A 41529-nucleotide genomic window follows, 5' to 3' on the forward strand; every position below is an offset into this window, starting at 1 on the left:
TTCCCACGTCAGTATTTTGTTCTCTCCCATACCCCTACACCCCGTTTCTCTCCCAGTTTCTGTACGCTCCATCCTTTAGCGGTTCCTTCCACCGCAATCCATCCTCCAGGAGGGAGCGGTCGTTTCCAGAAGCTGCCGAGATCCTTGTCCACATATTGGGAGAGGAAACAGCGAATCGGTCCCCCATGAGTGACCACTGCAATGGTTTCCCCTGGATGGTAATCGATAACTTTCTCCAGCCACTGGCTGAGACGTGTCTCTAGTTCATCCAGTGTCTCCCCGCCGGGAGGTGCCACTTGACGGGGATGATCCAGCCATCGGCAAAGCCTTTCCGGGTTAATGTTTCGGATCACATCATAGGTAAGCCCCTCCCATTCTCCAAAAGACAACTCCCGCAGGTCAGCCGTGCAATGAACATCCGCTTTCGGCCATGCCTTCCGCAACAATTCTGCGGTCTCGCGGCACCGTTGCAAATCACTGGCATAAATCCGATCCACATCCAGTCCTCGCACACGCTGAGCCGTTTCCCGCAATTGAGACCGTCCTCGATCATTGAGGGGAAGATCCCAGTGTCCACAGTATTGTTTCAGCCGGTTGGCCTCCGTTTCTCCATGTCGAATCCATAGCAACCTCAAGCAATGTTTCATACCGGACCCCCAACCGCGGCCAACCACAGAAGAAGAATCGCCGCTTCCACTGATTCTGCCATGCATCCGTAGACATCACCCGTCAGACCGCCTAACCGCCTTAACACCATCCAGGCGATCAGGGCGATCACCAGAACCGTTCCTGCGAGGACCAGCAATGTCCACCAGCCAGCCATGAAAACAATAACCGCCAAACCTGAGACGAGGGCAAACCCCAATCGAAAGGGGGACAACCCTTCTCGCAAACCGAGTCCAATCCCGTCTTCACGTACATAAGGGAAAAAGACAATCGCCGCCGTCATGCCTGTCCGGGCTGCAACAGGGGCGATGAGCAATGGAGCGAAGGCCGGGTCCAGGTAAGCAAGGGTGGATGCCTTGATCCCCAGCAGCAGGATTCCTGCCAAGACACCCATCGCCCCTACGCGACTGTCCTTCATAATGGATAGCGTCTGCTCACGATCCCGGTTGGAACCCATCCCGTCAGTAGTATCCATCAGTCCATCCATGTGAAGCCCACCTGTCAGAAAAACCCATCCTGCTGTCACCAGCACCCCACGAACCAGAGGTGGAAAGAGCAAGGAGAGTGCCTCGTTCGACAGGGCGAGCAGGACACCGATCACCAGACCGACAAGGGGATAGTAACTGGCGCTCTTGTTCCAGTCCTGAGAGTCCATCCGAACCGGGACGGGAAGCCGGGTCAAAAAAGCGAGAGCCGTAAAGAATGCATTCATGCATCTCCCCCCTTGATCCGGTAGGGGATACCACAAACCACCAGCCAAACCTCGTCCGCTTTCTTGGCGACCTGCTGGTTGACGGTTCCAAGGGTATCCTGAAACAGGCGACCCATCCGACTCATGACGACACCGCCCAGCCCGGTCTCCGCCGTAACCAAGATCGCCTCCCGATCCTGAAGAACATCCAGCAGACGATCCGTTTTCTCCGCCATCTGCGCTTCAAAACCGCCTTGATCCTCTTGAATGGCTTCTTCGGAAAGGCGCATCACATGGTTTGCTGTCCAAACCCCCAGATCATCGATCAGGCAGGCGTCCCATTCCCCAGAACGGGTAATGGCGACTTCCAGATCCCACTCCTCCTCCACCAAACCCCAACTCTTGGGACGACGATCGCGGTGGCGGGCAATCCGTTCTTGCATCTTTTCATCACCGGGAACCCCAGTGGCCACATATAACACCTTCTCACCCGCACGCTGCGCAATCTCCTCGGCAAATTGACTCTTTCCGGAACGGACCCCTCCAGTCACCAATCGGATCAAAAGACTTCCCCCTTTTCCAGTACTTCTTCCAGTTTTTGAAGGAGAAGTGCATTCTCCTTCCGGCTTCGAACGGCCACCCGGACATAGGTGTCGTCCAATCCCGGATAGGTGGAGCAATCCCGAATGAGAATTCCCCGCTCCCCCAATGCTTTTTGTAAACGGCGGGAAACACCGGCACTTCCCTCCAGCACGGAAGAATCCAGCTTCAGTAAAAAGTAGTTCACTTCCCCCGGAATCGGCCGGACACCCGACAACTTCTGCAATCCATCCATCAGAAAATCTCGCTCCACCGACAACCAACGGTGCGTTGCTTTTTCAAAGAACTGGTCGGTAAGAGCTGCTTCTCCCGCCAGCTGGGCCAGTCCATTGATACTCCAGGAGACCTGGTGCGCCTCAATCCGGCGGATCCAGTCAGGGGACGCCACTCCCCAACCCAAACGCAGACCGGGAAGTGCATAAAATTTGGTCATGGAACGCAACAGAACGGTCGTCGGGAAATCCATCAGCCGGGACAGTAGGGAATGAGCCTGTCCATCCGGGACAAAATCAAGAAAAGCTTCATCGATCACCAACACAGTTCCCGCTATGGCGGCCTCCTCCGCCACCGCCAGCAACTGCCTGTAGGGGATGGTTAACCCGGTCGGGTTGTTGGGATGTCCAAGATAAGCGAGATCCACTGTTCGAACCCACTTAAAAAGAGCTTCCGGTTCCGGTTGAAACCCTTCCCTTTCCTCTGTTGGCAGATAGACCGTTTCCTGTCCCCGTTTACGGGCTGAAGCCTCATATTCTGCAAAAGAGGGGGTCATCACTCCTACCCGCGATGGGCGGACAGCAGCATTGACCAGATCGATTAACTCCGCTCCCCCGTTTCCGATCATCAGGCATTCTTCGGAAAGCCCATATCGTTTTGCAAGCGCCCGCTTCAGATTGCGGGCACGGGGGTCCGGATAACGGGTGAGAACCGGCGCGCCTTTATCCTCCAACGCTTCCCGCAATACCCGCATCACGGCATCCGGTGGTCCCAGCGGGTTGATATTGGCGCTGAAATCGATAAAAGTATCTGCACTCCGGGCAAACATCTCACCCGCCGTCCATCGGTCACCGCCATGACCATACCGTTCCACCCCTGACAAAGGCATCCCCACCTTTTTTCACACTATATAAAAACACTATCCGCCCCTATTGCGTGACAGTGTCAAAAGAAACCGTACTACACCATCACATGGCGATGCGCTGCCATGGAGGGCTGGTCCTATCCTGTATCCATTGCTCATCGGCGTGCTCTTCCATCTTTTTACTTCTGAATATTCGTTCATCTGTTACATACCTAGGTCAGCGAAAGTGGCCATCTCCCGTGCCGCTGCGACTGCCCCGTCAAAGAGAGGAAAGGAAAGGACAGCACCGCTTCCTTCTCCCAGGCGCATGCTGGCATCGATCAACGGATCAAGTTCAAGCTGTTTCAACAGCACCTGGTGAGCGGGCTCCTCCGAGAGGTGGGAGGCAAAAAGATAATCCCGCACTCCCGGAACAAGGCGGAACGCAGCCAGGGCGGAGGCCGTTGAAATCACTCCGTCGATGACCGTTGAAAGCCGCTGAGCGCAAGCTCCCAGGATAAAGCCCGTCATCGCCGCCAACTCCAGTCCACCCACTTTTGCCAGCACATCCAACGGATCAGAGGGATCAGGCTGATTGACTTCCAGACTGCGTCGGATGGCCTCTCCTTTCTTCTTTAAAGCAACATCGTCGATCCCTGTCCCTCTTCCAACCAACTCCTCAACTGGCCTTCCTGTCAAGGAAGCCGATACCGCTGCAGCAGCTGTTGTGTTGCCAATTCCCATCTCCCCAACAGCTGCCAGTTGGAATCCCTGTTCCTTCATTTCCTGGGCCATCTCCAACCCTACCCGGATCGCCTGAATCGCTTCCGCTCCGCTCATCGCTGGCCCTTTGACCATATTGGCCGTCCCAGCCCGCACCTTGCGATTCAGAACGCCAGCCGGCAGTTCAGTAAGCTGGCTGCCTACATCTACCACCCTCACCTTGGCACCATAGCATCGGGCAAAAACATTGACAGCAGCTTTGCCATCACAGAAATTGCGGATCATCAATCCCGTCACCTCAGAAGGATAGGCACTCACCCCTTCCTCCGTCACCCCATGATCCCCGCAAAAAACGACAACAACCTTTCTGTCGAGCGACGGAACCGTTTCACCGGTGATCCCCGCCAATCGGACAAAGGTTTCTTCCAGACGTCCCAAAGCTCCCAAAGGCTTGGTGAGGTTGTCCACATGCTTTTGCGCCTCAGCCATCGTCTCCACATGCAGACCGGGAACTGAAGGAAACAAATCATCAGACTCTTTTTTTCTCTCCACTCGCATCCCCTCCTTGTTTCTCTCGATTCGCCTTCCTCTTTCAATTATACAATTAAAACAGTCTGCAGGACGTTCAACATCACTTTCTCCTTGTAAACGACATCCACCCAGGGGAATGCCATACCCGCTGTTCGGACAGCTAACATTTGAAAGACTGGATCTCTTTAACCCCTCCAACATTTGATCAGGTTAATGAAGTTCCTTTATTCCATAAAGCCGGAGTTTTGTAAGCAATTGATGGATATCTGAAGGAAGAGGGGACTCCCAGGATCGTATGGAGCCATCCCTGGGATGAATCAGTTGCAGGTACAGTGCATGCAAGGCCTGACGTTCCAGGAGAGGAACGCCTCCATACATCGTATCCCCGATCAATGGATGGCCCAGATCGGCCATATGGACACGGATTTGGTGTGTCCGTCCTGTTTCCAGTCCCACGCGGACCAAAGTCGCTCCTTTCAGTCGTTCTACCACGCGATAACGGGTGATTGCCTCCACTCCTTGTGTAGAAACTACACGAAGGTTAGAGTTCTCTGAAGAACGGGCAATCGGTGCACGAATCACCCCTTCGTTCTGTTCCAACATTCCATATACCACAGCCAGGTACTCTCTATGATATCGTTTCTTTTTCATCTGACCTGACAAAACAGCATGGGCATGAGCATGCTTGGCAAATACAATCAAACCGGATGTATCTTTGTCCAATCGGGTAACGGGACGGATCAGATGAAATTCCCCCCGTTCCCTCCAATAGTGTGCCAATCCGTTGGCCAGCGTTTGATCCGGGTGGTTTTTGGTCGGGTGCACCACAACACCCGGTTGCTTGTCGAGAACAATCAAGTCCTCATCTTCATACAAAACATCAACCGGTATGGGCTGGGGAACCATTCCCTCTCCTGTATCGTGAGGCAGACGAATCTGAATCCAATCCCCTTTATGGACACGGGAAGTGAGAAACACCTTTTCACCATTTACTTCCACCGCCTTTGCTTCCTTTAAACGGCGAAACATTCGACGGGAAAATCGAAAACGGTTGCGAAGCACCTGACGGACCATTTTCCCCTCTTCCTCTTCTCGAACGCAATGGTGCATCGCCGAGATCTCCTTCATCCAATCCCTCCTGTTCACAAATCAAAAACCGGGGCGCATTTTACGCCCCGTACTTCAGACCTTATCAATACATCACACCAATGCGCCTGTGTGTCTTCTGAAACTCTGAAGGGTTGGGATCAAAGTATTCGGTCGTATACCGTTTCACAAACTGATCATTTTGATTGATATACCCAGACCCCCACGTTGGGTCCATCGTTAACCATCTACCGTCCACTTTGACTTCGACCCAAGAGTGACGGTTTCCATCCGCCATTCCTTCTACAAAACGGGCTTCCAGATCGATGGAGCGCAACAGCGCAATGGCGAGGAAGGTATAATCCTGGCATACCCCGCTTTTTTCCCGCAAGGTTTTTAATGCTGAATCATCATACTCAAAATCATCCTGTTTAAACTTTTGCACATCATAAGAGATGTTCTGCGCGACATACTGATAGATTGCCTTCGCTTTTTCTCTCTTCGTGGTCTTTCCTTGCGTCAATTGACGGGCCAGACGTTGGATGGAAGCATCCTCGGACTGAATTCCACGAGAGGGAAGAAGATTGCGAAGATCCTGCTCTTCCGTATTGTTCACTGTAAACCGGGCAACACCGAAGAAACGAAAGTAATCCCGCTTTTGGCTGGTGATTTCCGGAACATTTAGCGTCACCTCATACGCTCCTTTGCCAAAACGCAACCAAAACTGCCCATCAAATTGATAGTTTTTCACTGGGATAAAGTAAGTGGCTTCCATCCCATCCTTCTTCGTCTGGACAATCAGATGTTTGGTTTGTGAAGCAAATGGGGCTTTGGGATCGATGGAGCCTTTGATCCGGTATTTCATCTTGCCGCTTCCGCCCCCTGCAAGGGGAACATCCAGATTGACTCCCCGGCTGTCATAGTGCTTAAAAAACTGTATCGGGGTTCTTTTCTGATCTGAGCGGTTTTTCACCAACAGAGTGGCTGCTTCATTGTAATAATTCTTCCGCTCCGGATCAGACGTCATCACTGTAACCTGATGAATTCCTTTTCCGTATAAAAGAGGAATGCGTTGATCAAAATGCCCCTTTTTATCTACACGGAGGAGATGTTTCCATTCTTCCCCTCCTTTTTCCAAACGAACCATCACCCGATGGGAACCTGGTTTCTTAAGCGACCCTTTCAGTTGGACTTCACCATCTGCTTTTTGGAGTCCCTGTTGTTCATCATCCAGCTTTAGCCCTGACTCCAGTCCAGTGCGCGTATAGCCTACTTCCCGCGTAATTTTTGGGTTTACATTAATCACATGAAATCGGGCCAAATCATAAAAACGATCCTTCTTCTCAGTGCCGGGAAGTCTGACAACGACTTCATACTCTCCTTTTCCATTAAACAACTGAATCGAACGGCTAAATTTTCCCTTTTTAATCCGGGTGTAATAGGAGAATGTTTTTTCACCAGTGCCCTTGGGACCATCTGTTTTTTTGATTTCTATCCAGACCCAGTCCGTCAGAAAATCTCCATCATCTTCTATAGAACCGGCCACCTTAAAACGGGAATTGACAGCAAATTGTTGATACTCAGGCGAGCTTAAACGGGCTCCTACCTGTTTGGCGTATGGTTCAAGCTTCATCTCTTCCAATGAAAGGCTTTCGTTCTTTTCCATCGCAAGCCGATCCCATCGATTTAGTTCCTGTTCTGCTTCGGTTTGAAAAAAGGACAGAGGATTACAACCGCCTATACATACCAAAACCAGGGTAACAAACAACAGTCCCCCAGCACGTCTAAACGTATTCATGGACTCCTCCCAATCATATCCTTTAATTTTTCTCCCATTATATATCATGCACTCCTCATCCATCACCCTTAGAATTTCTGCTGTTGCCGATCACAAGCCCTTTTAATATTTGACGAAGGTCAGGGAATCTGCAAAATACTACGAACCAAAAAAAAGGTGCCTGTTTAGGCACCCATTAGAAAGACCAAGACAAACACAATGCTCAGATCCTATTCAAGAAACTCTTCAAGAATTTGACCTCCTATTTATCATACAACATATTTTAATATTTGTGGTTTGAAATATTTTATAAATCAGTGTATATACCCCTAACAGTACCTTATGTTGTTTAAATTTTTAAGTAAATTCTATATCATTATTGATACATTCCGAAATAAAATCAACTTTTTCACGTATATTACCGCTATTTATTTCGCCTACCAAAGTAAATCTTTTATAAATGGATCAAACATATGTTCCGTTTATAAGGAATTTTGTTTTATCCAATCCTCAAAATTGATTAAGCGTGCCGTTTTCTTCACTTGGCCAGTTTACCGGTTGATCCACACCGATTGCATCTTCTATACCGCTCGTTGGAAGACTATGCTCTTTGGCCTGAATCACGATAAAAAATAAATCTTCCTTTGAATGGTTTCTCCACGTCCGGACTCCGTCTGGTGCAACACGGATGACGGTCCCTTCCCGAATCTCAATGACTTCTCCATCGATCTGGAACTGCCCCGTTCCTTTAAAGAAAATATAAAGCTCCTCATTCTCTTGATGTTTATGGTGAAATGGGACTTCTTTCCGAGGTGGGAGAACATTGAAGGAGACTTCCATCCCCGTGCAGTTTAACTCCTCTTTTATAAACAATTTCCCCTGAGCCTTAACCGGCTTCGTAATCTGATACTGAAGCAACCCCTTCCATTCACCGACCTGCGCTGCGCTGAAATTTTTCCCTTCTCGAACCCGATCGGACAGTTGACGCATGCCATCGCTCCCCAAATTGATTTTTGCTTGCGAACCCCGACCCTCTACTTTGATACCAATCGGTCTCTTTTTTGCTTGAAATCATGCGACTTATTTTTTAAATAAGCCGCATTATTGATAGCTTGCTATGTCATTCAGCAAATGCGCCGCCACTATATCCATATACGTGGAATCCCGGTAGAGTCGGCTTAAAGCCAACCCCCCCTCCAGCGAAGCAATCCAAGTGACCGCCATCTGCTCCGGATTCATGTTTTTTTGAAATTCACCTTTTTCCACACCCGTCACAAGGATCTGCTTCATCATCTCCAACAGCCGGGCCATACTATCACGTGTTTTTTCCGCCAGGATGGGATATGCATCATCTGCTTCCAGTGCTGCATTCATCAGCGGACATCCACCCGGAATGGGATGATCCTCCACCAACCCCTTCAGGATCTGAATCACAGCTTCTAACTTTTCAATGGAGGTGCACTCCCGTGCCAACACTTCCTGAAAGTGCTTGTTCATAACTTGCGTTGAGTACTCAAACGCTTGCAGCACAAGCTCCTCTTTGTTTGCAAAATGCCGGTATATCCCCCCTTTTTCCAATCCCGTTTCTTTCATCACATCTGAAATCGAGGAGGAAAGATAACCGTGTCGATTAAACAGACCAGAAGATTTTTGAATAATCCTGGATCGGGTACGTTCGCCTTTACGCATCAGTCGTTCTCCTTTTCCAAAAAAGAAACCGATTGTTCTCTTTTATGTTACTCTTGTATAAGCATTGAAAGCAAGGGGGGAAGAATTTAAAAAAACAAGATTTTTTGACGTTTACAGTCGTTGTCATATACGTGAATCATTGCTATAGTGGTTTTAAGTAATACATATACAACAATGGAGAAGAATAGTATATGAACATTCTTATCATAGGTGGTACCCGTTTTTTGGGCAGATATATCACCCAAGAAGCGCAAAAACGTAACCATAAGGTTACATTGTTTAACAGAGGACAGGAAAATCCGGATCTTTTCCCTGAAGTTGAGACGATCGTGGGAGATCGGTATACGGACATTCAATGTTTGGGAGACAGAGAATGGGATTGCGTCATAGATACGTTTGGATTTGTCCCATGGGCGATCGCTCCATCGATTCGCTATCTGAAAAATCGTACCCGACACTATATATTTATCTCCAGCCAGTCCGTCTATTCCGATTTTACCAAGATCAATATTGATGAGCATTCCCCTGTTGCCACACTGCCTGCAGAAAAAGTGGCTGAACTTGAACGAGAAGGTTACGGTCCGACTTATGGAAAACATTACGGAGCGATGAAATTCCTCTGTGAACAGTTGTTGGAACAAGAAATGCCGCAAAAGGTACTGCATGTTCGACCCGGTCTGATTGTGGGACCCCATGATTATGCGGATCGCTTTTCGTATTGGGTCAACCGGGTATCACAGGGAGGAGACATATTGGCTCCGGGACATCCGGAACAACCCATTCAAATCATTGATGTCCGGGATCTTGCCAGCTGGATGATCCATATGATTGAATCTCGTCAAACGGGTGTATATAATGTTACAGGACCGCAATCTCCGCTGACGATGGGGTCTATATTGGAAGAATGTCGCCGGATTACCAACAGTGAAGCGGTCATTTCTTGGGTGAATGAGACATTTTTACTGGAAAAAAACATTCAACCTTGGACCGAGTTACCGCTTTGGCTTCCGGAAAAATCGGGACTGGGCAATGACGATCCCCCTCCGATCGGTTTATTTCGTATCAATATCAGCCGAGCCTTGCAACAAGGGCTCTCATTCCGTCCTCTTTCCGAAACCATTTATGATACTTGGCAATGGTTGAAATCAGAAAATAAAGAGATATTCAATGCAGGATTAACAGCGGAAAAGGAACAACAACTGCTCAACGAATGGCATTCTTACCGCAAATAAAAAAGATCGGTGGTTCCTTCCACCGATCTTTTTTATATACGTTTAACCATTCCCGTCCAACATTTGAAGCAGCGTTTGTTCATCCACCACTGGAACACCTAAATCCTGTGCTTTTTTCAGTTTGGAACCTGCCTTTTCCCCGGCAATCAGGAAATCGGTGTTTTTACTGACGCTCCCGGTTACTTTTCCTCCCAGCTCTTCAATCCGGGCTCCTGCTTCTTTTCGGGACAGGCTCTCCAGGGTCCCCGTCAAAACCACCGTTTTTCCGTAAAAGGGACTGTCCACCCGCTCGGACTGATCCCGTGCCGGTCCTGTATAGGTCATATTGACCCCGGATTGTTCCAGCCGTCGAATTGTTTCTTTGACCTCCGGTTTGTCAAAGTAGGTAACAATACTCTCCGCCATCTTGGGACCGATCTCATCGATCGCCTCCAGCTCTTCCCGGTCCGCCTCCATCACCTGGTGGATATCGTCAAAATGCCGAGCCAGAATCTTGGCTCCCTTGGAGCCGACAAAACGGATACCCAGACCAAATATCAGCTTTTCCACGGAATTCTGTTTGCTTTCCTCAATCGCGGAAAGAAGATTTTCCACCGACTTTTTTCCCATTCGTTCCAGCGGAAGCAGATCATCCTCTTGCAAGTCATATAAATCAGCAGGTCCTCGAACCAGACCGGCGTTAAACAGCTGGGTCACCACTTTTTCTCCCAGCCCCTCAATATTCATGGCCCCTCTGGAGACAAAATGAATAATCCCTTCCCTGGTTTGCGCCGGACATTGAGGGTTGATACACCGAAGCGCCACTTCTTCCTCCAGCCGAACCAAGCGACTGCCGCATTCAGGACATTCCGTCGGCATGGCATACGGTTTCTCGTTCCCCGTTCGATGCTCCTTGATCACTTCCACCACTTCGGGAATAATGTCTCCCGCTTTTTTTACGACAACGTGGTCGCCTAACATCACCTCTTTTTCCCGGATGATGTCTTCATTGTGAAGGGAGGCCCGTTTGACGGTGGTTCCCGCCAAGGTGACCGGGTCCAGAACCGCTGTTGGGGTAACCGCTCCGGTCCGACCCACATTAATTTCAATATCACGCAAGACCGTTACGGATTCCTCCGCAGGAAACTTATAAGCAATGGCCCAACGGGGACTTTTTGCAGTGCTTCCCAATTCGTCACGCAATGCCAGATCATCCACTTTGATGACAACCCCATCAATCTCATACCCCAGTTCCATCCGATTTTCACGCCAATAGTTGACAAAGTCCATGACATCGTCGATTCCCTTGACGGTCACCCGTTCCGGATTCACTTTGAGCCCCAATCGCTCCAGAAGATCCAGCGATTCCGTATGGGTATCGGGGAAAGACTGCCCATGAATTTCCCCGATCCCGTAAAGGAAGATATCCAATGCTCTCTCCGCAGCCAATTTGGGATCCAGTTGACGCAAAGAACCGGCCGCCGCATTTCGTGGATTGGCAAACAGCGACTCACCAAGCTGTTCCTTCTGCTGGTTGATCCGTTGAAATTCCTTTTTCGGCATAAATGCTTCGCCTCGAACCTCCAGGGTAACAGGTTCCTGAAGGCGCAGAGGAAGCGAACGAATGGTTTTTAGGTTCTGTGTGATATTTTCTCCGGTCGTCCCATCACCACGGGTGGCTCCCCTCACCATCACTCCATCTTCATAGCGAATGGAGACCGCTAACCCATCAATCTTCAGCTCACAGACATAGTTAATGCCCTCTCTTCCCGTTAGCCGCCCAATTCTCTGGTCAAATTCCTGCAAATCCTCAAACGTAAAGGCATTGCCCAGACTAAGCATCGGAATGGTATGCTGAACCTTTTCAAAGTGGGAAAGTGGCTCTCCCCCAACCCGCTGAGTGGGTGAATCGGGAGTGACCAAGTCTGGGAACTGCTCCTCCAGCCGAATCAACTCCTGAAGCCTGCGGTCATATTCTTGATCGCTGATGGTGGGGCGATCCAACACATAGTAGCGATGGTTATGTTCATTGATTTGCTCACGCAATTCCTGAATCCGTTTGTTCGCTTCTTTCCGGTCCACGCCATTTCCTCCCTCTCACAGACAGCCTTACTTACACTTTTGTAATTGGAGCAAACTGGGCAAGAAGCCGTTTCACTCCTACAGGGGACGGAAAAGCGATGTTCAGTTCCATATCCTTCCCTTCTCCCTGTACTTTGACAACCGTTCCCATACCCCATTTTTTATGATTGACTTTGTCCCCGACATTCCAATCCGTTTCCGTATCGGGAACAGGTCGAACCGGACCCTGACGCAGAAGGGGCTTCTTCAAAACGCCTGATGGTTTGCCCACTGGCTCTACCAACTCAGCGGGAATCTCTTTCAAAAAAACCGATGGAGGATGAGCATTTGTTCTTCCGTAAAGCATTCGGTTTTTCGCCCGTGTCAGGTACAATTTCTTTTGCGCACGGGTGATTCCCACATATGCCAACCGTCTTTCCTCTTCTAGCTCCTCCGGATCATCCAGGGTTCGGCTGTGCGGAAAGAGCCCATCTTCCATCCCGATCAGAAACACTTGCGGAAACTCCAATCCCTTGGCAGAGTGCAGGGTCATCAGCGTGACGGAGTCCTCTTCGCCATCGCTTTCCTCTTCCAGTGAATCCACATCGGAAATCAAAGCCAGTTCCGTCAAGAACGCAACTAGGGATTTATCCTCATTCTTGGACTCGAATTCCTGCGTGACAGACAGAAACTCATCAATGTTTTCCAATCGGCTGGCAGCCTCAACCGTATCTTCTTTTTTCAGTTCTTCCCGATACCCGGACCGATCCAACACCGTTTCGGTAATCTCACCGGCAGAAAGATAGTCCATCATGGCATTAAGCTCTTTGATCATTTGTGCAAAACCGACAAGCGATTGAATAAAACGTTGGCTTAAACCAATCTCTTCCACTTCCAGCAACGCTCGAAACATGGAAATCTCCTGAGAATCAGCAAAACGGGCGATCTTGTCCAGAGTAGCCGCCCCGATACCTCGTTTCGGCACATTGATCACACGACGCAAGCTAAGGTCGTCATCGGGATTCACCACCAAACGGAGATAGGCCAAAAGATCCTTGATCTCCTTGCGATCATAGAACTTTAAACCGCCGATCATCCGATAGGGAATATTGGACTTCACCAATACTTCTTCCATCACCCTGGATTGTGCATTGGTACGGTAAAGAATGGAGAAATCGCTGTATTTTCCACCATCCTGCTTCTCTTTGCGAATGGTATCGGCTACATAATAAGCTTCGTCGTGTTCATTTTCTGCTTCAAACAGCTGCACCTGTTCCCCTTGTTCATTTTCCGTCCACAATTTTTTGGGCTTTCGTTCGCTGTTATGGGAGATCACTTCATTGGCAGCATTCAGGATGGTTTTTGTAGAACGGTAGTTCTTCTCCAGTTTAATCACTTGAGCATCCGGGTAGTCCCGTTCAAAATGGAGGATATTGGTGATATCCGCTCCCCGGAAGCGATAGATGGACTGATCGGAATCTCCCACCACACACAGATTCCGGTGGTGATCCGCCAGCATCTGAACCAATACATATTGAACATGGTTTGTATCCTGATATTCATCCACATGGATATATTGAAATTTCTTTTTATAGTAATCCAGCACCTGTGGAACCTGTTGAAACAAACGCACCGTTTCCAGGAGCAAATCGTCAAAATCCAGCGATTGGTTGGTCCGAAGCTTGTCCTGATAAGCTTCATAAACCTGGGCCGCAATATCATCGGTGTAATTGCGAGATTGCTCCTTTAAGTCCTGGGCACTCCACAACTGGTTTTTGGCATTGCTGATCCGGTTTAACATTCCCCTGGGCGGAAACTGCTTGGGGTCCAAATTTTTCTCTTTTAAAATCTGCTTCATCACTGTCAATTGGTCCGAACTGTCCAGAATGGTGAAATTTCGGTTGAATCCAATCCGATCAATATCTCGGCGAAGGATGCGGACACACATGGAATGAAACGTGGAAATCCAGATGTCTTCCGCCTCCGAACCCACCAGACGGTGAATCCGCTCTTTCATTTCCCTCGCTGCTTTGTTGGTAAACGTAATCGCCAAAATATTCCAGGGATGCACCTTTTTTTCCGATAACAGCCAGGCCACCCGATGCGTTAGTACTCTCGTTTTTCCACTGCCTGCACCAGCCACAATCAATAAGGGACCTTGCGTCGATTCCACTGCCCGTTTCTGATCTTGATTTAAGCCACTGAGAAGAGAACCGTTGGTCCAAGTCTGTTGTGTCAATCTCATCCGCACCTTTCTTTTCCCAGTTAACATCAGTTATCCCATAGAACAAGGAGTCATAACAAATCTTTTAAGGGTGCTTTTCCTTTAAAACTTCTTTGACCCAATTAACGGTCTTTACCGCCATATCCGGATTCTGATATACCAGATTGCCAACCACCACCGTATCCGCCCAGCGGGCCATAGCCTGCGCTTCTTCTTTCCGGGTAATCCCTCCTCCATAAATCAGACGGGATTGGTTCACACCTGAGCTTGCCGCCCGAAGCGTTTCCTCATCTCCAAACGCCCCACTATACTCCACATAGACGGTCGGCATTCCAAATATCCTTTCTGCCAACCGAGCATACGCTTTTACATCTGCATCACTCAATTGGGTTTGACTTTCGGTGAGCTTTGCAACCTTGGATTCTGGATTCATCACGATATATCCCAACGCGATAACGGCTTCCCAAGGAATCCAGTCACCGTACTTCTTGACCGCCCGATGCTGGGAGCCCAGCACCCAACGAAGGGAACCCGCATTTAAAACCACAGGGACCAGATAGCCATCCACTCCGATAACCACCGTTTCTTCACGGGATATCTCCTGAACACACATCACCGGATAATCCATGACCCGCTCAATTAAGTTCCGTGAGTTCTCATATGTAATTCCATCCGTTCCGCCGACAATCACCGCATCCGTCCCACTCGTACACACGTTTTCCAACACTCGGTCAGACAATGGCCGGTTGGGGTCCAATTTAAACACATGACGCCAAGTTTTCATTTTTTCTTTTAACACATCCGTCCCCCCCACACGCTTCAGAACCATTATACACGACGGGGAAAGGCGGAAAAAGGAATCCAAACAAGAACACAATCCAGACAAAAAAGCCCCCGATGGAGCATAGGATAAAATACGATCACCAGCGAATCCTGGCAGTTCCATCCATTGGCGGTCTTTTATATGACCAAAATTTGAAAAAGGGAATGGATGATTCTGGATTTTTTATAGAAGAAAAGATGGAGATGAAAAATGATCTCCACTCGGTTTACACCTTCCATACTGAAACATTGCCGGAGGAGACCCCATGAAAAAGTGGTGGATACGAATAGGCGGTTCCTACATGCTTTGTATCATGATCTTTGTCGCGGGATACCTGTGGATCATTGACAGGTATCATATCTTTTCAGGGCCTGTTGATCCTGTAGGCTTGGAATGGTTCTGGTGTTGGATAATGGGATTTGGTCTTCTTTTTTCTGTTCCGGTTGGAGTATTGACGGTTGCGGCAGGTGTTTTAACCTATCGCTGTCACACTGATCATCCCCGAAGAGGACTCAGTATCCTGATCGGTCTTTTACTGACGTTTCCCGCCATCTGTGCTGTGTTATTTACCTTCCTCGTGTTCATCGCCGTTTTCCAGGGATAATCCATGTAAAAGACAAAAATCCCCTCTGGGAGCGAGGTTCATGACAAGTGGGGAAGAGGTGATATCCGTCTCCGCATCTCTTTCTTCCAGCAAAGAAGCAAAATGAGTCCGCTCCACCCCCTCCAGTCCCCAACCAGCGGACAAAAGAAAAAGCGGGTTGTCCGCTAAACGGTTGGGATCTACGGGGGTTCCGCTGGGCTGCAAAAATGGATGCTCCACCGGAAATCCCTCTATTTTTCTAAAATGGCCCCCTCTGTAACAGAGGGGATCGTTCATGAACGGGAATGGGATGGGTACAAAATTCCTTGAACCACCCCGATAAAATATTCCGATTCTCTCTCAATATGACGAATCACAACAATCAATGTGGGATTTCCCGCGATCACCCGACTTTTTTTCTCCATTTCAGCCAACAACCGAAGAAATGCCTGACTCTGATTCACAGCTGCCTGAGTCAATTGTAAAACCTGTTGGTAAAAGACCGGAGAAAAGTTGCCACCATAACGGATGGCCGTCTCAATATAGCGAACAACCCGTGTCTCAAACTGTGCAAAGTCCTGTTCCCATTTTTTCAGTGATGCCACATACTCCGGCTCCAATTCATCACTCAATTCTCGAATGACCACCGTATGTTCCTTCTCCTGCTCCTTCCAGAACTGGATCTCGTCCAAAATCCGCAAGGGCATTTGCGACCCATAGGCATATAACATAACATCCTCTCCCCCCATCGGTTCATCACCATACTTATGAACTGATGGGAGGATTCATGAAATAGATTAACACTCCCACACAACATCCGAGAATGTTTAAAGTCCATTGGAGTAAAAAAACCGTCGGGATTGAACCCAACGGCTTATTTTTGTTTCGGTTCTTCTGTTTTCTGCTCCTCCAAACGTTCCAATACCATGGTATATCCGTCTGTTCCATAATGGAGGCACCGTTTCACCCTGGAGATTGTGGCGGTACTGGCACCAGTATCCGCTTCAATCTGGTTGTACGTGTATTCTTCTTTCAACATCCGAGCCACTTCCAATCGTTGGGCCAGGGATTTAATCTCTCCAACCGTGCACAGATCATCAAAAAAGTTATAGCATTCTTCAATGCTTTTCAGCGTCAAAATCGCAGCAAACAAATTATCCACTTCTTTTTGTCGCAGTTTATCCAATTGCATTATTCCTGCCACCTCTTTTCCCTGCACTCTCATACCATTTTAATGGATGAATTCGACAAAAACAGACAAGTTCCTTCTATCCCTTCCCATAAGCGAGGTTTCCATTTTCCGGGATCACATGAATCCATGTTTTCCCTGGGTGGAAGGGAGCAATTTCTCCATCCCTTACAGGAACAATCCAGCCATTCCGGTTTTCCCATTGGATTGAAATCGCTTTCCCATCACGGAACAACATCCCCTTTCCGCTTCCTGTCAGATCGATCTCTCTTCTGCCAGAGGAGTCTATGACACGGTGGGAAGTGCGGATTACCAAAACATTCTTCATCGACAGGGGGTGTTTTGTCTTCCCATCCAGCTGTTTTTCCCCTTGCGTATAGCGAATATAGCTTCCATTCGCCTGGTTATATTGATATCCGACCTCATATAATCGATGATACGCGATTCGGATGTGAAATGCCAGTTTTTCTCCTGATTTTGGAGTCTCTGAGTCAAAAACATAGGGACTGTTCACTCGCTTCTTGGCATCTATTCCTTCTTGAATCACCCCTTGTCGTAACTGACTCAGATCGGTGTATAAATTGTGAGGGGGTTTACGAAAATCCTTTCGCTGAAAATAGGCTCCGGCTTCATGAATCCCGTCCAAGCTGGGAATGTTCTGTTCATCCATCCGTTTGAGGGCTTGAGGTGATCCACCGGCATGACCCACCACTGCCTGAGGACCTTCTCTCAGATCAAGGTAATAGGGACGGATACTGCGAACAGGTCCCACGATCCCCTGCTGATGCCCATAGTAAAAAGCAGCAAAACGGGTAATCTCTCCTTCTGTCAATGCTTCTACAACCATGTCGGCTTGATCCAGCCCCGTCTGAGGACGGGCGTCGGGATGATTGTTCACCATGACCATAAACACGGGTCCAGGATCTGTCTGCTCTAGTGGTTCACCTGTCAACGGATGATTAGCTACCGCCGATTTTCCACTTGTTTCTTTCTCTGATGCCCCCTTTTTCATAAAACCCGTACACCCAACGGTGAGGGAAAAAATAAGTAAACAGCACAACAGGAACCTGCACCTCATCATTCAACCACGCTCCTTCTCCAAAACCCTCTGTATCTCTTCGACACAATGAAGCAGGCTTCCTTTGCTGTTTCCATCATTACCCAAGGAGAGCACCATTTCACAAAATATTTGGAAAACCATCCACAGAATCGCTTCTGCTGTACCCTGAATTTCCAACCACCCTCATGCTACCATAACTCACCAGACCCCGAAAGCCGAATAGGGAACGATTTCCCGAAGATAATAAAGGTGAATGGAGAACCTTTCAGTGGCAATCCCTTTTCGTGACTGTCTGAGACGAAAAGGATCGATTCAATCACTTAGGATGATTCCATTTCATTTGTCATCTTCATGATTCCATTCTTTACGGTTACATGGAAAGGGCAAAATTCAGGAGGTGAAAACATGCAAAAAAATGTGGGCACATGGGATGCAATCATGCGAATCACCTTTGGCTTAACGGGTTTAGCCGTAGGAATTTCGCAAATGGTGCGTAAACCGAATCGCATGATGTCATTGATGATTGCCATGCTGTCAGGAATGAAAGTAGCGGAAGGGATTACCCGGTTTTGTCCAATGCTTTACGTGATGGGAATTTCCACAAAGACCATGGAACCTCATAAGATGAATCGGCCGCAGAATGACCAGGGGGGAGTCGAGTGAACCTATATGTCCTTGGAGACCTGTTAAACGACTATGGGTTTGTAATCGCCAGTGTCGTCGGTTCCCTTATTGTACTGGCATTAATGACAGATTTGATCCGCCGAAGACGCAAAACAGATTAAAAATACCATTCAAATCACTATGAAAACTTATCATACAATGGATGAACTCCCCGATCAGCGGGGATTTTTTTCGCCAAAAAAGCTACATACAAATCTACATTCAGAAAATTTTCCTTGAATAAACACGGCCTTCCCCTTTATTTTAAAAGAGAGGACCTTTTTCTCCGGATGCAAAGAGACCCGGTGGTAATCCGCCTAAAACATGGTAAAATAAGAAAAGCAAAAGGGAACATACGATCGATATTTACTACTATTGCCAAGGAGAGTGAGAGCATGGCCCTGACTGAAGAAGAAAAAGAGACTGTCATCCAATTTGATGAAGCGGGGCAGACCGCATTTGTTTATACAGCCAGTTGGGATATGGCCAGAAGCTTGAAGCGGGCTGGATTTGTTCCGGTTAAGAAGGAAAAGGGAGCATGGTGGTTTGAAGTTCCTCGTGGCTCTCTCACGATTCAAGGGGAAAAAGAGTCTTTGACGCTGGGAGGTCTGGGATAAAAAAACATGGGAAGCGTTTCAGCTTCCCATGTTTTTTATTTCACCATTACTGATTGGTTCATGTCTTCTTCCTCTGGAGGAAGAATGGCTTCAATTTTTTCTGTCGCTTCCTGAATTCGGTTAAATTCGCGCTGGAAGTCCTTGGTGGATAACCAGATTTTATACAAAATGGCTGCTTCAAATGCCATCAACAGAATGGTACTGACAATGATCGTCTCTTTGATGATCCCAAAAATCGGAGCAACGATAAAGATGAACATCTGGAATTCGATCCCACTAAATAAATGCATGCGAATTCGTTTTTCCAGGAAGAAGTCACGAATTTTCATGTAGGTACTAAATTTGGATTTAAACTCCTGTTGCAGATCCACTTTTTTCTTTTGCAACAATTCCTTTTCTGGATCAACTTCCTGTTCCGAACGATCCAGGGACTCTTTTTCCATGGCTTCCTCGTCATCTTCCTCCGGCTTATCCGAATTTTGAACCTCTGGTTCATCAATGACAATGCCGGCAGCCTCGGCGGTACGTTTCAGCTTTCGCCGAGCTTTACGCAGTTTTCCCCGCATTTCCCTGCGAAGTTTGTACAATTGAAGCGCGTTGATATGACGCGCACAATAAGCGGCCAGGAAAAGAAAGGCGAGGTATAGATAGGTCACATCACCTGTTATGCGATATTGACTGTATGTCAACGCTGCACCGCACAGTACCACACGGATATGATCCAGACTGATATCCAACAGCATTCCAAAGGTGGAACCCGTTCCTTTTAAACGGGCAATTTTGCCGTCCATACAGTCAATAATAAAGCTGATATGGTACAACAGCGCACCGATTACCAAAGCGGTATAGCTGCCAATGAAAAAGCAGTATACGGCTGTCAACCCAAGGGCAAAAGAAAAGAGGGAGAGCTGATTGGGTGTAATGTTGGTGTAATTTGCTGTAGGCAATATGAGGCGGGCAGCCACTGGGTCTACCAATAAAACGGTCCACCAAGCATCTTTTTTCTTAAAGGTTTCCTTTACTTCTTGCAACGTAAATTTTCTTCGTTCCTCACTCATCACCCATCACGCTCCTTTCTGTTTCTTTTTTTTCTTTGTCTTTTTATCGCTTTGATACTTGTCGATCATTTCATTGATCTCTCCAACTTCCACTACTTTTCCTTTATCCAAAATCAGGGCACGATCACAAATATCCCTGAGAGGTTTCATACTGTGGGATACAATCACAATGGTTTTCCCTGAGTCCCGGAGCTCATTCATTTTGGCATAGCATTTCTTTTTAAAATCCTTGTCTCCAACCGCCAAAACTTCATCGATCAAAATGATATCTGCATCGATATGGATCGCGATGGAGAAACCCAACCGAGCCTTCATCCCCGACGAATAAAACTTGACAGGGGTATGAATAAACTCTTCCAACTCGGAGAACTCTACAATCTTGGGATAGACTTCTTCAATTGTTTTTTTGTCCAGACCAAAGATAGCGCAATTGAGCCGGATGTTTTCCGCTCCGGTCAGATCTCTGGAAAGACCAGCTCCCAATTCAATCAAGGGAGCCACCTTCCCATGGACATTGACCGTACCGGAATCAGGATAAATGATGCCAGACAGCACCTTGAACAATGTGCTTTTCCCCGCTCCATTCTTTCCAATGATGGCGTAGGACTCCCCTTTCTTCACTTGAAAGGAGACATTATTCAAGGCCGTAAATTCCTGGTGACGTTTTTCACCCTTCACCAGTGAAATGAAGAAGCCTTTCAGCGTCTTGTCATAGGCTTTACGAAAATGTTTGGTCAAATTGTTGACGACAATCGCTTCCATCGTCAGATCACTTCCCCTACACGGCGGTTCATCCGCCTGAAGAGATACCAAGCTCCCAAAAACAGAACCACCGTCAGAATAACGGTATAGATGACATATTTTATTTCCGGCCCCTGATCAGGGAAAAAGGGCTGATGGTACAGAGAAATAATCACAGCCATGGGGTTGAGGAAATAGAGTCCGGCAAAGTCCTTAACCGTTGAAGAAACCTCTGCACCCGTCAACATATGAATCGGATAAATGATGGGACACATATACATCCAGGCCCGCATCACCAGGTTGATGATAAACTCCACATCCCGATAGTATACATTCAGGATTGAGACGAGAAGCGCCACTCCCAAGGTAAACAGAGCCTGCAACAGAATGACCAGCGGCAAAAGAATCAGCTCACTCCACTGCATCGGATGACCCAACACTACTGCAAGAACCAGGATCAATGCAAAGGCGGGAATAAAATTGACCATATTGGAGATCAGCATCGTTAAGGGAAAGATCTCCCGTGGAAAATAGACCTTTTTAATCAGCGAAGCATTTCCGGAAAGTGCCCGTGTCCCTTTGCGAACGGAATTGTTAAAAAATGTCCACGGGATGAGACCGGCCAACACATATAAGGGGTAGGGGCTTACGCCTTTATCCAACTGAATGATATACCCAAACACCAATGTGTAGATCAGCATCAATCCTAATGGCTCCAACAAGGTCCAAAAAAACCCGAACAGGGAGTTGCGGTATCGGATCCGCAACTCCTTGTGAACCAAGAAGTACATTAATTCCTTATATTTCTTTATATTTGCGATCATAAAGAGTGACTCCTTATCCGATGGATGACCCCGTCAATTGATAGCGGTTTTTAGCATGGTCGGGGTATACAAGATCCAGGATTTTATCAATAGTCTCATCTGACAAATGATACTCATTGAAAATAGTATAGCGATTTCGCATAGAAGGGGCCTTTCGGATGGCATGATGCATTTCTTCACGGGTATATCCCAAGTCCTCATAGTGAGTGGGCAATCCCAGCTTTTCATAATACAGGTGCAATGCTTCCGTCTGTTCGTGTTGCCCCTGAAGATATTGGGCAAAGAGCACTCCGATCGCCACCTGCTCACCATGCAATGCCTTGCTACCACAATGGTAATCCATCGCATGGCTGATCAGATGTTCGGAGCCGCTGCAGGGGCGGCTGGAACCGGCAATCGACATGGCAATCCCACTCATGATCAAGGACTCCGCCGCCAGTTTCATCAGCTGTGAAGAATCAACCTCCTCCCGATTCAGGAGGTTTAAAAAGGAGTCAACGGCATTATTGGCCATCAAGCTTGCAAATGTGTTTCTTTCTTCTTTTCCTGCTCGATGTGCCAACTCCCAGTCAAAAAGCGCTGTCTTGTTGGACAGAAGATCACCGATTCCTGCAGACATCAGACGTGATGGACAAGAACTCAAAATATCCAAGTCGATTACAACACCTTGGGGCATTTTCACTCCCATACTGGTGCTTTTATTCAACATTTTAATCACGGCAACAGGGGAACAGATGGCATCACTGGAAATCGCTGTGGGGAACAGTACAACCGGCACATTGCTGCGGGTACCCACCACTTTGGATACATCCAGGGCTTTGCCTCCACCAATCCCGAAAATCATATCAGGGTGATCTTCCAGCACTTCCCGCTCCAAGTCATTGATGGTGTCCAACGTGTTGTCTTTACATGTTAGCACTTGCATATCCAGAGCCTGTCCGGAAATGACATCAATGATCTGATCTGTCACCTTTCGGGTTTTACCGCTTCCGCTCACCAAGGCTACTTTTTTTCCCTTAATCCATTCATACACTTGTGTTTTGAAGAGATGGGGGATGGCACGGTGTTCAATGATCAGTTGAAGCGGAATATGCACTTTTTTAGCCATGTCCATACCTCCCCATCAGGTTTGAAGATTGACAGCCAACGTTTTGGCCGTTTCCAGATCATTGAAATCATCAATTTCAACCCAGGGATATCCTTCTGTATCGACCCCTTTAATCTCCACATCAGAAGCACAGGCTTCATATACGTTTTCATACCAGGCATCGGTGTCTCCACTGTCAATCATGGATTGGGCTTTGCGATACAGAATCTCCAGATCAGCCTTGGCCAGTTTGGAAATCCCGATATATTCCCCATCAGCCACATCCAACGCAATTTTTTTGTTTACCAGTTTTAAACGACCATTTTCCATTTTAACGCGCATGGACTCCTCCGTCAGGACCTTCCGGGTATCCACCAGAATCGCTGTCTGATGCTGGGATTCCAAAATCAACGGAATCATGCGCTCATCATAAAAGTCATCGGAATTGATCAAAAGAATGTCATCCCCGATTTCCTTTGTCAAAAGAAACGAATAAATATTGTTCATGGATTCATAATGAGGGTTGTAGATAAAACGGATCTCTGTCCCCTGAAAGTGCTCTTGAATCCGTTCCATTTTGTATCCGCCAAGAATAAAAATGTCCTGATCCTGAAAACCAGCTTGTCGAACACTTTCCACTTGGTATTGAACCAGAGGTTTGCCGTCCACACAAATCATCGCTTTTGGTTTATCCTCTGTTTCCGGGCGCAGTCGGCTGCCCACTCCAGCTGCCAAGATTACAACTTTCACGAAAAACAACTCCTTGTTTTGACTTGTAATGTCTCTTTTACACAAATTTAAATGGAATGTAACCTAATCTAATTTTGATGTGGTAAGATACAGTCGAACGACAGTTTTCAATGCCGTTACAATCAAAAAACCGAAAAACAGGTAAGGGGTCCATGTCATTCCTAATAACCATTCAATGGCTGCCAAAGGGCCCAGTATCGCAAAAAAGCCCGGCATCCCTGTAAAAAATGCCACCCACTCCATCAGGGAAGATGTTGTCCGCATATCGCTGACCGGATCGTTTTCATCTGCTTTTAACCCTACATAATTGTAAGCGAGTGGAATCAAAAGGGCCAGTGTTCCAATCAAAGCGGCGATATATACCAACGTAGCGGAAACGAGATCCAATCCCATCCAGCCGGTGTTCTTGAGCAACCCTAAGGAAACTGCAGTTAAAATGGGGATACTCATCGCGCGTATCAACGTATCCAGAAATACACCCAGCCGGCTGGTCACACGGTTCATTCGGGCCAGTTCACCATCCAAACAGTCACAGAGATAACCGAGATTGTAAAACAGGATTGCCAGACCATATCCCCAGACTTCACCCGGCAATAAAAACCATCCCGTCACAGCGAAAAAGACGAGGCTGGCCCAACTGATCCCGTTAGGGGTTACAGGGGTTCGGCTCAGCACCACCGTTAGATAGATGGATATTCTGCGCAGAACGTACCAAGACCATATCTCTTCAAAGTGACGAGGCTTCTGGCAGAGAGACCGGTAAGAAAGAATGGTTTCGCTGTCAACGGGCAACGTTGGTAATGTTTTTGTCATATCGTTGCTCTTCACAGACCCGGTCCCCTCTCCAATAATGTTTGCTCAAAAAGCTGGCGGCCGAGCCAAAACCACGACTGAAATGCAACAGGAAAAACGAAAGCATACAGGGTACAAAGTACTTCCAGCCATGTTCCCTGCCCATCTTCCAGGATGATCCAACCAAGAGAAATAAGTACACCGCAGCCAAGATGGAGAAGATCAGAACAGCCATCTGACTGAAAAATGATGCAACCCCCAGAATGATGGACATCATGGCCACAACCAAAGGGATGCAGTGGCGCCAACGCAAAACGCCCCCTCCCCGTTTGCCGGCGATCATGGACCATTTTCCATCGTTTAAGGATTTCTTTAAAAATGTTGACAGTGTATTCCGGACAAAATAGGTAGATTGAATTGCCGTGGAAAGAAAGAAGGTTCCCCCGCTTCTCCGGATACGGGCATGCATTTCCAAATCTTCATTCCGCTTTAAATTTTCATTAAAATATCCCACTTGACTAAACAGTTCCCGTTTGTAAGCTCCGTAGGGAACGGTATCCACATAGCCTTCCCAGTCGGTTTTTGTGGTGCGAAATTTGGAATTTCCAACCCCAAAGGGATGGGAATAAACATAAGCATTCACTTTTCCCCAAAAACCGGTCCCCTTCGTTTCCACGACGCCACCCACACAGGAAGCTTCCGGAACACGTTGGGCCACCCGATACGTACTGGAAAGAAAATCCTTCGGAATATGGCTGTGTCCGTCCACACGGATCACATATTCCCCTTTGGAATGCTGAATTCCCAGGTTCCAGCCCGTAGGAAGGGTTTTCCCCGGATTGGACAAAAATCGGATTCGTCCCGGATAACGTTCTTGAACACGTTCAATAATCTCCAGGGTCCGATCATCTGATTCCCCATCCACCACAATCACTTCGTACTGATCTTGGGGAAAGTCCTGGGAAAGCATGGATTCCAACAAGCGTTCTATATATTTTTCTTCATTTCTTACAACCAACAGAAACGAAAAAATCAATGGCTTTTTGATGATGAATCACTCGCTCTCCTACTGTCCTGCGTATTGGCAGTCAGTCATGCTAATATCATATCATGGACCTTTGTTTTCTACAATTGCCCCCCCTTTCTTGCAACACTTTCTACACATACCGCTACATAAGAACATTTTGAAAAAGAGGTGCAGCATTTATCTTACCATGTACAAACCCATTTGCGGTCACATTTACTCCTTAAATAGTTCTTTTCACATAGAAAAGACAGCCCCATCCGAAACGGAACCCGGACAAATGGCTGCCTTTCTTCTTCCCGTTTGCAACTTCTAACTGGTTCTAACGACCAGGATGAATCGCTCGACGTCCAATATCCTTTCGAAAATGGGCTCCCTTTATGGAGATATTCTCCAAAGCATCGTAAACCTTGTTTCTCGCTTTCTGTAAATTGGGAGCAACGGATGTTACACCGAGAATCCTTCCTCCGCTCGTTATCAATTGTCCATCTTCTCTTTTCGTCCCTGCGTGGAAAATCATTAATTCCTCTGATACCTCGGAAATCCCTTCAATCCTTATCCCTTTTTGATAAGGTCCGGGATAACCTTCAGATGCCAGAATTACACAAAGAGAAGACTCTTCTTTCCACTTGATATCCACCTCAGAAAGACATCCTTTGGCAACGGACAGCAGGATCTCCGCCAAATCCCCATCCAACCGGGGGAGTACCACTTGTGTTTCTGGGTCCCCAAAACGTGCATTAAACTCGATCACATGCGGGCCCTCATCCGTCATCATCAAACCGGCATAAAGCACTCCCCGGTACTGTAATCCTTCCTTAACCATCATTTGGGCCATAGGCTCCAAGATCGTTTTTACCGCTACTTGAATCTGGTTATCAGGGATTTGAGGTACCGGACTGAAGGCCCCCATCCCTCCTGTATTGGGCCCACGGTCCCCGTCATACACCGGCTTGTGGTCCTGTGCAGGAACCATGGGACGTACCGTTTCTCCATCCACAAAAGCCATCAACGACATTTCCTGTCCTTGAAGAAACTGTTCCACTACAATTTCCGCACCTGCTTGTCCAAACGTGCGTTCTTCCATCATCTTCTGAACCGCATGGACTGCCTCATCCAGTGTTTTGGCAACAACTACTCCTTTCCCTGCGGCCAATCCATCCGCTTTAATTACAATCGGAGCGCCCTGTTTCCGAATATGGGTGATGGCTTCCCCTGGATCCGTAAATGAGCGATACGAAGCAGTAGGGATGTTACACTTTTCCATCAATTGCTTGGCAAACCGTTTGCTCCCTTCAATGTTTGCCGCTTTTTTTCGCGGACCAAAAATACATAACCCTTTTTCCTCAAAGATGTCTACGACTCCGGCCATCAATGGTGCTTCCGGCCCCACTACGGTCAAATCGATTTTTTGCTCCAATGCAAAATTGAGCAAAGCTTCCACGTCTGTATCACAAATCGGAACACAGGTTGCCAGCTCTTCAATTCCTCCATTTCCAGGTGCACAATAGATCTCGTTCACTTGCGGACTCTGCTTCAATTTCCAAATGAGGGCATGCTCTCGTCCACCCCCACCAATCACCAGTACACGCACCAAAGCCACCGCCTTTCAGAAATGGGTTTTCGCTCTCAATCGGAAAAATCCGCTTCCCCAGGGCCCGTCCAAAATCATCCTTCAAAAAAAGAACAGGGGAAACCTCCATGGACAAATAATTATCTTTGCATCCCCTTACAATGTATTCCAAACCTCTGTTTTATCCGGATTCGGATGACTCCTGGATGATTTACTCAAACCATAAACTAACTCCGAACAAAGAAATGGTAACCACGATAAAAATAAAAGACCAATCCACTCGTGAACCGGGAGTATGATTATTTTTCCGACGTATGGACGGGATCGACATCACTCCACTCATTGCTAAAGCGAGCAGAAAATAAATGCCTCCTGCCACGCGGATCGTATATTGCCATGAGTAAGGCTCGTACCAGCCCAGGGACCCCATCAGCCACAAGAGGGAAAGCGTTGCAAACACAAAGAAGAATGACCAACGAATCAAATACATCTTGAACCCTCCCTCGGCACTCTGGTTCAGTATATATACGCCGAAGCGGGTCAAGATGTTCGTCAATGCTTAAAATGGCGTGTATGTGTAAACACCATCGCGATACCAAAACGATTGGCGGCCTCAATCGACTCTTGGTCACGGATGGAGCCACCTGGTTGTATAATTGCCTTCACACCTGCTTTTGCCGCTGCTTCCACGGTATCTTGTTTGGGAAAGAAGGCATCTGAAGCCAAAACAGAACCCTTCACTTTCTCGCCAGCCTGTTCAATGGCAATCCGAGCTGCACCCACACGATTCATTTGTCCCGCCCCAATTCCAATCGTCTGCAAACCCTTTGCAAGAACAATCGCATTGGATTTTACATGTTTTACCACTTTCCAGGCAAAGAGAAGCTGTTCCCATTCCTCTTCTGTCGGTTGTCGATCCGTGGGAACGGTACACGCTTCCCGCTCAATCGATTTTTGATCTTCTGATTGTACGAGAGCTCCACCCCGTACCGACTGAAGACGCAGCCTGGCTGTTCGTTCTTCTGGAAGTTGTCCCAATTTTAGCAGGCGAAGATTCTTCTTCTCTGTCAAGAGTTGGATCGCTTCCGGTTCAAAGTCTGGAGCCAGAATAATCTCCAAAAAGATTTCTTTCATTTGCTTCGCCGTCTTTACATCAACCGTTCGATTCAAGGCTACAATCCCGCCAAAAATGGAAACCGGATCGGACTCATACGCTTTTTGGAAGGCCTCACTCAACGTATGACCCATGCCAACCCCACAGGGGTTCATATGTTTCACGGCCACAACCGCCGGTTGCTCAAACTCCAGAATCATTCCCAGTGCTGCATCCGCATCATTGATATTATTGTAGGAAAGCTCTTTTCCATGAAGTTGCTCTGCCGCAACCAACGAACCGGGACGGGAAACGGGATCTCTGTAAAAAGCGGCATCCTGGTGCGGATTTTCCCCGTAACGGAGTTCCTGTTGTTTCTCATAAGTGACTGTCCACTTTTCCGGACAGGTGTCACCGGTTTTTTCCGTCAAATATTCAGCAACCACTGCATCATAGGCAGCCGTATGACGAAATGCCTTGGCCGCCAACCGCTCCCGCGTCTCCTGACAGACACCCCCACGAGCTGCCTCATCCAAAACGTGAGCGTAATCATTGGGATCGACCAATACCGTCAAATATTGATGATTTTTGGCTGCCGCCCGTACCATTGATGGCCCCCCAATATCGATATTCTCAATCGCTTCTTGGAAGGAGACATCCGGCTTGGCAATCGTTTGCTGGAACGGGTAAAGGTTGACAACCACCAAATCAAAACAATCGATATTCCGTTCTTTCAGTTGTCGAATATGATCTTCCCGGTCCCGAACGGCCAATAATCCCCCATGAATCCGGGGGTGTAAGGTTTTGACCCGACCATCCAAAATTTCCGGAAACCCTGTCACTTCTGAGACGCCAATCACTGGCAGTCCTTCTTCCAGCAATTTTTTACGGGTTCCCCCGGTAGATACAATCTCTACTCCCAACTGTGACAGTCTTTGTGCGAGGTCCACAACTCCCGTTTTATCGGATACACTGATCAACGCCCGTCGGATCGGCTTCAATTTAACCCCTCCATTTTGTTTTCCCCATGTTGTTCAGCGTCAGGCGGAAGAATCTTTCCAGTAAGCAATTTCCGAACGACAGCAGGATAAAGGTGATGTTCAACAAACTGAATTTTCTTCTGCAACTGTTCCACTGTATCCCCTGGTTCCACTAAAACTGGCTTTTGATCGATGATCGGTCCGGTGTCAATTCCCTCATCCACCCAGTGAACCGTCACTCCGGTCCACCTCACTCCGTAATCCAGAGCCTGCTCCACTGCATTCTTTCCAGGAAAAGCGGGGAGCAGAGACGGATGAATATTTACGATTCGCCAACGGTATGCTTTCAACAGCACCGATCCCACAATACGCATATAACCGGCGAGAAGAATCCATTGAATCCCGCCCTCCTGAAGGAGGGTGAGAAGTTCTTTTTCATATGCTTCTTTACCCCCATAATCCGATGGACGGAAGACTGCGGAAGGAATCCCCAGCCGCTTTGCCCGTTCCAATACCTGGCTTTCCGGTCGATCACAGATTAACAGGGTAATGTCTTCCGGCCAATGCTGCCGTCTGGATTGGTTGACCAACGCTTCAAAATTACTGCCACTCCCCGAAGCGAATACCGCAATACTCAAAATGGCTCCCTCCCGGTCCATGTCACGCCGTTTCCTTCCACCACTTTCCCAATGACCGCTGCTCGCTCTCCTGCTTCCGAGGCAATCTCCATCGCTCGTTCGGCATTCTCTGACGGAAGGAAAAGAACCATCCCAATCCCCATATTGAAGGTTTGCAGCAAATCTTCTTTTCCAAGACGCCCTTCTTTAGCCAATACACCGAACACTTCAGGGATTTGCCAACTCCCCAGGTTGATTCTGGCGCCCAATCCTTCCGGAAGCATACGGGGGACATTTTCCACCAAGCCGCCCCCTGTAATGTGTGCGCCTCCTTTCACCTGACACGATTCCATCAGAGTGAGAAACGGTTGGACATAGATCCGCGTGGGGGTGAGAAGTTCTTCCCCCCAAGTGTGACTGCCCCAGGGAACCCGTTGTTCCAGACGTTGCTTTCCTTCCTTCAGCAAAATCTTTCGGGCCAATGAGTAACCATTGCTGTGCAGTCCGTCTGAGGCAAGCCCCAGAACCACATCACCCGGACGAATCGTTTTTCCATCGAGAAGACGGGTCTTTTCGGCCGCTCCCACCGCAAAACCGGCCACATCGTATTCCCCGTTGCCGTACATTCCGGGCATTTCTGCTGTTTCTCCCCCGATCAAGGCACAGCCGGCCTGCTCACAACCGTCAGCAATCCCCTTTACAATCGCTTCCGCTTGGGAGGGATTCAGTTTGCCTGTGGCGATATAATCCAGGAAAAACAATGGCTCTGCACCCTGTACGACCAGATCATTGACACACATGGCCACACAATCCACCCCGATGCTGTCATGACGATCCAGGATAAAGGCCAGCTTCAGTTTGGTTCCCACTCCATCGGTAGCCGCCACCAATACGGGCTCCTGGTACCCTGACAGTTGAAATAGACCACCAAATCCACCGATTCCTCCTAACACTTCCGGCCGATGGGTTCGATGGACGTGCTCTTTCATTCGTTCCACAGTTTCATTGCCCGCTTGAATGTCAACCCCTGCCTGTCGGTACGCCTCACTCATCGAATGGACCCCTCCGTCATCAACGGCATTTCCTCTTCAATCTCTGTTGGGTAATCCCCATTGAAACAAGCCAGACAATGTCCGCAGGTCCCGGTTTCCTTCGGTCGCCCCACTGCCTGGATCAATCCCTGTTCACTTAAAAAGCTCAGGCTGTCCGCACCGATCAGCTCCCGGATCTCTTCAACCGTATGATCGGATGCAATCAACTGTTTTCGGTTTGATGTGTCAATCCCGTAAAAACAGGAGTATTTTACCGGTGGAGAGCTGATCCGGACATGAACTTCCGTCGCTCCAGCCTCTTTCAACATCTGAACAATTCGACGGCTGGTAGTGCCCCGAACAATGGAATCATCAATCATCACCACGCGTTTCCCTTCCACCACTTTACGAACGGCGGACAACTTCATCTTGACTCCTTGTTCACGGAGATGTTGACTGGGCTGGATAAAGGTTCGCCCCACGTAGCGGTTTTTAATTAACCCCATCTCATAAGGAATCCCCGCTTCTTCAGCAAAACCGATCGCTGCGGATGTACTGGAATCCGGCACCCCTGTCACCAGGTCCGCTTCTACCGGTGCTTCCCGATAAATTTGCTTCCCCATCTGTTTTCGGGACGTATGAACATTGATTCCATCAATGTCACTGTCCGGGCGAGCAAAGTAAATATATTCAAAGGAACATACCGCCCGCGGCGCAGGTTCGGTAAAGCGGATGGACCGGATTCCCTCTTGCCCCTTTAAATCCAGACTTAACAGCTCACCGGGTTCAACGGCGCGAAGATAGTCCGCTCCCACGACATCAAATGCACAGGTTTCGGAAGAAAACACGTAGGATTCTCCCAGCATACCCATAGACAGCGGACGCAATCCATGAGGGTCCTGCGCCACCAACAAGCGGTCATTCGTCAGAATTAACAGGGCATAGGCACCGATCAGTTGACCCAGTGCCTCTTTCACTGCAAGTTCCAGCGTTTTTTCCTGCGACTGAGCAATCAGATGCGCAATCACTTCTGTGTCCGAAGTGGTATGAAAGACGGCCCCCTTTTGCTCCAGTTCCTGTTTCATTCTTGCTGCATTGACCAGATTTCCATTGGTGGCGAGAGCCAGTTGACCCACCACAGCATTGTGGAAAACGAGAGGCTGGGCATTGGTTAGTAAACTTTCCCCGGTAGTGGAATACCGAACATGACCAATCGCCGTTCGGCCAACCAATCCTTTTAGTATCTCATCATTGAAGACTTCATTCACTAATCCCATACTTCGGTGGTAACGAAATCCGGTTCCACCTGTTACAACCATACCGGCACTTTCCTGACCGCGGTGCTGCAAGGCATGCAGTCCATAATAGGTAAGCTGTGCCGCATCTGAATGCCCTACGATGCCAAACACGCCACATTCTTCTTTCAATTCGTCGAAGATGCATTCATCGCGCATGGTATCGCTCCCTCCCAGATGGACTTCAACTCTTTGACCGGTGCATCGATCACCTGCTGTCCATTTACTTCCACCGTTAAACAGCTACCGGAAACTTCTCCAATTTTTGCGCAGGGAACCGCTTCTTCCTCCATGAGACGCTGGAACGCGTCCGCATATTCCTGAGGAATGCTCAATACAGCACGAGACTGGGTTTCGCTAAACAGATACGTTGTGGCATCCAATGCTGTCTCAATTTCTACCCTTGCTCCAAGTTCATGATCAAACGATGATTCTGCCAGCGTAACAGCCAATCCGCCAGAGGAACAGTCATGCGCGGAACGAACCCATCCCTTCTGAATCGCCGTCAGGATTACCTGATGCAACTTCTTCTCTCTTTGCAGATCGATTTTTGGGGGACGTCCCGATACCTTACCATCCAGGATCAGTTGAAGTTCGCTTCCGCCCAGTTCCGCAAACGTTTCTCCAAGAAGATAGATAAGATCCCCTTCCTCTTTAAACGCCTGTGTCGTAATATGTTGGCGACTTTCCACCAAACCGACCATTCCCACAACAGGTGTCGGGTGAATCGTTCCCTTGGATTCGTTATACAGACTGACATTTCCACCCACCACCGGGGTCTCCAATTGACGACAGGCTTCGCTCATCCCATCCACAGCCCCTTCCAATTGCCAAAAAACCTCCGGCTTTTCAGGGCTTCCAAAATTGAGGCAGTCTGTAATCCCTAATGGACGGGCACCGGAGCAAACAACATTTCGTGCAGCTTCCGCTACTGCCGCAGCTCCACCTTCCTGGGGATCAAGATAAACATAGCGACCATTTCCATCTGTACACATCGCCAACGCTTTATCCAGACCATCCAGTACAACGACCGCCGCGTCGGAACCGGGGCGAACAGCCGTACTGGTCCGAACCATGTGATCATACTGTTCATACACCCAACGTTTACTTGCCACATTGGAAGAAGCCAACACCTGATTTAACGCTTCCCCAGGATGAATATCCACCGATGGTTGATCCACCCGTATGCCTGCATTTTGTCGGTAGGCTTCCGGTTCCTTGCCGGTCCGGTATACAACCGGTGCATCATCCACTAGGGTTTGAACGGGGATATCAGCCACCCAACGTCCTTGATGGCGGATTCGATAGCGATTGTCGTTTGTGACGCGACCCACAACAGCGGAAGGAAGTTCCCATTTGTCCAGCACTTCCTGAACTTCTGCTTCCCGTCCATCCTCCACAACCAAAAGCATACGTTCCTGGGATTCGGACAACAGGATTTCATAAGGCGTCATACCCGTTTCCCGTTGGGGAACCTGATCAAGATCCAGCTCCATCCCCGTTTCTCCCTTGGATGCCATCTCTGCACTGGAACAGGTCAGTCCAGCGGCCCCCATATCCTGGATTCCGATAAGAATGCCTTTCTTCACCAATTCAATACATGCTTCCAGCAACAGTTTTTCCATAAATGGATCACCCGCTTGCACGGATGGGCGCTTCTCTTCTGCGTCTTCTCCCAGTTCTTCCGAAGCAAAAGTCGCTCCATGAATTCCATCACGCCCTGTGCTGGCTCCGACATAAATCACCGGATTGCCCACTCCCTTGGCAACCCCTTTTTGAAGTTCGTCATGAGAAAGGACACCCACACACATCGCGTTGACCAGCGGATTTCCTTCATAGCTGTCATCAAAATCCACTTCACCGCCAACCGTCGGAATACCGATGACATTTCCATAGTGGGCAATCCCGGCAACCGCATGTTCAAACAGATATCGAACCCTAGAATTGGACAGCGGACCAAAGCGAAGTGAATTCAGAAGAGCAACAGGTCGTGCTCCCATGGAAAACACATCCCGGATAATTCCACCAACACCGGTAGCGGCACCTTGAAACGGTTCAACCGCCGTCGGGTGGTTGTGGCTTTCAATCTTAAACACCACGGCCTGCCCATCTCCGATATCAATGGCACCCGCTCCTTCACCGGGACCCTGAAGTACTTGAGGACCCTCCACCGGGAAGCGCTTGAGAAGCGGTTTGGAATTTTTATAGCTGCAATGCTCTGACCACATCACACTGTAGATTCCCAACTCTGTCCAGTTGGGAAGACGACCCAGATGCTTTGTGATTTGCTGATACTCTTCGTGGTTGAGTCCCACTTCCTGAAAAAGTTCACCATCACGGATCTGTGTAGGTGTCGGTTCCTGATCGGTTACCCGTTCCACCACATGAACCGCCGTTGTCTGTTGTTCAGGCTGCACCATGCATCCCCTCCCAATATCGAAGCATCGATTGGAACATACGTGCCCCGTCACTGCTCCCCATCCAGTCATAAATCGCCCGTTCCGGATGAGGCATCAATCCAAGCACATTTCCCCGACGATTGACAATCCCTGCGATTCCAGCCACGGAACCATTGGGATTTTGACCGGAATACCGAAAAATGATTTGTCCTTGTACTTCCAGTTTGTCTAAGGTCTCTTGATCACAATAATAATTTCCTTCCCCATGAGCGATGGGAAGTTGAATCTCTTCCCCCGCTTGATATAATCCAGTGAAAGGGGATTGATTATTTTCCACCCGCAATGTCTGAATCGAACAACGAAACTTCAGATGGTCATTTACCCGCATGGCACCGGGCAAAAGACCCGATTCCAGGAGGACCTGAAAGCCATTGCAGATCCCCAAAACCAGTTTCCCCTTGTCTGCTGCCTTTGCCACTGCTTCCATTACAGGGGAAAAGCGGGCCAGAGCCCCAGTTCGAAGATAGTCTCCATAAGAAAAACCACCGGGCAAAATGATTGCATCATAGGCATCCAGGTTTCCATCCTTATGCCAGACCAGATCCACCGGTCGGTCAAGAATCTCCCGAACCGCTTTGGCGCAGTCTTCATCACAGTTGGACCCCGGAAAAACCGGAACAGCAAACCGCATGCTTAAGCCCCCTTCTCCAAGTGGAATTCATAGTCCTCAATCACCGGGTTGGCCAACAGTTTTCTGCACATGGCGTCCACCTGGGCTTCAGCTTCCTGAGAATCTGTAGCCTCCAGCCAAACCTCCATCGTTTTTCCAACGCGGACATCCTGCACAGCACTGTATCCAAGGGAATGAAGCGACCCCTTGACGGCACTGCCCTGAGGGTCCAATACACTTGGCTTGAGACGAACCGTTATGATTGCTTTATACATGCTTTTCTCCTCCCAAACGATTCCATATTTCCTGATATGCATGTTCCACTTCTCCCAAATCGCGACGAAAACGATCCTTATCCAACTTTTGTCCTGTTTGGTGATCCCAGAACCGACAAGTATCCGGGGAGATTTCATCCGCCAGGAGGAGCTTCCCTTCTTGATCCACGCCAAATTCCAGTTTAAAGTCGATCAAATCGACACCTTTTTCGATCATCAAGGCCGTTAACAGCCGGTTGACTTTGAGCGCCATCTGCCGCATCCCACGGATCTGTTCCTGTGATGCCAAATCCAGAAAGGCCACATGATCCTCATTGATCAGCGGGTCCCCCAGGTCATCATTTTTATAGTAAAATTCCACAACCGGTCTGGGAAATGACTGTCCTTCCTGCAAGCCCAACCGCTTCACAATCGACCCAGCCGCCCGGTTTCGAACCACGACCTCCACAGGAAGAATGGTGACATGTTTCACCAACTGTTCTTTCGGCGACAGGAAGCGAACAAAATGATGGGGAATTCCTTGTTTCCCCAGATATTCAAAGATAAATGCGCTAATCCGATTGTTCAGCTCCCCCTTACCCGAAATGGAACCCTTTTTCTCCCCATTAAAGGCAGTGGCATCATCTTTGTATTTCACCCGAACCACTTCCGGGTCGTCGGTGCGGAATATCTTTTTTGCTTTTCCTTCATACAGAAGCTGCTCCCGGTCCATAGTCGTTTCCCCTTCCTTCGGATTAAAGAAGTCCCAGACGCTGAAAGATTTGATCCACTCGGCTCAAATGATAGCGATAGTCAAAGCAATCATCGATTTCTTCCTTGGTTAACGTAGAAGCAATGCGTTCATCATTTTCCACCAACTGACGGAAAGAGCGTGCTTCTTCCCACGCCTGCATGGCCAGCTTTTGCACCCGGTCGTATGCCTCTTCCCGCTTCAAACCTTTATTGATCAGTGTGAGAAGAACGCGTTGCGAATAGATCAGACCATAGGTGCGATCCATATTTCGTTTCATGTTTTCCGGAAATACGGTCAGATTTTCTACAATATTTGCAAACCGATTCAGCATATAGTTGAGCAAAATCGTTGTATCAGGAAGAATGACCCGCTCCGCTGATGAATGGGAGATGTCCCGCTCATGCCACAAAGCGACGTTTTCAAAGGCGGTTACCATATGACCGCGAATGACACGGGATAGTCCAGTAATGTTTTCAGAACCCACAGGATTGCGCTTGTGAGGCATGGCGGAAGAACCTTTTTGACCTTTGCCAAACGCCTCTTCCACTTCCCGTGTCTCACTCTTTTGCAAACCCCGAATTTCCACGGCAAACTTCTCCAGAGACGTTGCAACCATGGAGAGTGTCGCCAAATATTCTGCATGCCGATCCCTTTGCAGGGTCTGTGTGGAAATCGGTGCCGGTTTCAGCCCCAACCGTTTACACACATACTCTTCCACAAAGGGGTCAATGTTGGCATACGTGCCGACAGCACCGGAGATCTTGCCAAAAGCAACGGTTTCCGCTGCCCGAACCAACCGTTCCCGGTTTCGCTTCATCTCGGCATACCAAAGGGCCATCTTTAATCCAAACGTAGTCGGTTCTGCGTGCACTCCATGCGTCCGTCCCATCATCACCGTATATTTGTGTTCCAACGCTTTGTTTTTCAGGACCTCCAGGAACCGATCCACATCTTTCAACAGGATCTCGTTGGCCTGACGCAACAGGTAAGAAAGCGCAGTATCCACCACATCCGTAGAGGTTAAACCATAGTGAACCCATTTGGATTCCGGACCCAGGGTTTCTGCTACCGCCCGCGTAAATGCCACCACATCATGACGGGTTTCCTGTTCAATCTCCAGAATCCGGTCCACATGAATCCGGGCATTCTTTCGAATGGTGTCTACATCTTCCTTGGGAATCACCCCCAGCTCGGCCCAGGCTTCACAGGCGAGAATTTCCACCTCCAGCCATGCACGGTAGCGATTTTCATCGGTCCAGATGGACCCCATCTCCGGTCGTGTGTAACGTTCAATCATCGGTGTATTCAACCCCTTTTTCTACTCATTTCAATTCTGTATTGACACCTTTAAGGAGGTCCATCACTTCTTCCGGGGACGAGCCCAACACAGTCAGATGTCCCATTTTCCTTCCAGGACGGCTTTCACTTTTTCCATACCAATGCACTTTCACTTCAGGCGGATAATGGACCATTTCCTTCATCACCCGTTCCACATCTTCCCCCAGAATGTTCACCATGGCTACCGGTGACAATAACCGCGTCGAACCCAAGGGCAATCCGCACAGGGCACGAATATGCTGTTCAAACTGGGAAGTGAGACAGGCATCATAAGTGTAATGCCCGGAATTGTGAGGACGGGGGGCCAGTTCATTCACCAACAGTGTGCCATCCTTTAACAGAAACATCTCTACGGCAATCAGGCCCGCCACATCCAGCGATTCAGCCACCTTTTCCGCCAATTGTTCCGCTTGTTTCAGAGTGGGATCATCGACTGGAGCCGGTACAATGGATTGATGGAGAATCTGCCGTCGGTGAATATTCCAGGCCGGCGGATACGTCTTCACTTCTCCCAGTGTACTGCGAGCGGCAATAACTGAAATCTCTTTTTCAAACGGAATCCATTGTTCCAACACATACTCCTGATGAGGATGAAACTGATCAAAGGCTGCTGCTTCTTCTTCGGATTGGAATACCCACTGACCCTTTCCATCATAGCCGCCCGTTGCCGTTTTCAACACACATGGATATCCCAAAGACCTTCCCCCGTCGATCAAGTCCGTTCGTTCCTTGACCACTCGGTATGGGGCTACAGGCACACCCGCTTTTTCCAGCGCTTGCTTTTCCCGAATCCGATGGCGGGTGATGCGAAGCAGTTCACCACCCTGCGGGAGAAACGCAGATGACTCCAAAGAACGAACCACTTTATCATCCACATTTTCAAATTCATAAGTGATCAGGTCTGTCTCTTCAGCCAAAATACGAGCGGCCTCCAAGTCATCAAAGCCTGCGACAATGTGCCGATCAGCCGCCTGGCTCCCTGGGCAATCCTTCGCCGGGTCCAGTGTGATAAACCGATAGCCCATTTTTTTGCCTTCAAGAGCGATCATCCGTCCCAACTGGCCACCGCCCAAAATGCCAATGGTGCTGCCAGGAAGCAATCGTTTGGCTTGTTGTTCTCTTGTCATCAGTTTGTTCATTCCTCATTCAACTCCGAATGCTCCATCACACGCTGATGGATTTGTTCCCGTCGTTCATGCAGACGTTTCTGAACTTCCCGATGTTTAATCCCCACCATTTCGGCTGCAAGAAGTCCTGCATTTACAGCCCCTGCATCTCCGATCGAAACAGTTGCCACAGGCACCCCTCCAGGCATTTGCACAATGGAGAGGAGAGAGTCCAATCCGTTCAGCGCCGAGGATTTAATCGGCACACCAATGACCGGCAACACCGTCTTGGCTGCCACCATTCCGGGAAGGTGAGCTGCTCCTCCCGCCCCAGCAATGATGACATGCAAACCTCTTTCTGCGGCTATTTCTGCATATCGAAACATTTCATCCGGTGTGCGATGAGCGGAAACAACCCGTTTTTCATAGGGAATCTCCAGTTCATCCAACACTTCACACGCTTTTTTCATTGTGGGCCAGTCTGACGTACTGCCCATAATCACTCCCACCCAGAGCCGATCCATCGGTTTCCCTCCACTTCTTTATAGATTGCTTTTTTAGACAGAAAGAGAGCCCGAACGGGGTTCACAAAAAGGGAACACCTCCCGTCCGGGCACACACTTCGCCCATAGAAAGGCATTTCCCATAGTCCGGAAATTTACGGTTTCCAGGTAGAAACACTCAGGCCGTATCCCTAAGCATATATGAGAATGCAAATTCATATACGATTGAAATCATCACCTACTTCAGTTTAACAGCAAGAAGAAGTGGAGTCAACAAAACACGAACATTTATAGCTGGAAACAAAATAAGCGTTCGTTTTTTAACCTTTTTTTAATAAAAAGCCAACAAAGGCTTAATGGATATACTGCCACTTGTCCATTTACAATACAAGTGTCTGATCCCATAAAAAAAATGCATCCGAAAACCGGATGCATGAGGCTCAAGAAAAAGTGGTGTAGGGGTCCGCTTCACCCCCTCCGGTCCAAACCAGCGGACAAAATATCCGCTAAACGATTGGAACCTCCAGGGGTTCCGCTGGATCGTCAGAAAAGGATGCTCCACCGGATATCCCCCTCTGATTTTCTTTGTCAGCTATAATCGAATCAAGCCGTTTGTGAAGTCTCTTTCTCAATATGAAGTTCAGCGCCTTCCGACTTCGCAACACAGGTTGCCACCATGGCATCACCCGTAATATTGATCGCTGTACGGCTCATGTCCAGCAAACGGTCTACACCAAAGACGATGGCCAAACCGGTAACGATTTGATCCGAAGGCAGATCAATCGCTCCCAGCACCATAAACAACATGACAATTCCTGCTGATGGTACGGCTGCTGTACCAATCGAAGCCAATGTGGCCGTTAAAATAATGGTTAACTGGGCCGTCAGTCCCAGATCCCATCCATATAACTGAGCGATAAAAAGAGCGGCCACTCCTTGCATAATCGAGGTTCCATCCATATTAATCGTTGCACCGAGCGGTAAGACAAACCGGCTGACACTCTTAGGAACCTTTAATCCATTTTCCACACAATTCATCGTTACCGGCAGGGTGGCGGCACTGCTGCTTGTGGAAAAGGCCACTTCCATGGCCGGTGCCATCTTGCGGAAGAAGTTTAAGGGATTCATCTTGGCAAAGACGGCAATAAATGATCCGTATGTGACGGCTGCATGAACGATCAGCGCTCCCAGCACACAGGCCATATAGATAAACATGGAACCGATCAGATCCACTCCTGCTTTCCCCACGGCAGAAGCAATCAAGGCAAATGCTGCATATGGAACTGTTTTCATAATAATATCCACAAGTTTCATCATCACTTCATTGGCCTGTTCAACAAACTCGCGAACTCGTTGTGCCTTTTCGCCCAAAGCGGAAATCCCCACTCCGAAAAAGAGAGCGAAAATGATGATTTGCAACATGGAACCTTCCGCCATCGCCGCAACAGGGTTTTGCGGAATCATACTGGTAATCATCTCAACAGGACTTTTCTGTTCTTCCGGCTTTTTCTGTTCTGTCTCAGCCTGTTTATCCTTCGTGGCTTCTTCCATTGAGGCTACATCCACACCATCACCCGGCTGCACCACATTGGTAATTCCCAAGGCAATGGTAATGGCAATTGCTGTCGTCAGAAGGTATAGTGCAACCGTTTTCAAGCTAATCCGACCAAGTTTACGCGTTTCACCGATACTGGAGACCCCCGCAACAATGGAGAAAAAGACAAGTGGAACAATAACCATTTTAATTGCATTAATAAACAGGTCACCGACAAAGCTAAAAACATAATTATCCAATATTTCGAAAAGATCAATAAAATATAGGTTGAGTACAACACCTGTCACTAGACCAAGTGTCATTGCGATTAATATCTTGGTAGTAACTCTCATGCAATCGCAGCTGATCCCTGGATTCGGGACGCCACTTCCCTCCTTTTTAAATCGGTCGTTTGCTGCTCAAAACGTTCTTTTCCGAAAGATTCATCCCGGAAAAGAAATAAGAAAAAAGCAGTATGAATATGCACTACAGTATATTAGATCCCTTGTTAATTATACCTAATTTACCGTGATTTGAACACAGGTTATGTACTCTTTACGGGCAAGAAAATTATTCTTTTTATAGATAAACAGTGACCCTTGATCAAGAGCAGTTTTCATAAGTCAACCGTTTGGATATATTCACAAAACCGACTATGAACCGTGCGAAAAATCGAAATTTAGTATAAAGTTAGGCTGTAAGCATGAGTAAAAGGAAACCCAGAGATACAAAACAGCCACCCGGAATGGGTGGCTGTTGAATTGCCTGGCAACGTCCTACTCTCCCAGGGGCCTGCGCCCCAAGTACCATCGGCGCTGGAGGGCTTAACTTCCGTGTTCGGGATGGGAACGGGTG

43 protein-coding genes, 1 rRNA gene and 1 riboswitch are annotated in these 41529 nt (G+C 48.3%); of the genes, 5 read left to right on the forward strand and 39 right to left on the reverse strand.

Going from position 1 to position 41529, the window contains the following annotated elements:
• Window positions 1-8: 8 nt before the first annotated feature.
• The 9 genes from FN782_RS10560 to FN782_RS10600 all read right to left on the reverse strand — a co-directional run bounded on the left by FN782_RS10560 (window position 9) and on the right by FN782_RS10600 (window position 8820).
• Window positions 9-647 carry a histidine phosphatase family protein gene (locus FN782_RS10560; protein ID WP_185956221.1) on the reverse strand — a complete coding sequence of 213 codons (639 nt, stop codon included), beginning with the start codon at window positions 645-647 and terminating at the stop codon, window positions 9-11.
• Window positions 644-1378, reverse strand: coding sequence for an adenosylcobinamide-GDP ribazoletransferase (cobS, locus tag FN782_RS10565; protein WP_142505759.1), 735 nt, complete (start codon window positions 1376-1378; stop codon window positions 644-646). Before cobS ends, FN782_RS10560 begins: the two co-directional genes overlap by 4 nt.
• On the reverse strand, window positions 1375-1920 hold the full coding sequence (gene cobU / locus FN782_RS10570; RefSeq protein WP_142505760.1) for a bifunctional adenosylcobinamide kinase/adenosylcobinamide-phosphate guanylyltransferase: 546 nt from the start codon (window positions 1918-1920) through the stop codon (window positions 1375-1377). The genes cobS and cobU overlap by 4 nt, the downstream gene beginning before the upstream one ends.
• Window positions 1917-3059, reverse strand: a complete 1143-nt coding sequence (cobD, locus tag FN782_RS10575) for a threonine-phosphate decarboxylase CobD (RefSeq protein WP_185956222.1) — start codon at window positions 3057-3059, stop codon at window positions 1917-1919. The genes cobU and cobD overlap by 4 nt, the downstream gene beginning before the upstream one ends.
• Before the next feature lie 180 nt (window positions 3060-3239).
• Window positions 3240-4295, reverse strand: a complete 1056-nt coding sequence (cobT, locus tag FN782_RS10580; RefSeq protein ID WP_142505762.1) for a nicotinate-nucleotide--dimethylbenzimidazole phosphoribosyltransferase — start codon at window positions 4293-4295, stop codon at window positions 3240-3242.
• 183 nt (window positions 4296-4478) lie between these two features.
• Window positions 4479-5396 carry an RluA family pseudouridine synthase gene (locus FN782_RS10585; protein WP_142505763.1) on the reverse strand — a complete coding sequence of 306 codons (918 nt, stop codon included), beginning with the start codon at window positions 5394-5396 and terminating at the stop codon, window positions 4479-4481.
• 64 nt (window positions 5397-5460) lie between these two features.
• Window positions 5461-7152 (reverse strand): transglutaminase domain-containing protein, encoded by a 1692-nt coding sequence (locus FN782_RS10590; RefSeq protein WP_142505764.1) that lies wholly within the window; start codon window positions 7150-7152, stop codon window positions 5461-5463.
• A 489-nt stretch (window positions 7153-7641) separates the two neighbouring features.
• Complete coding sequence (locus FN782_RS10595) at window positions 7642-8121, reverse strand: cupin domain-containing protein (RefSeq protein WP_142505765.1); 480 nt, start codon at window positions 8119-8121, stop codon at window positions 7642-7644.
• A gap of 111 nt (window positions 8122-8232) precedes the next feature.
• A complete protein-coding gene (locus FN782_RS10600; RefSeq protein ID WP_142505766.1) occupies window positions 8233-8820 on the reverse strand; it encodes a TetR/AcrR family transcriptional regulator in 588 nt (195 codons plus the stop codon).
• A 191-nt stretch (window positions 8821-9011) separates the two neighbouring features.
• Here FN782_RS10600 and FN782_RS10605 point away from each other — a divergent pair, with 191 nt between their 5' ends.
• Window positions 9012-10052, forward strand: a complete 1041-nt coding sequence (locus FN782_RS10605; RefSeq protein ID WP_142505767.1) for an SDR family oxidoreductase — start codon at window positions 9012-9014, stop codon at window positions 10050-10052.
• A gap of 42 nt (window positions 10053-10094) precedes the next feature.
• Here the strand turns inward: FN782_RS10605 and ligA are convergent, their stop codons facing one another.
• From ligA to pcrB, 3 genes are all read right to left on the reverse strand, one after another.
• A complete protein-coding gene (gene ligA, locus FN782_RS10610) occupies window positions 10095-12113 on the reverse strand; it encodes an NAD-dependent DNA ligase LigA (RefSeq protein ID WP_142505768.1) in 2019 nt (672 codons plus the stop codon).
• A gap of 31 nt (window positions 12114-12144) precedes the next feature.
• Window positions 12145-14331, reverse strand: coding sequence for a DNA helicase PcrA (gene pcrA, locus FN782_RS10615; RefSeq protein WP_246064926.1), 2187 nt, complete (start codon window positions 14329-14331; stop codon window positions 12145-12147).
• Window positions 14332-14401: 70 nt separating this feature from the next.
• Entirely contained in the window at window positions 14402-15115 is a 714-nt protein-coding gene (pcrB, locus tag FN782_RS10620; RefSeq protein ID WP_246064927.1) for a heptaprenylglyceryl phosphate synthase, read from the reverse strand.
• A gap of 289 nt (window positions 15116-15404) precedes the next feature.
• Between pcrB and FN782_RS10625 the strand changes: the two genes are divergently transcribed.
• A complete protein-coding gene (locus FN782_RS10625) occupies window positions 15405-15743 on the forward strand; it encodes a hypothetical protein (protein ID WP_142505771.1) in 339 nt (112 codons plus the stop codon).
• Here the strand turns inward: FN782_RS10625 and FN782_RS10630 are convergent.
• The 4 genes from FN782_RS10630 to FN782_RS10645 form a co-directional block, all read right to left on the reverse strand.
• Window positions 15702-15962 carry a hypothetical protein gene (locus FN782_RS10630; protein ID WP_142505772.1) on the reverse strand — a complete coding sequence of 87 codons (261 nt, stop codon included), beginning with the start codon at window positions 15960-15962 and terminating at the stop codon, window positions 15702-15704. The two genes, FN782_RS10625 and FN782_RS10630, sit on opposite strands and share 42 nt — an antisense overlap.
• A 53-nt stretch (window positions 15963-16015) precedes the next feature.
• Complete coding sequence (locus FN782_RS10635) at window positions 16016-16453, reverse strand: DUF2935 domain-containing protein (protein WP_142505773.1); 438 nt, start codon at window positions 16451-16453, stop codon at window positions 16016-16018.
• 143 nt (window positions 16454-16596) lie between these two features.
• Window positions 16597-16914 carry a YerC/YecD family TrpR-related protein gene (locus tag FN782_RS10640; RefSeq protein WP_142505774.1) on the reverse strand — a complete coding sequence of 106 codons (318 nt, stop codon included), beginning with the start codon at window positions 16912-16914 and terminating at the stop codon, window positions 16597-16599.
• Between the two features lie 76 nt (window positions 16915-16990).
• Window positions 16991-17923 carry a DUF3048 domain-containing protein gene (locus tag FN782_RS10645; RefSeq protein ID WP_185956223.1) on the reverse strand — a complete coding sequence of 311 codons (933 nt, stop codon included), beginning with the start codon at window positions 17921-17923 and terminating at the stop codon, window positions 16991-16993.
• A gap of 453 nt (window positions 17924-18376) precedes the next feature.
• Between FN782_RS10645 and FN782_RS10650 the strand changes: the two genes are divergently transcribed.
• The 3 genes from FN782_RS10650 (at window position 18377) to FN782_RS10655 (ending at window position 19251) form a co-directional block, all read left to right on the forward strand.
• The gene (locus tag FN782_RS10650) at window positions 18377-18634 is read left to right on the forward strand and encodes a YgaP family membrane protein (protein ID WP_142505776.1); all 258 of its coding nucleotides are present in this window, start codon (window positions 18377-18379) and stop codon (window positions 18632-18634) included.
• The gene (locus FN782_RS17300; RefSeq protein ID WP_281285941.1) at window positions 18631-18756 is read left to right on the forward strand and encodes an EYxxD motif small membrane protein; all 126 of its coding nucleotides are present in this window, start codon (window positions 18631-18633) and stop codon (window positions 18754-18756) included. Before FN782_RS10650 ends, FN782_RS17300 begins: the two co-directional genes overlap by 4 nt.
• A gap of 273 nt (window positions 18757-19029) precedes the next feature.
• Window positions 19030-19251, forward strand: coding sequence for a hypothetical protein (locus tag FN782_RS10655; protein ID WP_142505777.1), 222 nt, complete (start codon window positions 19030-19032; stop codon window positions 19249-19251).
• 35 nt (window positions 19252-19286) lie between these two features.
• Here FN782_RS10655 and FN782_RS10660 read toward each other — a convergent pair whose 3' ends face one another.
• The 23 genes from FN782_RS10660 to rrf all read right to left on the reverse strand — a co-directional run.
• Window positions 19287-20309, reverse strand: a complete 1023-nt coding sequence (locus FN782_RS10660; protein WP_142505778.1) for a CDP-alcohol phosphatidyltransferase family protein — start codon at window positions 20307-20309, stop codon at window positions 19287-19289.
• Window positions 20310-20315: 6 nt separating this feature from the next.
• Window positions 20316-21122, reverse strand: a complete 807-nt coding sequence (locus tag FN782_RS10665; protein ID WP_246064928.1) for an ABC transporter ATP-binding protein — start codon at window positions 21120-21122, stop codon at window positions 20316-20318.
• Complete coding sequence (locus FN782_RS10670; RefSeq protein ID WP_142505779.1) at window positions 21074-21874, reverse strand: ABC transporter permease; 801 nt, start codon at window positions 21872-21874, stop codon at window positions 21074-21076. Before FN782_RS10670 ends, FN782_RS10665 begins: the two co-directional genes overlap by 49 nt.
• A gap of 13 nt (window positions 21875-21887) precedes the next feature.
• Window positions 21888-22982 (reverse strand): iron-containing alcohol dehydrogenase family protein, encoded by a 1095-nt coding sequence (locus FN782_RS10675; RefSeq protein WP_142505780.1) that lies wholly within the window; start codon window positions 22980-22982, stop codon window positions 21888-21890.
• Window positions 22983-22997: 15 nt separating this feature from the next.
• Window positions 22998-23711, reverse strand: coding sequence for a phosphocholine cytidylyltransferase family protein (locus FN782_RS10680; protein ID WP_142505781.1), 714 nt, complete (start codon window positions 23709-23711; stop codon window positions 22998-23000).
• Between the two features lie 63 nt (window positions 23712-23774).
• The gene (locus FN782_RS10685; protein WP_185956224.1) at window positions 23775-24524 is read right to left on the reverse strand and encodes a CDP-alcohol phosphatidyltransferase family protein; all 750 of its coding nucleotides are present in this window, start codon (window positions 24522-24524) and stop codon (window positions 23775-23777) included.
• Window positions 24493-25521: a glycosyltransferase family 2 protein gene (locus tag FN782_RS10690; RefSeq protein ID WP_246064929.1), complete on the reverse strand. Its 1029-nt coding sequence runs from the start codon at window positions 25519-25521 to the stop codon at window positions 24493-24495. Before FN782_RS10690 ends, FN782_RS10685 begins: the two co-directional genes overlap by 32 nt.
• A 328-nt stretch (window positions 25522-25849) precedes the next feature.
• Complete coding sequence (gene purD / locus FN782_RS10695; RefSeq protein ID WP_142505784.1) at window positions 25850-27121, reverse strand: phosphoribosylamine--glycine ligase; 1272 nt, start codon at window positions 27119-27121, stop codon at window positions 25850-25852.
• Window positions 27122-27311: 190 nt separating this feature from the next.
• Window positions 27312-27590: a hypothetical protein gene (locus FN782_RS10700; protein WP_142505785.1), complete on the reverse strand. Its 279-nt coding sequence runs from the start codon at window positions 27588-27590 to the stop codon at window positions 27312-27314.
• Window positions 27591-27652: 62 nt separating this feature from the next.
• Window positions 27653-29194: a bifunctional phosphoribosylaminoimidazolecarboxamide formyltransferase/IMP cyclohydrolase gene (gene purH, locus FN782_RS10705; RefSeq protein WP_142505786.1), complete on the reverse strand. Its 1542-nt coding sequence runs from the start codon at window positions 29192-29194 to the stop codon at window positions 27653-27655.
• Entirely contained in the window at window positions 29191-29811 is a 621-nt protein-coding gene (gene purN, locus FN782_RS10710) for a phosphoribosylglycinamide formyltransferase (RefSeq protein WP_342778386.1), read from the reverse strand. Before purN ends, purH begins: the two co-directional genes overlap by 4 nt.
• Window positions 29808-30842, reverse strand: coding sequence for a phosphoribosylformylglycinamidine cyclo-ligase (purM, locus tag FN782_RS10715; protein WP_142505787.1), 1035 nt, complete (start codon window positions 30840-30842; stop codon window positions 29808-29810). Before purM ends, purN begins: the two co-directional genes overlap by 4 nt.
• Complete coding sequence (gene purF, locus FN782_RS10720) at window positions 30839-32275, reverse strand: amidophosphoribosyltransferase (protein WP_142505788.1); 1437 nt, start codon at window positions 32273-32275, stop codon at window positions 30839-30841. Before purF ends, purM begins: the two co-directional genes overlap by 4 nt.
• Complete coding sequence (gene purL / locus FN782_RS10725) at window positions 32245-34536, reverse strand: phosphoribosylformylglycinamidine synthase subunit PurL (RefSeq protein ID WP_185956225.1); 2292 nt, start codon at window positions 34534-34536, stop codon at window positions 32245-32247. Before purL ends, purF begins: the two co-directional genes overlap by 31 nt.
• Window positions 34523-35206, reverse strand: coding sequence for a phosphoribosylformylglycinamidine synthase subunit PurQ (gene purQ, locus FN782_RS10730; protein WP_142505789.1), 684 nt, complete (start codon window positions 35204-35206; stop codon window positions 34523-34525). Before purQ ends, purL begins: the two co-directional genes overlap by 14 nt.
• Before the next feature lie 2 nt (window positions 35207-35208).
• Window positions 35209-35460, reverse strand: a complete 252-nt coding sequence (gene purS / locus FN782_RS10735) for a phosphoribosylformylglycinamidine synthase subunit PurS (protein WP_142505790.1) — start codon at window positions 35458-35460, stop codon at window positions 35209-35211.
• The gene (gene purC, locus FN782_RS10740; RefSeq protein WP_142505791.1) at window positions 35453-36172 is read right to left on the reverse strand and encodes a phosphoribosylaminoimidazolesuccinocarboxamide synthase; all 720 of its coding nucleotides are present in this window, start codon (window positions 36170-36172) and stop codon (window positions 35453-35455) included. Before purC ends, purS begins: the two co-directional genes overlap by 8 nt.
• A gap of 22 nt (window positions 36173-36194) precedes the next feature.
• The gene (purB, locus tag FN782_RS10745; RefSeq protein ID WP_142505792.1) at window positions 36195-37490 is read right to left on the reverse strand and encodes an adenylosuccinate lyase; all 1296 of its coding nucleotides are present in this window, start codon (window positions 37488-37490) and stop codon (window positions 36195-36197) included.
• 25 nt (window positions 37491-37515) lie between these two features.
• Window positions 37516-38670 (reverse strand): 5-(carboxyamino)imidazole ribonucleotide synthase, encoded by a 1155-nt coding sequence (purK, locus tag FN782_RS10750; RefSeq protein ID WP_425462704.1) that lies wholly within the window; start codon window positions 38668-38670, stop codon window positions 37516-37518.
• Entirely contained in the window at window positions 38667-39161 is a 495-nt protein-coding gene (purE, locus tag FN782_RS10755; RefSeq protein WP_142505794.1) for a 5-(carboxyamino)imidazole ribonucleotide mutase, read from the reverse strand. The genes purK and purE overlap by 4 nt, the downstream gene beginning before the upstream one ends.
• A gap of 102 nt (window positions 39162-39263) precedes the next feature.
• A riboswitch (purine riboswitch) is annotated at window positions 39264-39365 on the reverse strand.
• 106 nt (window positions 39366-39471) lie between these two features.
• Window positions 39472-39702 carry a hypothetical protein gene (locus FN782_RS10760; protein WP_142505795.1) on the reverse strand — a complete coding sequence of 77 codons (231 nt, stop codon included), beginning with the start codon at window positions 39700-39702 and terminating at the stop codon, window positions 39472-39474.
• Between the two features lie 41 nt (window positions 39703-39743).
• Entirely contained in the window at window positions 39744-41027 is a 1284-nt protein-coding gene (locus tag FN782_RS10765) for a dicarboxylate/amino acid:cation symporter (protein WP_142505796.1), read from the reverse strand.
• A gap of 410 nt (window positions 41028-41437) precedes the next feature.
• Window positions 41438-41529, reverse strand: a 5S ribosomal RNA gene (rrf, locus tag FN782_RS10770); the annotation flags it as partial.

The organism is Melghirimyces algeriensis, from assembly GCF_900182565.1.
GTDB classification, from domain to species: domain Bacteria; phylum Bacillota; class Bacilli; order Thermoactinomycetales; family DSM-45169; genus Melghirimyces; species Melghirimyces algeriensis.

Coding starts and splice junctions, on each gene's coding strand:
- purF (WP_142505788.1), bottom strand. CDS start 32,275: ATGCGCGATGAATGCATCTTCGACGAATTGAAAGAAGAATGTGGCGTG.
- purK (WP_425462704.1), bottom strand. CDS start 38,670: ATGAACAAACTGATGACAAGAGAACAACAAGCCAAACGATTGCTTCCT.
- FN782_RS10670 (WP_142505779.1), bottom strand. CDS start 21,874: ATGATCGCAAATATAAAGAAATATAAGGAATTAATGTACTTCTTGGTT.
- FN782_RS10650 (WP_142505776.1), top strand. CDS start 18,377: ATGCAAAAAAATGTGGGCACATGGGATGCAATCATGCGAATCACCTTT.
- cobD (WP_185956222.1), bottom strand. CDS start 3,059: ATGCCTTTGTCAGGGGTGGAACGGTATGGTCATGGCGGTGACCGATGG.
- cobT (WP_142505762.1), bottom strand. CDS start 4,295: ATGCGAGTGGAGAGAAAAAAAGAGTCTGATGATTTGTTTCCTTCAGTT.
- FN782_RS10590 (WP_142505764.1), bottom strand. CDS start 7,152: ATGAATACGTTTAGACGTGCTGGGGGACTGTTGTTTGTTACCCTGGTT.
- FN782_RS10600 (WP_142505766.1), bottom strand. CDS start 8,820: ATGCGTAAAGGCGAACGTACCCGATCCAGGATTATTCAAAAATCTTCT.
- FN782_RS10645 (WP_185956223.1), bottom strand. CDS start 17,923: ATGAAAAAGGGGGCATCAGAGAAAGAAACAAGTGGAAAATCGGCGGTA.
- purE (WP_142505794.1), bottom strand. CDS start 39,161: ATGGATCGGCTCTGGGTGGGAGTGATTATGGGCAGTACGTCAGACTGG.
- FN782_RS10655 (WP_142505777.1), top strand. CDS start 19,030: ATGGCCCTGACTGAAGAAGAAAAAGAGACTGTCATCCAATTTGATGAA.
- purQ (WP_142505789.1), bottom strand. CDS start 35,206: ATGCGGTTTGCTGTTCCGGTTTTTCCGGGGTCCAACTGTGATGAAGAC.
- FN782_RS10765 (WP_142505796.1), bottom strand. CDS start 41,027: ATGAGAGTTACTACCAAGATATTAATCGCAATGACACTTGGTCTAGTG.
- FN782_RS10625 (WP_142505771.1), top strand. CDS start 15,405: ATGAAAAAGTGGTGGATACGAATAGGCGGTTCCTACATGCTTTGTATC.
- FN782_RS10660 (WP_142505778.1), bottom strand. CDS start 20,309: ATGAGTGAGGAACGAAGAAAATTTACGTTGCAAGAAGTAAAGGAAACC.
- FN782_RS10595 (WP_142505765.1), bottom strand. CDS start 8,121: ATGCGTCAACTGTCCGATCGGGTTCGAGAAGGGAAAAATTTCAGCGCA.
- FN782_RS10675 (WP_142505780.1), bottom strand. CDS start 22,982: ATGGCTAAAAAAGTGCATATTCCGCTTCAACTGATCATTGAACACCGT.
- FN782_RS10560 (WP_185956221.1), bottom strand. CDS start 647: ATGAAACATTGCTTGAGGTTGCTATGGATTCGACATGGAGAAACGGAG.
- FN782_RS10640 (WP_142505774.1), bottom strand. CDS start 16,914: ATGCAATTGGATAAACTGCGACAAAAAGAAGTGGATAATTTGTTTGCT.
- purM (WP_142505787.1), bottom strand. CDS start 30,842: ATGAGTGAGGCGTACCGACAGGCAGGGGTTGACATTCAAGCGGGCAAT.
- FN782_RS10605 (WP_142505767.1), top strand. CDS start 9,012: ATGAACATTCTTATCATAGGTGGTACCCGTTTTTTGGGCAGATATATC.
- purB (WP_142505792.1), bottom strand. CDS start 37,490: ATGATTGAACGTTACACACGACCGGAGATGGGGTCCATCTGGACCGAT.
- purS (WP_142505790.1), bottom strand. CDS start 35,460: ATGTATAAAGCAATCATAACGGTTCGTCTCAAGCCAAGTGTATTGGAC.
- FN782_RS10700 (WP_142505785.1), bottom strand. CDS start 27,590: ATGTATTTGATTCGTTGGTCATTCTTCTTTGTGTTTGCAACGCTTTCC.
- FN782_RS10585 (WP_142505763.1), bottom strand. CDS start 5,396: ATGAAGGAGATCTCGGCGATGCACCATTGCGTTCGAGAAGAGGAAGAG.
- purC (WP_142505791.1), bottom strand. CDS start 36,172: ATGGACCGGGAGCAGCTTCTGTATGAAGGAAAAGCAAAAAAGATATTC.
- cobS (WP_142505759.1), bottom strand. CDS start 1,378: ATGAATGCATTCTTTACGGCTCTCGCTTTTTTGACCCGGCTTCCCGTC.
- purL (WP_185956225.1), bottom strand. CDS start 34,536: ATGGTGCAGCCTGAACAACAGACAACGGCGGTTCATGTGGTGGAACGG.
- FN782_RS10685 (WP_185956224.1), bottom strand. CDS start 24,524: ATGACAAAAACATTACCAACGTTGCCCGTTGACAGCGAAACCATTCTT.
- FN782_RS10635 (WP_142505773.1), bottom strand. CDS start 16,453: ATGTTATATGCCTATGGGTCGCAAATGCCCTTGCGGATTTTGGACGAG.